Below are 57,117 nucleotides of genomic sequence, written 5' to 3' on the forward strand. Positions count from 1 at the left end.
TTTCCCAGCGCGCTGCAACGGGATACTCGTCTCGATCTCTTTCTGCCTCTCCGCAGACATCCCATCCAGCATGGCCGTCTCGGTCATCGAGGGACACACGACATTTGCACGGATTCCCAAAGGGCCGAACTCGCGTGCGATGGTACGTGTCAGGCTGATCACGCCACCTTTCGACGCTGCGTAGTGCGCACCGCCAACCAGTCCGCCGCCGCGCTGCGCAGCCACAGAAGCCACATTGACGATCGTGCCGCTCTTGCGTTCGGTGAATACTTCAAGTGCGCTCTTGCAGAGATTGAAGGCGCCCTTGAGATTTACATTCATGATCCGATCGTAGTCAGCTTCCTCGATTGTCAGCATCGACTGCGCCTTCACAATCGCCGCGCTGTTCACCAGGCAGTCCACCGTCCCATACCGCGCGACCGCCTCCCGGAACAGTTGTCTGCAATCTGCGCTATCCGCAATATCGCAGCGGATTCCGATTACATCCGCGTTACGCCCGACCTTGCTCTCAATGGAGGCCTTGATGTCGTCAGCGATGGTGTCGTTCATCAAAACATCGACGGCGATGATCTTCGCTCCGTGCGTGGCGAAAAGCTCTGCTGCGGCATAGCCAATACTTCTGAGTGACGCTGCGCCGACGATGACACAAACCTTATCTGGTAAAAGCATGTTTCTGCACTCCAATTATTGCTAATGCCTATCGCACGAGCTATTAACGTTTGATGTCCAGGTGCCGCGTCTCTGGACTGGCAATGATGGCGATAAGCGATGCGCCCACGACAACTGCGCAAAAGGCGGTGATTACCCAGGTCTGTCCGCCCGCATGCTGAAGCAGCCACGCGCAGATGAACGGAGTCGGTCCGCCCATCAGAAGATTCGCGCCGGTATAAGCAGCGGCGGAGCCCGAGTACCGGACGTTGGTGGGAAACGGCTCAGCGAAAAAAGCGGGCTGCACGCCGGACTGGATCTGGAGCGAACCGACAAACGCTGCCATCGCAAAGAAGATGACGTACCAGTTCTTCGTGTCGAGCAGCGTGAAATAGGACAGCGCGATCGCGAGCGTTAGCACCGATGCAACCAGCATGGTTGGCTTGCGGCCAATCCGGTCGCTGACAGCGCCGCCTAAAATCACCGTGCAGATTGCAACAAGATTGGCGCCCATCAGGCAGAGAAACGCGGTCTGACTGGGAAGGGATAGATTCTTGGTGATGTAGCTTAGCGAGAAGACAGTGATCACGTAGAAACATGCGGTGGGGGCACACCAGATCACGAGCAGACGAAAAATGGTCCCAGGATATTGGGCGAATGCCTTTACTAGTGGCACGCGTGCTTCCGCGCCTTTGGCATGTGCCTGCACGAAAGCAGGGGTCTCCGAAACCCGGATTCGAATATAGAGTCCAACAACAACTAGCAAGAAGCTGAATAGGAATGGGACACGCCAACCCCAGGCCAGAAATTGTTCGGCACCGAGCGTGCTCGTCAACGCAAATAACATTGCGCTCGCCAGTGCTGCGCTCAGGGACGAGCCGATATTGATAAATGACCCGTACAGTCCCCGCCGATTCTGCGGGGCATGCTCCATCGTCATCAGTTGGGCACCAGTCGCCTCGCCGCCGAGTGCAAAGCCCTGCAGAAAACGCAGGAGCACCAGACACAAAGGTGCCGCGAAGCCGATCGTGGCGTAAGTCGGAAGACAGCCGATCAGGAACGACGCGGCCCCCATGAGCGACAACGTATAGAGAAGGATGTTCTTACGTCCAATGCGGTCACCCAACATCCCAAAGAACAGTCCGCCCAGAGGGCGCGCGAAGAAGCCGATCCCGAACGTGGCGAATGCCGCGAGGATTCCAATATTAGGATCCATCTGCGAAAAGAATATTTTTGGAAAGACTGTCGCAGCAACCGCGCCGTACGCGGTGAAGTCGATCCACTCCAGCGCTGAGCCGACTGTGCTCGCAACGGTAGCGCGCTTTGCCATCGAGTTCGTTGAACCGACTGGCGCCTCCATGGTTAATGTGTCTCTCATAGGACTGTCTCCTCCTGGATGATTGAATAGCTTATTGCGTATGTGACCGGGCAAATCCCGATCAGAAATACGTGCGTGAAGCCTCGGTCACACCCATCCGGGGAACGACCGGAACCCACTCAAGACGCTGGGAAGCGCTATGCCGATGTTTGTGTCTGAGAGTTGACGCCGCGCGACCTGGCGTCTCTCGCCGCACTCGCGAGGCTGCTTCAGTGCCTTGATTCCTGCAAGACGCGTAGCTCCGGGCTCTGAATTCAGTTTCTGAGACCTTTGCCGCGCGCTGGCAGACGCGAATTAATGCACCGCGTTATCACCGATCCCCGTGTACGTTCGGCTGGTGCACCTCGATAACGTTGCCGTCCGGGTCCTGCAGAAAGACCTGGTGCCAGCCTGCGATAGCCCATCGGCCGTAGTCCGAATAGCGGATCCCCATCTGATCGAGACGTTTCTTGAAACCCTCAATGTCGTCGGTGCGAAAACAGAAGTGGCCGCGCGCCATCGGGTTGACGATCTGCTTCATCTTGAAACCCGTGTCCAGATCGCGTTCGGCCCAGTGGAACTCGATGTCCCCATCGCTCAGGAAGTCGACTTTGCCGTTGTACCCGGTCGTCGTGCTTTCGGCGTTCACGCGTGAGTGCTCTTCATCGTGGAGCGTCCCGAGATCGAAAAGCGTCTGATAGAACCTCGTCAGTCGCGGCAAGCTGTCGGTGCACAGATTCAGGTGGTGGAACTTGAACTTCATGTCGGATCCTCTAGCGGTTCGGAATGGGGGCACTGCATTGGGCAGTGCTGTGATCTGCTCTCAGGACGAACGTCTCAGCCGCGCCGGGGACTTTTGACTTCGGGTTAGCTAGCCGATTAACGGTGTCTAAGGGCTTGATGACAAGGTAGGACGTTTCACTGGTGAAGTCAACCATGCATACGTGAAAACACCTACAAGTATTTTTTCTTTCATTCTTGTCGAGTTCACGACTCAGAAACGGTCCGGAAGAGGATGGCTTGCAAGGCTGGCCTCCCCGCCTCTCCCTTTCTGTCAGCCTTTCTGGCCGATTTTGACCGACGTGGGTGCCGGTGCCGATCCGGCGGATCGGGGCGGCGCGGACGAAGCGTCTATTTCCGTGAAGGCGCAGCCGATAAGAAGGAAATGCAAAAACAAAACGTTAGTTTTATGGATAAAATACGATAACGTAGTGGCGGGAAGGCAGCCAACCGTCGCGCGACGCAGATATCCCGGAACAATCGGCGCGCAGTTCCGTCATTAACTTCGCGCCGCATGCTTGCGCAGCCAGAACGCTGGTGCAAAGGTGCGATAGGGGAATTTGATATGAGAGACGATTTCAATGAGTCCGAGACCGCGGTCGAAGCCAATCCACGAAGCTATTCCGCTCCCGCGCTGGAGAAGGGTCTCGACATCCTTGAAGTGCTTTGCCGCAGTCAAAGCCCGGTGACACAGAAGGATCTGGCGGCTCAGGTAGGTAGAAGCGTCGGCGAGATCTATCGCATGATTCAATGCCTGGTCAGTCGCAACTACATAGCGCAGATTGACGACTGCTACTACATCACGACCAGGCTCTTCGAGCTCTCACACCTGAACCCTCCAACTCACAGGCTATTGCTGGAAGCCACGCCGGTAATGAACAGGCTTGCCAGTGAGCTGGATCAGTCGTGTCATCTGACCGTTTATAACCAGGGAAAGCAGGTTGTCGTCGGGAAAGTAGATACGCCGAGCGGCATGGGCTTCAGCCTGCGAGTCGGCTCGGGTCTTGACGTGTTGATCTCGGTGTCGGGACGCGTGCTTGTCGCCTTTCAGGAACCGGAGATACGGAAGTTGCGAATGGCCGAGTCCCTGGAGCGCCGGCCCGATCAGGACGATCCACAGATTGATGTAGTTCTTGATTTCATCCGCGAGCGAGGGTTCGAGTCTGCACCCAGTTCACAGGTCAGAGGGTTGTACGCCGTGAGCTTTCCCGTGTTCGACTCTCAGGGGCATGCGATTGCGGCGCTGACGATCCCGTACGCCGAGCGGATCGACCAGGCTCAACGAAAATCCATAGCAGCGATTCAGGACGCACTCGCTGAGGCTGCCAAAACGGTTACTGAAAGAATCGGCGGTGTACAACCGGAGCATCGAGAAATGTGCGAGACCGCCGACACCATACGCGGATGACCTAGCCTTCGGCCTTGACTTGGGACGGGCCGCCAATTCGCGCACACAGGAGCCCCGCAGCCTCGCCCAGCGCCTGTTCGATATCGGAGACGGATTTGCGCTGAGCCTGGTCGATCCGCTCAGCGTAGGGAACGGTGAGTGCGGCGACGGCATGATTCTGCGGGTCCAGAACCGGATAACTCACGGCATACAGTCCACGGACCTGGACGCTTGGGGCGGACTCATATCCACGTTCCTTGATGAAATCAAGAACGCCTTCTATCTGCCGGTCGACCTGATCGGGGCGCCGTTTGAGCGATTCTTCGATCCGGAGGCGGCGGATCTCCCGGTCCTGAAATGCGAGGAGCACACGGCCCGAGGCCGACACCAGGACGTCCAGTTCAGAACCGACACGCACACTGAAGCCCATCCCGCTAGGGGTATCGACCTTGGCGATGACGATTTGTCGCCCCTGCCCGTATACCGTCAGGTGACACGCCTGATCAAGCTGGCTCGACAGCTTCTGCATGATTGGGCGTGCTTCAAGGAGCAGCCGGTGTGTCGGCGGGTTGTTGTGCGAGAGCTCGAAAAGCTTGGTAGTGATGCAATAACTATCGTCAACCTGAGTGACGTAGTTGCGATTGACCAGAACCGTGATCATCCGGTAGATCTCGCCGACGCTACGCCCAAGCTGCTGCGCAATCTCTCTCTGTGAAAGAGGTGCTTCCGTGTGGCAAAGCATCTCGAGAATATCGAGACCTTTCTCGAGCGCCGGCGCGGAATAGCTGCGGCCTTCCGCCTCCGCAGCTTTTACAGTATCAGTCACTTCATCCTTCATAGCGGCCCTTCGGTGAACCAAGGCAAGAATCGGGTCACTTTACTGGATCGGCTGGCTCACTTCAATCAAGTCCCCAATCTTCAGCCGCGCTAACCCAATGCAGTGTCTGGTTGAGTGTGCGCCCGGCTCGGCAAGGAAATCCTCTTTCAATCATGCACATTTCCGCTCCGCCCGCCGCCGTTCTGCCGTTAGTCAACGGCGTGAACACGCCCGGCTCACACTGCGTCCGCGTCCTGGCAATCCGCATGACAGGACCGCGCGGGTGGCCGGCATCCCAATAACTCGACCCTTCAACGATTCTCTCAATAATTCATACATGGATTAATATTTTTATAGGCGCAACAAAAGGTAGCGTTAACCATGATTTAAGTGCGCTGACGTCCCTCATACAATCACCCATGAAATATATGTTGTACCAATGCAAATCGATGTGCGGAGGGATTGGCGGATCAGTGCCCGCAGCGACCTTCCGGTCAACAGGAGTGGACACATGTTTGATGACGGCCAGTATCAGCCGATTGTGCGCAGCGAAGTCTGCTCTCTTTCCGCGGCGCGGCGCGTCGCCGCGATGCTGGACCTGCCGACCGAGTCGATCACAGAAGGCGACGCGCTGCCGAAAGGCTGGCACTTTTTGCTGATGGGCGCCGACACGCGCCGGTCGGGACTTCGGGCAGACGGTTTCCCCGGCCTGGGCGTACCAATGCCCGATCTCGGCTTCACGCGCCTGTTACTCGGCGGCCGGAGCGCGGAGTACCACATGGACATCCCCGTCGGAGCGAAGGTGTTTCGGACCAGCGGGATCACAAGTTTGACGCAAAAAAGCAATGCGTCCGGACCGATGGCCGTCGTCACCATCGGGCATGAGATTCGAGTCGACGGAGCCCCTGACGCCGCCGTTACTGAGACGCAGACCTACATCCTGCTGCCGGGAGAGTCTCGCTTCAATGAGTCAGTTCAGCCTTTACAGGCCGTCACAGCGGCAAGGACGCAGGTTGTTGTGCCTGACGAAACCCTGCTCTTCCAGTACTCGGCGTTGGGATTCAACTCGCACAAGATTCACGTCGACAGGTCCTATGCGCGCGAAGTCGAGGGCTTCCCTGACCTGGTAGTCAACGGTGGCCTGACGACACTTCTGCTTACCGAATTTGCGCGCCGGGAGCTTGAACTGGATCTGCGAAGTTTCAGCATGAAAAACGTCGCACCGCTCTTTTGCGGCCGACAGATCACGCTTGCGGCTGATCATCACGATAAGCGATGGAGCCTGAAGGCATTCGACAACACGGGGAAACTCGCCGCTGAGATGGAGGCAAACGTCAATGAGTTTTGAACCGCTGAAGGGAATTCGCGTGCTTGATCTGACCAGCGTGGTGGTCGGGCCGGTATGCAGTGCGCGGCTCGCACAATATGGTGCCGAGATCATTAAGGTCGAAAGTCCGGACGGCGACCTGATGCGTGGGCTGGGCGGACTCTCGCCGACTGGCGAGCATTCTGGTGCTTACCTGCACCTGAATCGCGGCAAGCGAAATATCTGCTGTGATCTGAAGAAACCCGGCAGCAAGCTGATCATGGAGAAACTGGTCGCCTCTGCCGACGTCGTCATTGCCAACATGCGTCCTCAGGCGCTCAAGCGGCTCGGACTCGATGCGGACAGCATCCGGCAGAACCATCCGGACAAGATCTACTGTCTGATCACGGGATACGGAACCAAAGGGCCGTATGCCGGCCATCCCACTTATGACAGCGTCGTGCAGGCGGCAACAGGCATGACGGGCCTTACGCTTGCTCGCGACGGAGTTCCTTCATATGTGCCGATGTTGATCTGCGATCATGTCGTGGGCGAGATCGCGGCGGGATCGATCCTTGCCGCCATCACGCAGCAAAGGGCGACGGGCAACGGTTCCACGATCGAGGTTCCGATGTTCGAGACGATGTCAGCGTTCGTCCTGCAGGAACATCTTGCGCAGCAGAGTTTCGATCCGCCTGTCGGACCTCCTGGCGACCTCCGGCTCCTCAGTCCGCATAACAAGCCGGTTAAGACCGCAGATGGCTGGATCGCCTTCACGATCAACACCGATCAGCAGGTCCGCGCATTCCTGAAGGCTGTCGGGCGAGAGGAACTCATCGATGACGCGCGCTTTACGACCGTCGCTGGCCGCGCAAAAAACGTCGCGGAGTGGTTTGCAATACGCGGCGCCCCACTGACCGACAAGACGACCAAGGCGTGGCTTGAGATACTCCAGTCCGCCGACATCGCCGTGAAACCCTGCCACACGCTCGAGACGTTGCCGCACGATCCGCACCTTGAAGCGGTCGGGTTGCTCCGCTACGAACAGCATCCTACCGAAGGCAAGACTGTGGCGATCCGGTCGACCATCAGCTTCGACGATGCCTACCCACCGCTTCGCTCGTACTCGCAGCCACGAGGCTGGGAAACCCTCGCTGTTCTGGAAGAGATTGGCTACTCGTCAAGCGAGATAGAGGGCCTGCTCGTGGAAGGCGCAGCCGTCGCAAACGTCGCGCAGCAAAGCTGACGCGGATGAGATGAGAGCGCGCGGAATGATCGGATTTGAGCGGCCGCACAAATTAACGTGACGATGTAAATGAGGGCAATCACGACTGATGTTTTCTTGTGCGACGCGATTCGTACGCCGATCTATTCTCGTGGATGCCATTTCCCGAGCAACCACCATTCCTGAACGAGCGACGACGGTGGTGCCCGTGTTGATGAAGGGTTGCCATCCGTCGGAATAGTGGAAGACTGCTCACGTCACAACCCAGGCGACGACCGTCAACACGGCGAGGCAGGTTAATGGCTTCGATAGCCAGGCGGTCGATCCGGTTTCCGACGACCTGGCTCTCTGTGTCGACAACCCTTCTGCGTGAGCTGGTCCTCGCGTGTCTGCGACACGATCATCCGCTTCTGGGCGACACCATCACGGTAGAGCCTCGCCGACCTCCAATTTATCGCCACAAACATGCGTCGAGATCATGGCTTCTACGACACGATGCTGCGCATCTGGCTTCGCCTTCAATCATGGCTCCTCGTCTGCTATTTATTTCGCTCCTTCGCGCGCGGTATGTCGGGCTGTCCCTTGCTCAGCCATTGCTCGCCTCGCCAACATGCCCAAAGTATGCATCTCCTTTTCAACGTCCGGGGTCCACGGACGGCCATAGTTAAGCCGGATGTGACGGCGAAATTCGCGGCTGCATGAAAAGATTGCACCGGGTGCTATCGCGATTTCATGCGCTTCCGCCATCTCGAACAACTGCACTGCCTCGACTCCTTCTGGAAGTTCCACCCATAGAAAGAATCCCCCCGGCGGCCGGACCACTAATGTCCCCTGGGGGAAGTACCTGAAGACGGCGGCCACCATCCGGGTCTGAAGGGACGCCAGTTCGCGACGCAGTTTGCGTAGAAGCCGGTCGTAGTCCCCATGCTCAAGGTAGTCGGCAATTGCGCATTGCACGGGCACAGACGCCGGGGCCATCGTCAGCCAACGCGCGTGCTCAATTCTCGCGGCATATCGCCCCGCTGCTACCCAACCGAGGCGCAGTCCAGGCGCAAGGCTCTTCGAAAACGAACCGCAGTGCAGCACAAGGCCGTTAGAATCGAAACGCTTCGCCGGATACGCTGGCGTCAAGCCAAAATGCAGTTCGCGGAATACGTCGTCCTCGATGAGCGGCACGCCATGTTCTGCCAGCAGCCTCACGAGCGCCTCCTTCCGTTCATCGGAGAGCGTCGCGCCGGTAGGCTGGTGCAGGGTCGTCATAAACCAGCAAGCCCGTACCGGATGGTGCCGCAACGCCTCCGCTAATGCGCCGAGGTCGAGTCCACGATGTGGATCGACAGGGATTTCCACGGCCTTCAGATGCAGGCGCTGAACCGCATCTTGCACAGCATGGAAAGCGGGCCGTTCTATTGCGATGGTGTCGCCAGGCTGCGTCAGAACCTGCAGACACAGTATCAGTGCATCGAGCGCGCCGCTCGTCACGACAACCTCATCGATTGGAACGGGAACGCCTGTCACGATGTAGCGCAGAGCGATCTGGCGACGCAGATCTGCTTCCGCCTTTCCCGCTGACAAGGCATTCCGCGAACATGCCATCTTCCGGGTCGCCGCAGTCAACGAGCGCGAGATCACGCCAAACGGAAACAGCTGGGCACTTGGCTCCGAAGCGCCAAGCCCCGGATGGGCGCATCGCCGTTGAGCCTTCATGAAGCGGATAACCAGGCTGTCGCCATCAGCCTCGTCAATACTGCGCTTTGAAAAGATCGTTAGTGATTTCGTTAGCGCAGGCCGACTTGCGACGAAATAACCCGACCGAGGTCTTGCTACGATCAGGCCGCGTCGTTCGAGCGTGTAGTAAGCCTGGAAAACCGTTGAAGGGCTGACGCGGTACGAACCGCTCGCCTGGCGCACCGACGGCAGCCGCACGCCGGGCTCAAGCGTACCGCTCGCAATCAGGTTTTCGAACTCTGCCGCCAGCTGGAGATAGCGCTTCATTATTATGTCATGCTAATTAACTAAGGTTGACTCGGGTCGCTCCGGTTGCGGGCGGAATGCCTCATTAGAAATTTCGGACCCGCCAGCCGAGCACGGTTGCAGCTCCGGCTGGCTTTGAGGACGGGGCGTTGGCAGCCTGGAGAAATGCCTTCAGCCGGCTGGCGCCGAGTGCACGGCTGTAGAAGAAGCCTTGACCGAATTCGGCCCGGCCTGCCCGCGCGATCTTGTGATGCGCCGCGTTCTCAATGCCTTCGACCACGACCACGGCGCCCATCTCATGGCCCATGCGCGTCAACGCACTGATCTGCCTGGAGCGATCATCGGGATCCATTCCCAGCACTTCCCTGTCAATCTTCACCATCTCGAAGGTCATGTCTGCCGGCAGTTCAAGTCCGACGTCAGTGGGACGCACGCCCGACAGGGCAAAACGCATTCCTATATCACGTGCCCGCGCCATCATCGGGATGAGACGCTTTCTGAACTTCCTCGCGCTGCCTGCCTCGATCTTCAGTATCAGCGGTGGAAGACCGAGGGAGCCAATGTCACCCAGGTCCCTGATGAACGCGGAACTTACCAGGTAAGAAGCGGGAGCGGTAACGCCCAGGTACAGCGATTTCGGAGCACCGATTTCCCGCAGCTCCTGAGCGGCACGTGACATGACGAATCGCGTCATTGGTCCGATCAGACTGCTTCTCTCAATGAACTCCATGTAGTGGGCCGGCCCTAGCGCACCATATTTCTCGTTGTCCCATCGCAGTAATGCTTCGACGCCGACACACCTGGCCCGCCGCACGCCAACGACAGGTTGATACTCAACATGGAACCGGCCACGGCGCAGCCCTGCACGCGCTGCGCGCAACAGGGACGTGTCGTAACGAAACCACCTTTTGAGGGCCCAACCGACAACAACCACCAAGCCCCCCACCAGGATCGGCCACAGCATAAATCCCAATATGGTCCATACTGAGGTACGCGGCGTAGCAGTGCTCGCCGAAGACTGCACCGAGATGAGTGTCTCGGTGCCGATCGAAGGCGAGGCCGCTCGCGTTTCACAACCCCTACCCAGTGAGCAATCCTGGGTCGACATCGCCGGTGGTTCCGGCGACTGATCCGCGCGGTCGACCCGCGACGCGGTACCGGCCACTACGTCAGAGGCCAGACTGCCGCCTGGTTGTGCCGCCGCGTGGTCCCTGATTTGCCACCGCAGTTCCCTGAGCAGCGTCCCCACGTTCGGCCCCGAACTGGCCGTCTCAACAGCGGTGCCGGTGGCATCGGCATGCATGTCGTCCAGCGAATCGCAAGTATTAGTCACTACGGACATCGGACCAGCGACCGGTCCGGCAAGGGCGGCGGGAATAACGGGCAACTGCGCAATGGACGCGCAGGCCGAGCCGAAGCGAATCGGGGGCGCTGGTGGCCCGGTAAGCCAGGCCGTCAATTGCTGCCAGACGTTGCGTTCAAACGTAAGACTGCGACTGGAACCGGTGTCGGCCGGGCCGGCAAGAGCGAGCGAGCTGCCTGCGCAAGTGACCAGCAGGACTGCCATACCTCGTCTCCAGCCCCGACGGAGCGCGATGAACGCGCTGCATCTGATGGTTGATACCAGGAACCGAAATGCCATTGATTTATCGTTAAAAAAATTCGGCTTACAAGTCGCTGTCGATTGGGCCGCCACGCGCAGGCGAAACATCGAAAGAGGTGGAAACTGTCTGGGCCGCACTTTGCCAGCGTGTGCGCGTTCGCAATAGAAGCAGATTGCAAAAGAAAGGCCGTATCAGATTGATAAATGGCTTTTTTCTAACGCTAAGTGTGTGCTACCGGGACGGGTCCGACGCGCGCAACGGTGTTATCTGTGAGGAGTACGAGTTGAAACAGTACGAGCGGCTGGCCGACCAGCTCAGTGAGCTGATCAAGCGCGGTGATCTGCCACCCGGCGCGCGTATCCCTTCGGTTCGCGCGGCGTGCAAGGCTTGGGGCGTGAGCCCCGCGACGGTATTTCGTGCCTACTACCTGCTAGAAAATCGGGGCATGATCAAAGCGCGCCCGCGTTCAGGCTATTTCGTGTCGCCGACTGCTGGAGAATTATCGCGGCAAAGGCCCCAGACCTCAGCGGGTACCGACCCGAAGACCGTCAATATCAGCGACCTTGTCTTTGAGGTCCTCAAGACGATCAGGCAGCCCGAGACTGTCCCACTTGGTTCGGCGTTCCTGAGCCCTGCGCTGTTTCCGATGGCGCGCGTCGGAAAGTCGTGCGCGACTGTCAATCGTTCAACGGACCTGGCCAGCATGGTTGACGGACTGCCGCCGGGGTACGAAGGATTGCGTCAGCAGATTTCGTTGCGTTACCTGATGGCAGGGATGATGGTGCCCGTCGACGAGATAATCATCACGAGCGGTGCACTCGAAGCCCTGACGCTAAGCGCGCAGTTGCTCGCCGCTCCAGGCGATGTGATCGTGATCGAAAAGCCGACGTTCTATGCAGCGCTGCAGGCTATCGAGCGTCTGAGGCTGAACGTAGTGGAGATTCCGGTTGACCCGGTGGAGGGTCATGATCTGGATGCACTCGCGCGGGCGCTGCAGCAACATTCGGTTCGCGCCTGCTGGTTCATGACCTCGTTCCACAATCCAACCGGGGTGACGCTGGACGATTCCAGGAAGCAGGCACTGGTTGATCTGCTCGCCAGACACAACGTGCCGCTCATCGAGGATGACGTCTACAACGAATTGCATTTTGGCCCGGACCCGGTGCGTCCGGCCAAATACTTCGACCGGAAAGGTCTTGTCATCCATTGTGGATCGTTCGCGAAGTGCCTTGCGCCCGGATATCGTATCGGCTGGGCGGCAGCCGGAAGGTTCGCGGACAGGCTGGAACACGCGAAATGGATGACCACGCTGTCGGCCAGCATGCCAGCGCAGCGCGCAATCGCGGACTATCTGGAGCACGGCGGCTATGAACGTTTCCTGCACAAACTACGGCGCGAGTTGGCCCTTCAGCAATCGCAGATGCTCGACGCGATTGGCCGGTACTTCCCGGCGAATACAATGGCGACGAGGTCTGACGGCGGTTATTTCACATGGGTGCAGCTACCGGATCACGTCGACTCGATACACCTCTTCCAGGCTGCGCTCAACAGTGGCATCAGCATCGCGCCCGGACCTATCTTCTCTGCGGATGGCGCCTTTCGACACCATGTGCGTCTGAACTATGGATACCCGTGGTCGGCGCGGCTCGATAAAGCGGTCGCGACACTAGGCGCCCTGTGCGCGGATGAATCGCGTTGCGGCGCAACGCTGGCCGGGCCGGTTCAGCCGGCATGACACGGGCGTCGATCTCAACAGCGCATCCCCGCCGGTGAATCGCAAAGCTCGTGTACGACAATACGCGCCTTGCCTGCGACTTTCGCACGATACATTGCGGCATCCGCGGCGCGTAACAGGGCTTCGCCACTCAATGACGCTGCCTGGTCGCGCGGTAGCATGCCGATACTCGCCGATAACTGGACGACCTTCGCTCCGAACGTGATGGGCTGGCTCAGTGCCAGCAGGATTGCATGTCCAATTCTCTCCAGTGCAGCACGATCGATTGCAGGGCCGGTCAGCAGCACCGTGAACTCATCCCCGGCATGCCGCGCAACCAGATCCCCGCCACGCACGCAGCGGCTGATCCGGCGCGCGGCTTCAACCAGTACTTCGTCGCCGCACTGATGCCCGTATGTATCGTTGACAGCCTTGAAGCCGTCCAGGTCGATAAACATGATTGCAGCCACACCGTCGCCGCCTGCTGCGCATGCCTCATCCAGCCTCTCGAGGAACGAGCGTCTGTTCGGCAGGCCGGTCAGCGCGTCGTGAAACGCCTGATGCCGCAGGCGATCGAGCAACGCCGTTCGCTCCGTCACGTCGTGCACCAGCAGGTAGTACCCGTTAGCAGACTGATCGTGCACGCAACGCGGCACCAGCACACCACGCAGGACACGTTGGGTCCCATTTAGCGTCGCTCCGACCTCGTACTCGACCCTTTCGCCGTTAAGCACGCGTTGGACGTACGGCTCGATGGCGGCAAAATAGTCGGCGTCGAGAACCTCATGGGTGAGCTGTCCCAGGATCTCCTCCGGCTCCAACCCCATCCACTCGCGATAGGTCGAGTTGGCGAACCGAAACCGTCGCTCACCGTCGACGTAAGCGATCAGCACCGGCAGATTGTCAGCGATGGCGCGCAAATCTACGCGCGTGGCTCCCAATTGTCGCTCGGCGTTCGTCAGCTGCTCATGCGCCCTGCGCAGAACTTCCGAGGCCTCATGGGCTCCCCGATGCAACGCAGCCTCCCGCGCATCACGGGCGGTTTTTTCCCATTGCTCCGTCTGGGTATCGTGAATGACAAACAGCCAGCCTCCGTCGCGGGTCGACCCCGCCTGCTTCAATGCCACCTGCACTCGCGCTGGCTTACTCTGCTTGTTGCGCAAGCGGAACGTTACGTCCAGCGTCAGGACCTCGACCCCTCGGCCACGATTGAGTGCCTGCACGGCCTGTTCAAGCCTGGTCCGGTCGTTCGCATCCAGCAGATCGAGTATGTTCGTTTTCGTCAGCGGAGCGCGCGAGTGCGCGAAGAATTTCACGCAGGCATCATTCATGTGCCGCCATTCCCAGTCCCTGCCGATATGCGCGATAGCGACCGGAGTCCGATGGAACGTCTCGAAGTAAAGCGCATGCTGGGCCTGAAGCCGGTCGATCGCCTGAAGCACTTGCAAACGATCAGAGCTGTCCAGCTTGCGCAGGCCAACTTCGTACGCGATCATTTTCCCCAGGTCTACCAGCATCTGACGCTGTTGGCGCGTGAAGCGCCGCGGCATCGAGTGCATCACGCATAGCATACCGATGGGTTTGCCGCACGGTAGACGCAGCGCAATGCCTGCGAAAAAGCGGATCCCCAATTCGCTGGTTGCCAGCGGCCCCTGCGCAAGATTCGGATCAGACCACGCATCCCTGACGACGAACGGTTCCTCGCATTGGAGCGTCCAGTAATAGCAGGTCTCCAGCTGGAATACGACGTCCCGTTCGCACCCGCTAACGCCTATGACTTCTGGCTGGCCCAGATTGTCGAGACATATGACGGATATTGGTAAATTCAGCGCGCGCGCGGTGATCCTGGTCACGCGCTCAAAGTACTGATCGTGTTCGCCTTCTGACGGTAGAGTAGCGCTGGCTAGTTGTCGTTGTTGCTGCTGCTGCTGCTGCTGCTGCTGCTGCTGCTGCTGCTGCTGCTGCTGCTGCTGCTGCGCATCCATGATGCATTCGTCTTTCACGCTCCATGCTCCGTTCCGGTCACATCGTGTAATGCGTTTGTCGACGTCCTAGCCGACGCAAACGCACGAAGCTGATCGATTGCCATCGGCTTCCCATACCAGTATCCCTGCGCGAGGTCGATTCCCGAGCGCTGGACCAAGTCGTGTTCTGCAGCGCTCTCAACGCCTTCCACGACAACTTTCGCACCAAGTGCGTGGGCCAACGCCGCTACCGACTTCAGAAACTGGATGCGCGCTTCGCCGCGCATGGCTAGAAATCGCCGGTCGACTTTCACCTGATCAAACCGGAAATCGCAGAGTAAGTCCAGATTGCTGAAGCCGGTGCCGAAATCGTCGAGTGACAGACGTACGTCGCGTTGCCTCAAGTGGCTAAGCGCCGCGATAACCCGCGGTGTGCGCTCGACGCAGTTGCGCTCGGTGAGTTCCAGAACGAGGCGATCTAACATTGGACCGGCGGACGCACAGATATCCTCGACAAAGCATTCCTCCATCAGATGCCGCGCGCAGATATTTACCGATATATGCCAGTGCTGAGCGAACGGCAGCTGGGTCAGTGCGTTATTCGCCTCGCGCAGCACGAAACAGGTCAACGCGCCGAGCAGACGCGTGCCTTCGAGTTCTCCAATGAACAGCCCCGGGCCCCCGGCTCCGAACTTTGGATGGCCCCACCGGAGCAGGGCTTCCACGCCCACGCAGTGTCGCGTGCGCGTGTCCACAATGGGCTGATAGACGACATGGAACTCCCCGCGGCGAAGACCGATGCGCGCGGCGCGCCGCAATCTTGCTTGTGGGCGGACCCGGTAACCAACGTACACAACCGCGCCGCAAGCCGATAGTGCGATAACCAGCACAACGGCGTCGCGAGATGCGATCAGGCTGGCCGCGAGCAAACCAGCCAGGCTCGACGCAACGGCGACAGTCACCACCGCGTCAAGATGCCCGTCGAATACAGGTCGCAGCCGGCGTATTCGTGCTGTGTAGCGTTGGAAAACCCGCATGAAGTTGCTTTCGCACCGTTATCTGGGTTGCGTACTATGACCTGACTGCGTTTCGAAAACGAGTGGCAGTTACGTGTCAAAACATGCGTATCAGATCCGCGGTCACACGCGGGGTAAGTCGGCGCGGCAATTTGCTGAGGCAGGCTTGTCTCTTTACTCGGCGGCACACGCGCTCGCCTTAACCGTTAAGGCGTTTTGCAAGGCACGGCGTATGAATGATCCCGGCGACTTTGCGCCAGGCGTCCCTTCGCCGGACCGGAAGCGGTGCTCGAGTACCGCTCACGCTATACCCACAGCGTCGCGATCGCCGACCAGCGCCTGGTCGAATTCGATGAGCGCGGCGAAACCTTCCGCTCAAAGGACTACCGCAAGAAGGGACCCACCCGCTACCGGGCGCGCGAAACGGAATGCCCGCGCCACGCAATTTTTCCGGCACCAAGCGGGCCTTGCGAGCGGTAGCACCGATCAACGGATGCTCATCGTGTTTCTCCTTTCAAATGGGCATGCGCGGCGACGGCGCTTTTCATGTGCATCGATCGGGCACCACCGCGCGACGCCGCGTTGCGAGTCCATCGAGCATGAACCTGACTGCGAATCGACGCCGATTTCTGCGCATGCCTGTACGCGGACTTTCTGCGGATGGTGCCCAGATGCGACAGGCAAATGGATTGGCGAACTGCCTTATCCTTTAGCCGAACAGGCACTACACTTCAATCATCTGTAGCGTGATCTCCGCACGAGACTTTCGCGCGACGTGACTCCATGTCGACGTTCGCCACTCATGGAGGGCAAGCCCATGTCGAAGTCCATTCAAACGGCCGAACAGATTAGCGCCGAAACACAACGGCGCGTCGAGCAGCTTGCAGCCGACGTCCCCCACCATCTGCGAGTCCGCGTGCCGCTGCCCGAACGGCATCCGCCCGATGCCTCCGGCCGGAACTGGGACATGCTCGCGCTCAATGAGAGCGGCGCCGACTATCTTCGACAAGTCAGGCGTGTCATCGAGGACATGCGTACCGAGTTCGTTCTGCCGGATTGAGACGAACGTGCGCCGGCCAGTGCGTTCAATAAATCGAGGCGGCGTCGCGGCAGACGTCGGACACCGTATGCAGACACACACGCTTGCCTGGCGAGGGTACGAGATCGCGGTGCAGCCGGAGCAGAACGAATTGGGCGCATGGCGCGCGAAGGTCAGCGTACGCAAGGCTTCGGATACGTTGACCGAGTTTCGTCCCGAGACCGTTCAACCGGAATGGCTAACCGAGGCCGAAGCCGTGCTTGACGGCTTCGAATGGGGCCGCCGCTTCATCCGGCAAAAGATCGAAGCGCCGGCGGATTCCCTTTGACGGTTGACCACACGCATGACTCGAACACACATGGACGAGGCACACATGGTCAAGATCTATGGACACATGCGGTCGGCGGAAGGCTATGCGATCCGCGATTTCCTGCATCGTTGCGACATTCCCTTCGAGTGGGTCGAACTCAGCAGCGATGAAGAGTCGGCGAAGCTGGCACACGTGCGGCACCTTGGCGACTCGCGCCTGCCGGTATGCGAGTTTCACGACGGCACGCGACTCGAATGTCCGACCATCCGGCAGATCACCGAAAAGCTCGGCTGGTTCCGCAACCCGTCACGTTCGGAATACGATCTCGCGATCTATGGCGCCGGGCCGGCCGGTCTGAGCGCCGCCGTCTACGGTGCATCCGAGGGATTGCGCACGGTGCTGGTGGAGCGCTGGGCCGTCGGGGGGCAGGCCGGCAGCACTTCGAAGATCGAGAACTACCTGGGCTTTCCGCACGGTGTCAGCGGTGCGGAACTCGCCGAGCGGGCTCGCGATCAGGCAGTCCGGTTCGGCGCGGAAATCCTGCTGGCCCGTGCTGGCGTGCGCGCGGATTTCTCGACGGGCAACGGTATCGTCTACCTCGAAGACGGTACGCGGATCACGGCACGCACGTCGGTGTGCGCGACAGGTGTCGCGTACCGGCTGCTGGAATTGCCAGACGAAGCGCGCTTCAGCGGCGCGGGTGTGTACTACGGCGCGGGCGCGAGCGAGGCGTCGCTGGTCCGCGGCGAAGACGTACACATCGTGGGCGGCGGCAATTCCGCGGGTCAGGCCGCGATGCATTTTTCCCAGTACTGCAATCACGTCACGATGGTGGTGCGCGACACGTCGCTGAAAAGCACATTGTCGCAGTACCTGATCGACCGTATTTCATCCGCGTCGAACATCGACGTGCTGACCTGCACGACCGTTACCGCATTGCACGGCGACGACGTGCTACGCGAAATCACGCTGACCGATCGCCGCAGCGGCGAAGCGCGACGCCTGAAGACGAACTGGCTCTTCGTTTGCATCGGCGGCCTGCCGAAGACCGATTGGGCCAAAGAGGTAGGCGTGGCTCGCGATGAAGCCGGCTATCTCGTGACGGGCCCTGACCTGCACGACACGGACCGGAAGCTGCAGTGGCCGCTAGATCGCGAGCCGCTGTATCTGGAAACCAGCATGCCCGGCGTGTTCGCCGCCGGCGATGTCCGCCACGGCTCGATCAAACGCGTGGCGGCTGCCGTCGGCGAAGGAGCCACCGCGGTGGCGCTCGTGCACCGCTATCTGAGCGGCGCATGATGTGCTTCATGTGCCTCACATGAGTGAGGCGCCGTCCGCTTTCCCTGTCGCAATCTCATCACCAGGAGCTGACCATGACGCCCACCTGCACGCATCTGGATGGAATCCGCGTATTACAGACCACGAAGCACTATTGCGAGGACTGCGTGAAACTCGGCCAACCCTGGGTGCATCTGCGGCTCTGCATGTCGTGCGGTCATGTAGCTTGTTGCGACTCGTCGCCTAATCGCCATGCGAGCGCGCATTATCATGCGACGGGCCACCCACTGGTGCGTTCCATCGAACCGGGCGAATCGTGGATCTGGTGCTATCGCGACGAGATGATCGCAGGAGAAGTGGCACTGTAAACGGGTACAGCCGGCGGCGTTGATTCCACCGATCGCACCCGTCGTTTCCGAGCCTCAGGCCGAGGTTTCGGCGGCTTTCCTGGCTTCTTCACCGGTCGATTCCGGCGCCCCGAGCTTCTTCACACGTACGGCCTTTTCGCCGGCATCCCAGCGGATTTCGACGGCATCGCCGCTGCGCACATCGCCTCGTAACAGCGAGTCGGCGAGTTCCGATTCCACTTCCAGACGGATCTTGCGCTTCAACATCCGCGCGCCGAACTCGGGATCGTATCCAACCGTGGCCAGATGGTCACGCAGTGCATCGTCGAACGACAGCTCGATATTCTGCGCGGCCGCCGTGCGCTGCACGCGCTGAAGCTGCAGGTCGACGATCCCGCGGATCTGCTCCTTGCCGAGCGCATGGAACACCACTACTTCATCGACACGGTTCAGGAACTCCGGCTTGAAGTGATGCCGCAGGATTTCCATCAGCCGGTCGCGCAGCGCCGGATAGTCGAGCTGTTTCGAATCGGCCTTCATGTTGTCCTGAATCATCTGCGAGCCGATGTTGCTGGTGGCGATGATCACGGTGTTGGTGAAATCCACGAGCCGTCCCTTGCCGTCCGTCAGACGTCCTTCGTCGAATAGTTGCAGCAGGATGTTGTGCACTTCGGAATGCGCCTTCTCGATCTCGTCGAGCAACACGACGCTGTAGGGGCGGCGCCGCACGCGCTCGGTCAGTTGGCCGCCTTCTTCGTAGCCGACATAGCCGGGAGGCGCGCCGACGAGACGGGCCACCGTATGGCGTTCCGAGTATTCGCTCATGTCGATGCGCACGAGCGCGTTCTCGTCGCCGAACACCGCGGCGGCGAGCGCCTTCGCGAGTTCGGTCTTGCCAACGCCTGTCGGTCCGAGAAAGAGGAAGCTGGCGATCGGCTTGCCCGCTTCCGTCAACCCCGCGCGTGAAAGTCGCACGGCCTTTGATACGGCCGTTACGGCTTCGTCCTGGCCGACAACGCGTTCCCTCAGACGGTCTTCCAGACGCAGCAGCTTTTCGCGATCCTCGGCCGTGAGTTCGGACACCGGCACGCCGGTCAGCGAGGATACGATCTGCGCGATGTCTTCTGCCCCGACTTCCTGCGAACTGGTGCCGCGTTCCTTCTTCCAGGCCGCGGTCGACTCGTTCAGACGCGCTTGCTCGGCCGTGATTTTCTCCTGCAGTTCCTTCGCCTTGTCGAACTGTTTGGCCGCGCTCGCCGAGTCCTGCTCCTGACGCAGACGACGGATCGTGGCCTCGATACCGTGCAGCGCCTGCGGCCGCGAGTTCGACGAAATGCGCACACGTGCCGCGGCCTGGTCGAGCAGGTCGATGGCCTTGTCGGGCAGGAAGCGGGCGGCGATATAGCGATTCGACAGCTTCGCCGCGGCCGTGATCGCCTCTTCGGTGATCTTCACCTTGTGATGCGCCTCGAGCCGGTCGCGCAGGCCGCGCAGGATATCGATCGTGTCCTCGACGCTCGGCTCGGGCACCATCACTGGCTGGAAGCGCCGTTCGAGCGCCGAATCCTTTTCGATGTACTTCTGGTATTCATTGAGCGTGGTCGCGCCTATCAGATGCAGTTCGCCGCGCGCAAGCGCCGGCTTGAAGACGTTGCCGATATCTAGCCCGCCTTCGCCGCCGCCCTGCCCCGCGCCGACGATAGTGTGAAGCTCGTCGATGAAAATGATCAGCCGGTCCTGGTTCGCGACGATTTCGTCGAGCACCTGCTTGACGCGCTCTTCGAATTCGCCCCGATACTTCGCGCCCGCCACCACGCTGTTGATGTTCAGCTCGACCACGCGCTTGCCTCGCAGCACTTCAGCGGTCTGGTCCTGCGCGATGCGTTGCGCCAGACCTTCGACGATCGCTGTCTTGCCGACGCCCGGCTCGCCGATCAGTACTGGGTTGTTCTTGCGGCGCCGCGCGAGCACTTCGATGGTGGTTTCGATTTCCTTGTCGCGGCCGATCACCGGATCGAGCTTGCCGCGCTTTGCCAGCTCGCTCAGATCGCGTGCGTATTTATCGAGCGTCGGGGTGGAGGAGCGGCCTTCGACGCTGCCGTCTTCCGCGCCCTGGCCCACCACCTTCACTGCTTTCTGACGCAGCGATTGCGACGTCAGCCCGAGTTTGCGCAGCAGCTCGCCGGCGAAGCCGTCTCCTTCCTCGACGAGACCGATCAGGACGTGTTCCGGGCCGACATAGCTATGGTCGAGCTCGCGCGACGCCACGAGTGCATTTTCGAGCGCGCTCTTTGCACGCGGCGAAACGCCGATGCGGGCCTCTTCGCCATCGGCTTTGACCGTACCGCGCGGCGCGTCCTGTTCGATGGTGCGTTTGATATCGTCGGCGTCGAGCTTGAACTCGCGCAGGATTTCGTTGACGACGTTGTTATCGGCGAGCGCGAGCAGCAGATGTTCCGTGTCGACCTCGTTCTTGCCGAACTCGACAGCTTTCTGCGCGGCCGCCTGCAGCCGGTCGAGCCCGCTTTCGCTCAGAAAGCTCTGCAGGTCGACGGCCTCGCGTGCACGCCTGCGTCGGCGAGGGCGGCCACCGGTGCTGTCGGGGCTGCCCGCTGCTTCGGACGGACCGGATGACCCGGTCGAACCCGACGCGCGGCCAGGCGCGGAACGCCCGCCCCGTTCCCAGTCCGTGCCGCCGTTTTCGAATGGCGACCATCCCTCGTCGAACAGGCGCTCGAACAGCCCACCGTGGAAAAGCGACTCGAGCGGCGACAGGCTGCGCTGATGGCGTGCCATGAACTGCATGTGATGTTCGTCGCAAAGCATCAACTGGCGGCGCTGCCCGTTCTCGGTGATCGTAATCTGTGTAGTCGCCGGTTTACCGCAAACACTGCACTTGGCCACGATGTTCCTCTTCAGGTTCTGCCCACGCGCTGTGCGTTGCGACGTGGGCGGCTACGCGACCAAGTGACGGTAACGAGATCGAACACGCCTGCCGCGATGGCGTTGACGCGCCTCACGATGACGAGCATTAGGGCGGTGATGGCCGGCAGGAAGATCGCGATCACACCGGCGGCGACGCTGAACAATCCCAGCAGCAACGGCCCCCACCGGCCCCATGTGTCATGACCATGACGGATGGCCCCGCCGATTGCGCCGATTGCGCTGATGCCGCTGATGCCGCTGATAATCGCGTAGGCCGCGTACAGCGCGACCGGAAAGGCAAGCGTAAGCCCAGGTAGAACCAGCGCCAGCATCCGCCACGCGTGTCCGAGCAGATCGTGCATCGTGAGGCCTCGCGTAGCAATGAACTGTATTCGCCTCTGGCGGAGCCATTGAAGCCATGCATTCAACACTACGCGCCGCCAGAAGCGACTTCTTTCTCATTCCTGCGAAGACTTGTCGGGATTCTGCGATCCTCGCGTGCGCCTCCCCGATACGGGCAATTCGCTTCGGGCGGCAAGGCGGAATGATGGCGCATTCGTCGATCCGGACGGTGTGCGCAAGCGGCGTGACTTATAACGTTCGACAATGACGTCAGCACGTTGCGTTTTCAAGCAGCTATCCGCAAAGAAACAGCATGAATCCGAAAGACCGTGGCGCATAAGCTGCCACATCGTCAACTGACCTTCGCACGACGCATGTGCAATCCGCACCCCGCTGTGGGCGCGCGGCGTATCGGCGGCCGCCCGGGAGCCAAATCATGGACAGAAAGAAAACCTGGCTGCGCAGGGATTTCGATGCGCTGCGTCTGCAGTGGGACGTACTCACCTTTTACGAACGCTTCGAACAGCTTGTCGCGCATGTGCTGAGCCTGGTGATCTCCATCATCATTCTCGTGTCGCTTTGGCAATTGATCCATGCGGTTACGGCATTGCTGGTTTCGGACGGGCTGAACCCGCTCGATCACGCAGTGTTTCAAACGGTCTTCGGCATGGTCATGACGTTGTTGATCGCAATGGAATTCAAACATTCGATTACGCGCGTGATGGCGCGGCGCGATCATATCGTTCAGGTCAAAACGGTGGTTCTCGTTGCGCTGCTTGCCATCGCCCGCAAATTCATCATTCTCGATCCGGCCAGCGCACCCGCGCAGATCGCGGCGCTTGCGTTTGCGCTGGTGGCGCTGGGGAGCGTCTACTGGCTGATGCGGCAGCGCGACGATCCGGTCGACGCGACCGCGGCGGCGGACGCCGAACTCGACCGGACCATGTATGCACAGCGGCAGCAGGAAACACGATCCGGCGAAGGTGCGCGGCGTGGCGATTGACTCGGGCTGCCGCGCGGTGACAGCGAAAGCGCCGCTTTAGCGAACGCCGTCGACGGCCACGCGAGACCCGGATCCCGCTTCCGATTCGACCTTCGACGCGAAGGTTCCGAGCGCCAGGCCCTTCGCCACGATTTCCCATACCGGTGTTCTTGTCGCTCTGGTTTAATCGCCAGCGCGGGAGTCCGCGGTCGTAGTTTTGCTCGCAACTTCGCCAAATGAATCAGCTACCGACGGTACGGTGGGCAAGCCGGTATGCGCGCGGCGTCACACCGGTGTATCGATGAAACACTTCGGTGAAATGCTGCTGAGTCTGAAACCCCGCGCGCGCTCCAACGTCAACCAACGGAAAGGTCTCCTGGCGCAACATCGTCCTGGCAAATTTCACTCGTTCGAGTGTCACGTACAGATGCGGCGGGTTGCCTGTTACCGTTTTGAAAGCGCGTGCAAAGTTTGATGCACCCATGTGCACCTGCACTGCGAGTTGCTCGACCAGAATGGTCTCGGCTATGTGCTCATGAACGAAGGCTTGAACGCGAGTCAGCATTTGACGCGTAAGCGGCGTGTCCGGCTCGGCCGCACCAGCACAGTGCCCGTAGTGGAGAGCGATGTGCACCGAGATGACATCGGCGAAAGCGTCGGCGCAGGCGCCGTCGATGAGCTCCGCATGATGCAAAGCGCTCAATGTGTCCGCGGTCTCACGCAGGAACGGATCCCAAGACTTAGACCATTTCGGGACCGCGACAAACGCTTCTTGCGAGACTTGCCCAAATACGCCCCTTTTGAGTGCGATAACCCATCCCTCGGGATCGTTGTCAGCGATCTTGGCCAACTGCGCGCCCGCCGGAATGACTGCGACAAATGGCGCACTTACCAGCATGGAGTGATTCACTCCGAGGTCGTCACAGCCCGCAGCCTGCACAACAGTGGTACCTGTCGGCATAACGAGCCGAAGTCCCCGCACGGTATTCGGGCCGCCGTTGGAGAAAGCGACGTTCATCGGTTGGCAGCGTAACCCGTGATCCGGGGTCAATCCACTCGTTTGTTTCATGACAAGCAGAAGTCTCCTCGTTGCCTCGTCGCGTACCTCAGCTTACGCCGAATTCGAGGCTTCTTAAGGCGGATTCGTTATATGGGCGGAAGCAATCCCGACCTCGTTGATGGAGTTGCTGCTGAGCTATATTGCCGGGCAACTTGGGGCGACGCTCGACACGCTATTAGCCGGGATTCAAAGCAACCCATCGTTCCTGAATGCTTTCTGCAAGCTGACGCTTACGCCGGGTATTACAGCGGAGGGGAATGTATGCCCATGATGGCAATCCAGTCATGTCCCTGATGGCTGATGAATGATGGCTGACAACTGGATGACGGAATACGTGCATTGGCGACCGGACTGCGCGGCATCAAGAACGAGCCCCGGAGCCCGTTAGCGCACAGTGATTGTCTCTGCGGTGCATGGCTATGCGGCTGTGTGCCGGGCATGTTGGAATGGCGCTGCATCACAAGCTTTGTCGTACTCTTGGCGAAAGCTTCAACCTGCCGCATGCGCAAACGCACGCGATCATATTTGCCTTGCACTGGCATACAACAGCGCGGCGCCGCCTGAGGCCATGACATGAATCTGCCACGCGCCCGGCGGCGAGAACGCTGCGCATGGTGTCATCGAGCTGCCCACTCGACGCCAGACTGTAGTGAGCAGCCAGGTGCTCGCCGAATGCGACGTTACCTGGAAAACTTAGCGGGGATGCCGATGATTTCACACGTGCTATTGCTTCAGGCGATCTTGCGCATGGTCGCGGCAGTGCTGCTGGGTTGTATCGTCGGGCTCGATCGAAACCTGCATGGCAAGCCAACCGGCGTCAAGACGCTAGGCCTTGTTGCGCTCGGTTCCTGTCTCGTGACGATGGCCGGCATGTCGTTCGAACTGCACGGTTTCACCGACGGCAGCGACGCCGGCCGTGCGATTCAGGGCGTCATTACGGGCATCGGTTTTCTCGGCGCCGGGGTGATTCTGCAAAACAGCGCGACCGGCAGGATCAGCGGCTTGACGACGGCGGCTTCGATCTGGGTCACCGCCGCGCTCGGCATTGTGTGCGGCATCGGCGCATGGCAGATTGCGGGTATTGCCACCGCCCTGCTCCTGCTGCTGCTCTCGGTGGGCGGCAGCATTGAACGTGCGTTGCACCGGCGCTGGTTAAGAAAGTCGCCTGAAGAGCAGGCGGCGGTCACGCGGCACGACGAATAGTCACGCGTCGGCGCACTAATCGGCGCACTGCCCATGGAACGGATGTGCCGCGTCAAATGCATCGATGGTGGACGATGCGAGACATATGTCAGTGATGCTCGCTGTAGTCGGACCTCGCCTTAGGTGTCGCGCGTACCTTTGCGTATTGAAACTCGGGCAGTGCCTTGATCGCATCTTTCGTCGCACCGGCGAGCACCAGTTTGCCATTGACGAAATCGAGCTGCTCAATCGGAATGGCCACGTCGTGATGCGACACCCCCAGAAACTGGTTTGCGGCGACAATTGCAAACGATACCGACCGGTCCGGTGCCACGATAATGTCATGAATGACGCCGACGCGCTCACCCTTCTCATTGAAGACCGGCTTGTCCATGATCGACTTTCTCACGCTCCAGCCTGCCACGATCGCGGCTGACTCTTCCACGCTGACACCAAGCGGCTGGGCGCCGGCCACCTGGGCGTTCGCGTCTGGAGCGAGTGCTAGCAACGACGCGAGCAGCAATACAAGGAGATTCGTTTTCATGAGATTCCTTTCATTCCGGTGTTGACGGTGCGACACCGGGCCAGCAATGAAGCGGCGAATGCCAGACCGTGCGCGGCGTAAGTTCATGTTAGAAGGTCTCACGGCAAGCCGCTATAAAAAAGCGGTGATGGATCGGGTTATTTTCGTGCGTCTGGATGCCATTCCGCACGCCTCGTGAACGAATGCAGAATTGCGAAACGTATGGCAGAAACGCGAAAGAATCGCAGCTGCGTGGAGCCTAGACTGAAGTTCATCGCATGACGGTACAGCTTGGAGTCCCACATGGATGAACTGCTTGGACGCGCTTGGTGGATGCTCATTCTGCGTGGCACGGTAGCGCTACTGTTTGGCATTCTGGCGTTATTCTGGCCCGCTCTCACTCTGCTACTGCTTATTACCCTCTTTAGCGTCTACGCGATCGCCGGCGGCATTGTCGCGATTGTCGGGGCCATCCGTTACCGCGCGACGCACGCCGGCTGGTGGGTGCCCTTGCTGCTCGGCATCTGCAGCATCGGCGCCGGTATGATAGCCGTGTTAGTGCCAGCCCTTTCAAGGTCTTTGTCCGGTGAACCTGGTAACCTGGCGATCTGTTCAAGGACGACGGGCGTAAAACGATGTTTGAAGAGGTGATGAAGCATTTCGAGCGGGAAGCCCCGGTGAGCGTAATGGCACGCGTGGCGCTTGAGGGAGCTATGACGTCGCAGTGGATTGACGAGGTGTTTGCCGCGCACCGGCAACGGCAATATCCGAGGGAACTGCTGTTCTCGACGGTGGTGGAACTGATGACGCTGGTGTCTCTGGGACTGAGCCCGTCGCTGTACGCCGCGGCGACGAAGGCCAAGCACCTGCCGGTGTCGCTGGCAGCGCTGTACGATAAGGTCAACCGTACCGAACCCGCGATCCTTCGCGCCTTGGTACAGGGGAGCGCCCAACGTCTGGAGCCGGTCGTTGCGACATGGCCATATGCGCCCAGCCTGCCCGGCTGGCGTTTGCGTGTACTCGACGGCAATCATCTGGCGCCCAGCGAGAAACGGCTGGCGGCGTTGCGCGAGCAGCGTGGCGCAGCGTTGCCGGGGCACGCGCTGGTGGTCTACGAGCCGGATCTGGGTCTGGTCACCGATCTGATCGCCATCGAGGACGCGCATGCGCAAGAGCGCTCGGCCATGACCCCGCTGATTGAATGTGCCGGCGCGGGCGAATTGTGGCTCGCTGACCGGAACTTCTGCACCAGTACCATCCTGCAGGGCTGGCACCAGGCGCAGGCCTGCTTCATCGTGCGCGAACACGGCCGCAACGGCCCGCCGCTTGCCGGCTGTGGTCCATGGGTGGCCGGTGCGCGTATCGAGACCGGGCGGGTGCGTGAGCAACGAATTGATCTGAAGTCCGGGCTGAAGGGCTGGCGGCGTATCGAACTGCAGTTGGACAAGCCGACCGATGCGGGCGACACCGTGATCCTGCTGTGGAGCAATCTGCCTGCCGCAGTGAGCGCACACGAGATTGCCCGGCTGTACCGCAAGCGCTGGCGTATCGAAGGGATGTTCCAGCGGCTCGAGTCGGTACTGCACAGCGAAATTCGCACCTTGGGCCATCCGCGCGCCGCGCTGCTCGGCTTAACTGTCGCAGTGCTGGCCTACAACGTGCTGGCCATGCTCAAGCGTAGCATCGAAACCGCACATGCTCCGCTCGGTGACGCGGGCGGGTCGCCACCGGACATCTCCACGTATTACCTCGCACAGCACATTCGTGGCCAGTATGAGGGCATGCTCATCGCGCTGCCGCCGCAGCAGTGGTCGCACTGGAGCGATGCCGAGCCCGCCGCGATTGCCAGCAAACTGCTCGAACTGGCCCGCCACGTCGATCCGGTTCAGGTACGTACCCGCAAGCGTGGCCCCAAAACCCGCAAATCCGCGCCCTACGTCGATGGCGCAGTAGCGCGCGCTCATCACAGTACGGCACGCCTGCTCAAACTTGCTCGCAGCGGAACATCTTGAGAAAGACCTTGAAAGGGCTGCGTGTTAGTGCCGGGCATTACCTCGCTCGTGCTGGTCGCCATCATCGGCGCAAACGCGATTATCACCGGCGTATTCGATCTGATCGCAGCAACGCGGCTGCACAGGCGCCTGCGCAATGCGTGGATGCTGGTACTAATCGGAGTGCTGTCCGTGCTGTTCGGCATCTTCGCGCTGCTCTTTCCGGGCGCCGGCGCACTAGCGCTCGTCTGGCTGATCGGCGTGTATGCGTTGTTCACGGGCGCGCTGCTGTTCGTACTGGGTATCACTGCGCGTGCCTGGCACCGTGACGGCCTGACTGGCGAGCCACACGCGCCATTGCATCCGTAAACGCACCGCTCACGGGCACTCGCGGCTCACAAGTCAAACCCGCGGCCGCACTCGCGGCGCGCTGGCGGGCGATGCCGTGCCGCCTGCGCCCCCGCAACCGGAGGTCGAATGGACCGTCCGTCATCTCCAGCGGTCCAGCCTCAGGTCTGGCACTGGCGTACCTCACGCAAGGAGAATCACATGCCGCTGGATCTCGACAAATGGAATCCGTTGCGGTTTTTACGCTCGCACTCCGCGCAAAAAACCGCATCGGGCCACGCCGGTGCGCCGCGCACCAGTCAGCAAAGCGCCCGGCAAAATGGGCAACATAACACAATCCGCACCCGGTTCTGTCGCAGTAAGTCTTGCGGAGGAAAGTTGATCGATATGCGAAGTACTGCTTATGCCGCCAGTTCGTAGAATTGATCGGCGGCAGACGGATGGGTTTGGCGAGCACACTTCATCTGTCCCTGGCGATCATGTGCATAAATCTCAATGCCAGCACCTGACTGGCATACCGGTTTTTTACCGCATGCCAGTGCGTTATTGTTTATTGTGGGCTAGCAAAGTCGGGGGAAGGCGGTGTTCAAAAGCGATGCCGTAGTGAAAGCTTGACAGCAACCTGGGTCGGCGTCGACGACTGGCCTAGGGTGCTGATTGCCGCGACTGCGGCATGTCCTGTCGAATCGACACCCGACGCGTGCTGCCACACGCCGACCAGATTGATGTCGGTACGCTTGGAGAGCGAGTAGTTCGGACCGAAATCGATCTGCTCGTATTTGGCGCGGGACTCTTTCGTGTAGTCGAACGACGCGCCGATCAGCAATGCGGGCGTAATGTTATAGCGGCCATTGATCTCGTAGCTGTTGAAACTCGCGTTGCCTGTGTTCGGCGTGGACGCAGTGCGCCGGATATCCTGAAACCGCGCGTTCGTATAGACCAGCCCGATGCTGCCTTGGCCGATCTTGTAAGAAGCCGCCGCCCCGAAGATCTGCCACACATTCGCCGAAGCGAAGCCGCCAAACACCGGAGTTCTGCTCGGACTCACGTAGCCTGCCTGGCCCGGCGAAAGCGCGCTATCGAGCACCGACACCGACGGGTTGTTGATGTTGTCGTACGCGAGTGCGGCGCTCAATGGACCTTTCGCGTACTTGAGCCCAAATGCGTAGACGCGCCCCGACGCGAAGTTGCCCGGCACGCCGCCGGGCGCAAACATGCCGCTCGCCTGCAGACCGTAGAACTTCGGCGATTGATACTTCACCGCGTTGTTCACGCGAAACGTCGAGTTCAGATTGTCGAAGTCGCCGGGATGAGTTCCGAGCCATGCCCACATCGAAGTGGCGGCAATCGCGCCGATCAGTTCCGTCATCGGATCATACTGGCGGCCGAGCGTCGCGGTGCCCCACGTGTCGCTGCCAAGCCCGACAAACGCCTGACGGCCGAATTCGCGGCCGCCTTGCAGCAGCTTGCCGTTCGACGTGTCGAAACCGTTTTCAAGCGTGAAGATGGCCTTCAGGCCGCCGCCCAGATTCTCGCTGCCGCGCAAGCCCCAGCGGCTACCGTTAGTCTGTCCGCTGATCATTTGTATGTTCGCGTGCCCGGACTGGTTGTTCACGTACACGAGTCCGGTGTCGAGGAAGCCGTACAGCGTGACTGAACTTTGCGCTTGAGCCGCGCCCGCGAGGAGCGGCAGAATCAGCAAGGCGATTGAGGTCTTTTTCATCATGTCTCAGGCGTGACGAGTCCACGCCGTCTCGCTGGAGCGCGAGAAAGCAACAGACGTCACTGGGTTTTTTAAATGATTGTTTTGGCGGAGGTACTTCGATGAGTCAGCCGGAAGCGCTGGGCCGCCGGCTGAAAACTGAATCTCCGGTCTATCGTGCGGTGCTCGTCTGGGAAACCACGGCACCTGAACCGTAGATTCGCCCCATTACGAACACGCCGAGACCGGCGACGAGCACAGGCCACGCCGAGAAGCGGAAGATTTCCGCGGGCGTCCAGTGCGCTGAATACAGCATGCCCGCAATCAGCGGCCCCGCGATACCGCCGAGCCGGCCGATGCCGAGCGCCCAGCCTACCCCGGTCGAACGCAAGTTCAGCGGATAGTAGACAGCGGCGAGTGCGATCACGCTTTTCTGCCCGCCACTGATGCAGAAGCCGGCGCAAAAGACCATCACCATCAACCACGCGACGCTGCCGGAGAACGCGCCGCCAACAAGCCACATGAACACCGCGCCCGCGAGGTACATCACCGTCAGCGTCGCGTACGGACCGACGCGATCCATCGCGAGGCCGAGCGGCACGGCCGACAGCACGCCCGCTATAGTCGGCAGCGCCGTCACCCAGACAATCGTCGACGGGGAATACTTCAGGCCGGTCAGCATCGTGGGCAACCAGCTCTGCATGAAGTAGAACTCGGCGAGGTTGAGGAAGAAGATCAGCCAGAGCAGCACGGTGCCGTTCGACGTGGGTCCCCTGACAAGCGCCGCGACGCTCGCGCGGCTTTCGTTCTGATCTTCGAGCCGGAATATGCTGCCGACCGGCACGTCGACACGAGGAAAGAGCCGCCGCAAAACGGCGCGCATCCGCTCGCTGCCTTGCGGGCGCCGTTGCAGGAAGGCAAGCGATTCCGGCAATAGCCACGCGAGCGGCAGCGTCAACGCGAACGGCGCGATCGCGCCGGCCAGCATCAGCGATCTCCAGCCGTATGCGGGAATGAGCATCCCGGCAGTCAGTCCCGCGACCACAAAGCCCAGCGAGAAGCCGCAATACACCAGCAGCACGAAGGTGGCGCGCAGACGCTTCGGCGCGAACTCGCAGGTCAGCGCGACGGCACTCGGCGCGGCGGCGCCGAGCCCGATGCCGGTCAGGAAACGCAGGCCGATCAGTTCGGTAACGTTGGTCGCGAACACCGTCAGCATCGTGAACGCGGCAAACAGCATTGTGCTCGTCAACATCATCCGTTTGTGGCCGAAGCGCGCCGACAGCGGCGCGATGGCGAGGTAGCCGATCATCAGGCCAACGAGCGCCGCGGAAAAGATCGAGCCGAGGATCTCGCGCGGCAGATGCCAGTCTCGCGAAAGCACCGGCACGATGTAGCTGATCGCCTGCGTGTCGAAGCCATCGAGGAACATCAACAGTGCACAGAGCAGTACCACCAGACACTGGCCTGAGCCGACCTTCTGGCGTTCAATGACCTCGGCTACGTCGATAAGGGGGGATGCCACGGGTTTGTCTCCTGGTTCTTGTGTGGAAAAGCGTCGTGTCTTCTAAGGACGGATATCGGTGTGCACGAAAGCGTCGCTAAAGAAGTCTTCGTCGGGCAAGCCGGCTTCGACGAAGGTGCGATGCGCGTTATTCGTCATAGCCGGGTTGCCGCACGCATAGACCTGATAGCCGGCGAGCGAGCCGAAATCTTCCAGTACCGTCTCGTGCACGAATCCACGACCGCCGGTCCAACCATCGTGCGGCTCGGACAGCACCGGCACGAACGTCAGCTTGCCGCTTTCGTGCCACTTCTGCGCCAGCTCGAACAGGTACAGGTCTTCCTGACGACGCGCGCCCCAATACAGATGAATCGCACGGCCGAGCTTGCGTCTGATCGCGTCCTCGACGATCGACTTGACGGGCGCGAAGCCCGTGCCGGTTGCCAGCAGAATCGCGGGACTCGTCGACTCATCCTGTAGCGTGAACTCGCCGAATGGCAATTCGACACGCAGCTTCTGTCCTTTCTCGAGTCCGCGTAGCACACTGCCGGAAAATCTGCCGCCTGGCACGTGGCGCACGTGAAGCTGCACGGTGTCGCTTTCGTGAGGTGGATTCGCCATCGAATAATTACGGCGGCTGCCGTCTTCGAGTTCGATCTGCAGATACTGCCCGGCGCGAAACTTCGCACGCACGCCGGTAGGCAGGCGCAACTGCACGACACTGACATCGGCGGCCGGTTGCGTGACGCGATACACCGACATGTCGAGCGTCTTGCGCACGACCGGCTCACGCTTTTCGATCTTGCGCGGCGCGATCGTCATATCCGACGAGGGCCGCAAGCAGCACATCAGCACACGCTCGGCCGGTCCCACCACCTCGCCCTGTGCGGACGAGCGGCCTGCACCAACCACCACGCCGCCCTCGCAGGTTGAACACACGCCTTTTCGACACGAGTACGGCACGCTGTAGCCCGAGCGTTCGGCGGCGTCGAGCAGGGTTTCGCCCGCCGCGCAGCGGAACGCGACATCGCTTCCCGCGATGGAAATCTGGTAATCCAAAATGTGACCTCGATAAGCGGTTAAGACGTTTCACCCAGCCCGTGCGGGGAGCACAGTCCCCGTCGTCACGAGACGCAGCGCGCCTAGCAGTGGCGCGGCGTCGGCGCGCAGCGTGCCGGCAATGTCGAAGCCGCTGCCGTGGCCGACGCTCGAGAACATCACGCCCGCGCCGATCGACAGCGCCGCGCTGTGGCGGCCCGCGCGCAGCTTGACGGGAATGTGCCCCTGGTCGTGATACATCGCGACGAACACGTCGATATCGGGATTCGTCAGCAACAGATCCGCGCCTTGCGGTCCGATCACGGCAATGCCCTCGTCGCGCAACTGCCGTGCTGCCGGCTCGGTGATGTCGATGTCCTCGTGGCCGAAGAGTCCGCCTTCACCCGCATGCGGATTAATGCCCATCAGCCCGACTACCGGACGCTCGATACCCATCAATTGCAGCGTTTGCACGGCGGCTCGGGCGGCGCGTACGACGTGACGCTGGTCGAGCCGTGCGAGCGCCGATGCGATGCCTTCGTGCAAGGTCGCATGGACGATACGCAGGCCGCCGCCGATCAGCAGCAGATACACGTCATCAGCCAGCACGCCCATCTGCTGAGCAACGAAGCCCGGATAACCGGCGAAGCGCACGCCGCTCGCATTGATCGCCGTTTCCGAATGCGGACACGCGATTACTACGTCGACGTTACCCGCACGCGCGGCAGCGAGCGCGGCACCGACATAGGCGAGCGTCGCGGTTCCGGCCGCAGCCGCAACTTCACCTGGCACGAATGCTCCGGCAGCCAGTGACGCGACGTCGACAATGTCGATCGCGCCGGGTTCGGCCGCCGGCAAATCGTCCGCCCGTACTTCGCGAAGGGTCATCCCGGGACAGCAGTGCTGCGCATACCAGCGAATGACGAAGGCATCGCCGAACAGAACAAGACGGCGCGGCGGCCCGGCATCGGCCACGTCGCGCGCGCTGTGCGCCGCTGCCTTCACCGCGATTTCCGGGCCGATACCGTTCGGGTCGCCGATCGCCAGCGCAATGGTCATGGAGTGGCTCATTGCCTGTTTCATAGCGGCAATGCCAGCAGCGTGTCGATGCGCGAACTGTCGCATACGACGATCCGTTCGCGCAGCTTCACGCTACCCTCTTCAACGACGTACGCGTCGCAGTAGCGGCCAGTGGCAAACAGCGTTGTCGTGCCGTCGCGCATGATGCGCGCCACCATGAAGGAGGTTTCGCTACGCACTTCCTGTTCGTTTTCGCTCACCACATAAGGCTGTCCAAGCAGATGCCGGTAACCGTGGCGCTCATAGATGTTGGCGTCGCGCAGCGAAGCGACGCGGTCGATCAGCATGCCGCGCGAGGCCGCGTAGATCATGCTGCCCGCAAGGCCGCGCTTGTAGTTGTCGGCGGTCGTGACCTTGTAGACGCATGCTTCGGTAAAGAACGCCGGCCACTGCGAGAGATCGCCGTCGTCGATGCAGCGCACGTATTCGGCTTGCGCGCGAGCGATCAGTTGATGGATGTCTTGCGCCATTTCTAGTACCCCATTGCGTTGCGGTAGGCCTTCCAGAAGCCGCGAATCGACGCTTCCGTCACGCGGCTTTCGCTGCTTTCAGCGCTATCGCCGCCCATCTCGATGACCGAGCGGCTGTCGCTTGCGCCATCGATGCCTCGCTGCACGAAACCGCCAACGCATCCGTCTTCCATCGACACATAACCGGCCGGTCCCACGAGGTTCGCTTGCCGCAGACGCATTTCACGCAACTCCGGGGTATCGTCTTCGAAGCCGAGGTAGGTCCAGTTCAGTTCGGTCTGCTGCGTGCCGCGCGGCAAAATCTGGCGCACCGCAATGGCGTTCTGGATCTGCTGGAGCACAAAGCCGGGAAACACCGAAAGAATCTGCAGTGTGACGCCGTCGCCGAATTCATCCCTGCCCGCGAGCACCGAGGTATCTTCGAGCCGGTGCTCGCTTTCGGAGCGGATCTTCTGATCCGCGTAATCGCTGGCCGCTTTTGCCTGTGCCGCCGCCTCCGCGGCATGGTCGACAGCGGAATAGCTGACGTGATGGCCACCACTCGGATCGACGATGATGCCGCCACGCTGAGACAACCGGTTCAGCTGGAACGTCGTGAAAAACAGATGCAGAATGCTCGCGTGGTACGAGTCCTTGACGTTCTCGAAGTAAAGCTTCCAGTTATTCGGCAGCATCTGCGTGAAGCGGCCGAGCACGACCGGCGTGCGGCCTTCGAGCACGCGTCCAATGCGCTCGACGATTTCCTCGCCAAGATAGTCATCGAGCGGGGGAACGTCGTCTGAAAAGCTGCCGAATACGAGGCCGTGCAGCGTCGCGACCCGCAGCTTGCGCAAGCCGTGGTCGCCCTCGCAGAAGTCCGGCTTCATGCCGCCCTTACCGCCGATGCCGTCCTTGAACGCGACCCCGAGCAGATCGCCTTGCAGGTTGTAAGTCCACGCGTGATAGACGCAGCTGAAATCCTTCGCGTTGCCCTGGTCTTCCAGGCACACCATTGCACCGCGATGCGCGCAGCGATTCTCGAACGCATAGAGTTCGCCGTCGGTATCGCGCGTGACCACCACCGGTGTATCTCCGATGAAGCTGCTACGGAAGTCGCCCGCGTTCACCAGCTCCGCTTCGAGACACAGGTAGCTCCAGTTCGGGCCCCGGAAAATCGCGTCCTGCTCGTCGGCGTAGACGTCTTCATCCTGAAACAGCGTGTACGGAACGCGCGTGAGACCTTCGGATGGCCAGGCGATGCTGGCGCGCCGCGCCGGCTTGATGGGGATGATGTTCAAGTTGCTTGCTCCATGTATTGCGCGGCCCGTTAAACGTGGCCGACCGGGATTGAAGACAATCCTTCGGGTGCCAGGAAGTTGACAGGCTCGCCCGAATGTGTTCGAATACCGTACGTTGTTCGATATATCGATTAAATATGACATCAGTCAAAGAACCTGTCAACGAGCAGGAAGACGCGCCGCTGCCCGAAGACGGCATCGAATCGGGCGGACGGGTGCGCGCCAAGGAAGGCATGGCGGGCCTCGCCAAGGGGCTTGCGATCATCGAGGCGTTCGGCGCATCGACCACGCGCATGACCGTTTCGGATGCCGCGCACCTTGCGGATCTGAGCCGGCCCGCCGCGCGTCGGTGCCTGCTGACGTTGGTCGATCTCGGCTATCTCGCGCACGACGGCAAGTTTTTTACGCCGCTGCCGCGGATGCTCAGACTGGGCAGCGCGTACCTCAGCACATCTTCGTTGACGCAAATCGCGCAGCCGCTTCTCGCGAACGCCCGTGACGAGCTGCAAGAGTCGGTGTCGCTGGCGGTCATGGACGAGGGTTACTCGGTGTTCATCGCGCGCGCGGAAGCGATCAGAATCGTCTCGACGGGAGTGAAGCTCGGCGGCAGATTGCCCGCCTATTGCTCCGCAACCGGCCGCGTCCTGCTATCAGATTTGACGGAAGAAGAAATCAACCGGCATCTCGACGCCACGCCGATGAAACGGCTGACGGCGCGCACGCTCGCGACGCCGGCCGCGGTCTTGCAGGCCGTCAGGCGTGCGGCGGAAGATGGCTATGCGATCAGCAACGAGGAGTTGGAGATCGGTATGTCCGCGATGGCGGTGCCGGTGAGAAATCGCAGCGGGGAGATCGAGGCCGCGCTCAGCGTGAGTGTGTTTTCCGGACGGGTTAGCGTGGAAACGCTGGAGCAGAAATTCCTGCCTGTTCTAAGGAACGTGGCGGCGCGGTTGCAACGCGCGCTGTAGCGTATAGCGCTCAAGGGCGGGTGAAACGGTGCGCATTCCGTCGAGTACGTTTCGCGGGGGCAGAGCGATCCGAACTTTCCATATCAGCAACTCGGCGTATCGCAATCCGCTCTGAGCCACACCATTCGCTCGCTCGAAACCCGTCTCGGGATGAGACTGCTGACCCGAACCACGCGCAGTGTCTCGCCGCCCGAGGCGGGCGAGCGTCTTCTTCAAACCATCGCTCCGCGGTTTGAAGAAATCGACGCGGAACTGGCTGCGGTCACCGAGTTCCGGGACAAGCCCGCAGGCACGATTCGCATCACCGCGACCGACTACGCGACCGAAACGGTCCTGTGGCCCAGATTGTCGAAAGTCCCGCACAACTATCCGGATATCAAGGTTGAGATCACTACCGACTATGGCCTTTCGGATATCGTGGCGGATCGCTACGACATTGGCGTTCGCCATGGGGATCAGGTCGCCAAAGATATGATCGCGGTGCGCCTCGCGCCGGAAATGCGTATGGCGATCGTCGGGGCGCCGGAATATCTCGAGAAGCATGCACGGCCGAAGAAACCTCAGGACCTGACCGGACACCAGTGCATCAATCTGCGTTTGCCGACCCTGGGCGGCTTCTATCCATGGCAGCTCAAAAAGGGCGGCCGCGAGGTTTTAAGCGCCATCGGACAGGAACGTTACCGTCCGATCGCGCCACACCTTCCCGCACCAGAAACGCCAGCATGCGATCGACCGGGCTGTCTTCCAGCTTGTGGACGTACGCGAAGCTACCCCATGACATAGCGCGTAATTCATCGGTCTCTACATGATCACCTCGTCGTGAACCGACGGCTTTTGCGCAAGTAATCTGGAAAGCTTCCGCAGCGCCGCGTCGAGCTCGTCGCGACTTCTACCGCGGCCGAGTGAAATACGGATCGCATTTGGCGGGCTGTGCCCTCGATAAAATGCAGTCGACGGCGCAACGAGCAGACCCTCCATACGCGCAGCAGCGCACAGATTCAAGGGCCGCCAGTAGCTTGGCAGCGTCAGCCAGACATGGATGCCGTGATTCTGAGTTCCACCAACCGCACCTGACAAAGTTCCGGTTGCCATACGCTGACGTACGCGTGACTCTGCCTGCACGCCGGCCAGTAGCAAAGCGGCCGAGCCATCATGAATCCACTGCGTAGCCAGCGTAGTCGTCAACATTGATGTCGAAGACAATGTCCGTAGCGCGGAAAGGAACGAGTGCTCGCTTTGCAGGTCCGGAAACGTCACAAAGGCCGTGCGCAGCCCAGGTGACAGGCATTTCGACAGGGTCGACACGTAGAACACCTGCTCCGGAACGAGACGTGCCAAAGGCGGAGGCGCATTGTCGGCGAGGAGCCAATATGGATCATCTTCGATCACTTTCACATTCAGGCGTGCCGCTATGCGGGCGATCTCCAGCCGTCGTTTCTCCGGCATGGTCCGGGCCGTCGGATTCTGAAGCGTCGGGTTCAGGTAGATCACCCTTGCGTTGTGTTCTGCGCAGGCGCGTTCCAGTGCGTCCGGGCGCATTCCGTACTCGTCGACAGCGACGGTTTCGATCCTTCGCCCTAGTTGCTCCGTTGCCATCGGCATACCGGGATATCCAAGCGGCTCCATCAAGATGACATCACCCGGTCCGGTTAGCGCCAGAATCAAAGCAGCCAGCGCGGATTGCGCACCCGGGCACGCGACCACGCGCTCCGTTTCAATCTTTCCGAGCATCGGTTTCAGCCATTGCGCGGCAGCGTTGCGGTCCGCAATGCTACCGCCGCTTAGGTGATACGTCATCAGCAGGTCGGCGTCAGCGCGCATCAGGATCTGCGACATCCCCTGGCGCAACAACGCCTCCATATGGACATCGGCAGGCGGCGGCGGAATGTTCATGCTCAGATCGACGCTTTGCGTCAATTCCACCTTAGGCGCCGCGACGAACGTGCCGAGCGTGCCGCGCGCCTCAATCAGCTGGCGTCGGCGCGCTTCCGTGAAGCCGCGCGTGACGGTCGTCAGGTCGATCTTCAGCAACTCCGCCAGCCGGCGTTGTGCGGGGAGCCGATCGCCGGCGCGCAACGACCCGTCAGCAATCGCGCGTTCGAGAAACTTGACGATCTGCAGATATCGCGGACCGTCGCCATGGGTAAAACCGGAAGCCCAGAGGGCCTCCTTGTATTGATCATGTATGGATATCATTCGGCGTCAATCTGTCGCAGTTGTATGGATATTGTCTCACACTACGATCCGGTCACGGGACACAGGTCCATACACTGCGCTCATTGTAGGGAAGCGCGGAAGCATCAAATGGTAGAGCGCGCCGGGCGCGTTCACCGCCGGGCGCGCCAGATCGCTCGGCCGGATGCATGTATGGATGGCGTCGCCGCCAACCACGGTACATCACATGCGAAATCGGAATTTGTTTGGAGAAGGAAACGCCGCGCGGTCTATTACGGTCATCCGGACGCGCGAAACCAAGGGCTTTATCGGTGCGGCTATTCGCCCCGTCCTGCTGGGCGCGTCCGGGCTACTTGGCGGGTGCAGCACCGCATTGCTCGATCCCAAGGGAGATATCGGCATGCAGGAGAAGCATCTGATCCTGCTTGCGCTCGGTTTGATGCTGCTGGTGGTCGTTCCCGTCATTCTGCTAACCTTGTACTTCGCATGGCGCTATCGCGAGTCGAATAGACACGCGACCTACGCGCCCAAGTGGGCCCATTCCACTACGATCGAAGTGGTCGTCTGGGCAATTCCATGCGTCATCGTGGCCATCCTTGCCCTTGTGATCTGGCGCACTACGCACAGCCTCGACCCATCCCAACCGATCGAGTCGCAGAGCAAACCAATCCGCGTCGAAGTCGTCGCACTGAACTGGAAGTGGCTGTTCATCTATCCAGAATACGGCGTGGCCTCGGTCAATCAACTTGCCATTCCCGTCGACACGCCGATCTCGTTCGACCTGACCGCCGAATCGCTGATGAACTCTTTCTTCATTCCGCAACTCGGCAGCCAGATCTACGCCATGTCGGGCATGCGCACGCAGTTGAACCTCATTGCCAACAGCCCTGGCGTCTACGCGGGGCGTTCTTCGGCGTTTAGCGGACCCGGCTTCTCGGACATGCACTTCGACACCGTGGCGACCAGTCGCTCTGAGTTCGACGCATGGATCGCGCGCGCGAAGCTCTCGCCGGTGTCGCTCGATAAGGCGACTTACGAAGCGCTGGAAAAACCCAGTCAGAAGGATCCGGTGACGTTCTACGCGCACGTCGCGCCGCGTCTTTTCGACGACGTGGTCGATCATTACATGCACACGGCGGCTCGCGCCCCGATCTGCGCGACCGGCAATAGCACGCCCTCCATTGAACGCACCGGAGCCAAATCACCTGCCCATCAGGCTACGGAGTAGTCACCATGTTTGGAAAACTTACCCTCGACGCTATTCCATATCACGAGCCCATCATCATGGGCACCCTCGCCGTAGTCGCCGTGCTCGGCATCGCACTGCTTGCTGCAGTGACGTTCGCCGGCAAGTGGACTTACTTATGGCGTGAGTGGATTACCTCAGTCGACCACAAACGGATCGGTGTGATGTACATCCTGCTTGCACTGGTGATGCTTCTGCGCGGCTTTGCCGATGCCATCATGATGCGCACGCAGCAGGCCATCGCGTACAACGACGCGGCCGGCTATCTTCCGCCCCACCACTACGATCAGATCTTCACGGCCCATGGCGTGATCATGATCTTCTTCGTAGCGACCCCGCTGATTCTCGGACTGATGAACGTCGTCATTCCGCTGCAGATCGGTGCGCGTGACGTCGCCTTTCCATTCGTCAATTCGTTGAGCTTCTGGATGTCGGCAGTCGGCGCGGTGCTCGTGATGATTTCGATGTTCGTTGGCGATTTCGCGGCTACCGGCTGGGTTGCGTATCCGCCGCTATCAGAGCTCGGATATAGTCCCACGGTCGGCATGGACTATTACATCTGGTCGCTGCAGATATCGGGGCTGGGTACGACACTCACCGGCATAAACTTCATCGTTACGATCCTGCGGATGCGTGCGCCGGGCTTGAACCTGATGAAGATGCCCGTCTTCGTATGGACCGGGCTGATCACCAACATCCTGATCGTCGCGGTGTTTCCGGTCTTGACGGGCACGCTCGCGCTGCTCGCCGCCGATCGTTATCTCGGCATGCACTTCTTCACGAACGAGCTGGGCGGCAACGCAATGATGTACATCAACCTCATCTGGGTGTGGGGACACCCTGAGGTATACATCCTGATCCTGCCTTGCTTCGGCGCTTTCTCCGAGATCATCTCGACGTTCTCGGGCAAGCCGTTGTTCGGCTATAAGTCGATGGTGTATGCGACGGCGTCTATCGGCATTCTGTCGTTTTTTGTCTGGCTCCACCACTTCTTCACGATGGGCTCGGGCGCCAATGTAAATGCATTCTTCGGCATCATGACGTCGATCATCTCGATTCCGACCGGCGTGAAGCTGTTCAATTGGCTCTTCACGATGTTCCGAGGGCGGATTCGCTACCACACGTCGACGCTCTGGACGATCGGCTTCATGATCACCTTCGCAGTGGGCGGCATGACTGGCGTTTTGCTGGCCGTGCCGGGTGCGGACTTCGTGTTGCACAACAGTCTTTTCCTCGTCGCGCACTTTCATAACGTGATCATCGGCGGCGTGGTGTTCGGCTGTTTGGCCGGGATCAGCTTCTGGTTCCCGAAAGTCTTCGGCTTCACGCTCAACGAGTTCTGGGGCAAGGTCTCTTTCTGGTGCTGGCTGGTCGGCTATTGGCTGGCCTTCACGCCGCTCTACATCCTCGGCTTCGAAGGCATGACCCGTCGCATGAACCACTACGCGGTGCCCGAATGGCATAAATGGCTGGTCGTGGCACTGATTGGCGCCGTGTTCATTGCAGCAGGAATTGTGGCGATGATCGTTCAGTTCGCGGTCAGCATCCGCGACCGTGAAGCCAACCGCGATCTGACCGGCGATCCGTGGAATGGACGCAGCCTCGAATGGTCGACCGCGTCGCCCGCCCCGTTTTACAACTTTGCTCACGTACCGGTGATCACGTCCCTCGAACAACATTGGGACAACAAGGAAGCTGGCAAGGCCTATGTGCAGTCGGGCCAATACGAGGACATTCACATGCCGCGCAACACTGGCGCAGGCGCGATCATCGGCGCTTTCAGTTTTCTGTTGTGCTTTGCGCTGACATGGCATATGTGGTTGTTTGCGGCACTCGGTCTACTTGGGATGATCGGCACCTTCATCGTCCGGTCCTACGACCAGGATGTCGACTACTACGTGCCGGCGGCCGAAGTCGCCCGAATCGAAAATGCACGCCACGCACAGCTGAAAGAGGCAGCCTGACCATGACGACCGTTGCAACGACGCAAGCGCATCCACACCATGATGGGCACCACCATTCGCACGACGATGGATCGAAAACTACGCTGGGGTTCTGGATCTATCTGATGAGCGACTGCCTGATCTTCGCCACCCTGTTCGCGACGTTCGGCGTGCTGGCCAACGCCACTGCGGACGGCCCGACAGGCAACCACTTGTTCGAAGTGCCTTATGTACTTGGCGAAACCCTGCTGCTTCTGGCCAGCAGCTTCACGTTCGGTCTCGCAATGCTCGGTATGCAGCTTCGCCGGCACGGGCAGATCATCGGCTGGCTCGCGGTCACCTTCGCGCTTGGCGCGGGCTTTGTCGCGATGGAACTGGCCGAATTCGCGAAGCTGGTAGGCGACGGCTCAGGTCCGCAGGTCAGCGCATTCATGTCGTCGTATTTCGTTCTGGTCGGCACGCACGGCTTGCACGTCACATGCGGCCTGCTGTGGATGGCGATCATGATGCATCAGGTCTACAAGTTCGGTTTGACCGGCGTCACGCGTCGTCGACTTGCTTGCCTGAGCCTCTTCTGGCATTTCCTCGATCTGATCTGGATCTGCGTGTTCACCTTTGTCTATTTGCGCGAGTTTGTATGAAAAAGACGTCTCACCCAACAACGACGCATGAGGCGTTTCACGCGTCGTCGCACGGCAGTCTCAGGGGCTATGTGATCGGAATCGTGTTGTCACTGGTGTTGACGCTGGCATCGTTCGGCACCGTGATGACCGGTGTCGTTCCACACGGTTTCGGTCTTGCAACGATCGTAGTGCTTTGCGTGGCACAGTTGGTGGTGCAATTGATCTTCTTCTTGCACATCGGCACATCTCGAGACCGGAGAGTCAACACCGGCATTTTCGTGTGTACCGGATTTCTGATTGCAATCATCGTCGGATTGTCCCTGTGGGTCATCCATAACGCCAATCAGAACATGATGCCATACCATATGTCAGTTGAAAGAGCGATGTCTCGCGACTAAGCATGCTGACCGTTGAGGGGCGCTGCGTGACGCAGTCGCTCTCCCCTCTTTCGCCAGACATTCTTCCTTACTAACGTCGCGATCGCTGTCACAACCAACCAGGCTCTACAGTCCTAAAAGGGCCGGCTATGGCGAGCCCTCGCCAGTCAATATCTGGCCTCGGGCGTCGGCTGAAGTGCGAGACAAGCTATGCTGCGAAACCCTGATATTCCCCCAAACGCATTTTCGAATATTTGTCCCTCACGTGACGTACTCGCCAGACTCGGTCAGAAGTGGACGATCCTCGCGATGATTGCGCTACGCGACAATCCGTTGCGCTTCGTTGAGATCAGACGTCGAATACAGGGTGTGTCGGACAGGATGCTCACACAAACTTTGAGAGCAATGGAAAGGGATGGTCTCGTCCAAAGAAAAGTTTATGACGAACGTCTGCCACGCGTCGAATATGCTTTGAGCTCTTTAGCTCGCTCGGCGTTGCCAATCGTGGTTGAGTTGAAGACATGGGCCGAGTGCTCACTCGAGTCCATCGAAGCGAGTATGCAACGGTTTGATTCAAAAATTGAACCGTGAGTGGCTTTCCATCAACCGGTTCCGATCGAAAACAATACAGGAGGGCCTCCCGGAGATCCACTACTCGCGCATCTATCGATGACTTTCGGCGGTGGCAAGCGGACGGCTGTTTTGAAGCCATTTTCGAAGGCTCTGTGTTCAGGCTTCGACAAGACGATCATCTGGACCAGCACCATCATTGATGGCGATGGCACGACCACAGCAGCGAAGAAAGGAGGCGGCAACCCCGGCTTCAGCGGTCACAAGGTGAAAGGCGACAAGGCCGAGCGAGGAATTTCGGTGGACTATCCGACGGTGCATCGCTGCGCGATCAAACTGTTGCCTGTGCTTGAAAAGGCGTTTCGGCGCTGCAAGCGGTCGGTGGCAGGAGCTGGCCTGGTTGCTAAAAGTCAATCGACTAAGTCTGGGCGGAATGCGTGCCGCGCGCGCTAGCGGCCCGCTCACGGATTCTTCGGCGCACCACTTCGACCAGCGACGCAACGATCGCTTCCATTGCCATACCCGGCCCCAACACAGCTTCAATCCCACGCCGTTTGAGACTTCGGGCGTGCTCGTCAGGGACGATGCCACCCAAGACAACTGGAATGGTCAAATGTCGCCGCTCCATCTCGCCAAATAGATCAGAAACCAGACCTAAGTGAGCTCCGGCCAGCGACGAAACACCCAGCAAGTCGCACATTTCTGCACATGCAAAATCGACCGCGTCGCAGGCCTGTCCGAACAATCCACCCATAACGACTCGGAATCCTGCGTCCGACAACGCGCTGCCGATCAACTTTATGCCCCTGTCATGCCCATCTTGCCCAAGCTTTACAAGCAGGATACCCGGTGCGCGTCCTAACTCCGCTGCAAGTTCCCGCACAGCATCGCAGGCCCCGTCCCATCGACTGTCGCGCCCTCGCGCTGACGCATATATGCCGTGGCTGATGCGCATGGCAGCTGTATACCGGGGCCAGACAGCCTCTAATGCCTTGATGCATTCGCCAACCGTCGCTCTTAGGCGCATGCAATCGATCGTTCCCTGCAGGAGATTTCCGCGCCGGGTCCGGGCGATTTCGGTTAGGTGCCTCAGGGAGTTGGTTACAGCACTCGCGTCACGATGCATCTTGACGCTATTGATCCGTCGCACCTGTTGGGTGCGCACATGCTGATTATCAATCACCATGCTCGGGACCGATACGGCAGTATCCGGGTCTGGTGATACAAAACGATTCAACCCGACGACGACCCGTTTTCCGGAGTCAGTTGCCGCTTGCACTTCTGTTGCCGCCACCCCAATTTCGCGCTGCACCCACCCGGAATTGATCGCCTCCAGCACACCGCCCTGCTCCTTGATCTCGCCAAGCTTTTCCCGGACGCGGCGCGCAACCTGATCGGTAAGCGACTCCATCATGAACGAACCCGCCCAGGGGTCCACTACGTCACACAGCCCCAGTTCATGCTGAAGGATCAATTGCGTATCTCGAGCAAGCCGCGATGCCTCGGCCGATGGGAGCGACAAGGCTTCATCGTACGCGTTAGTGTGAAGCGACTGCGTGCCACCGAATATTGCGGCCATCGCCTCGACGGTCGTACGGACAACATTGTTGTCGGCCTGCTGAGCGCTGAGTGAAAACCCCGAGGTCTGACAATGCATTCGCAAGCCGCGAGCTTTCTCGGTCGATGCTCCGTATTGCGCCGCCAACTCAGACCAGATCAACCTGGCAGCGCGTAACTTGGCCGTCTCGACGAAAAACTGTTTTCCCACGCCAAAAAAGAAACTGATCCGCTCGCACGCGAGATCGGCTGACATGCCGTTCGCGAGGAGTATCTCTACATACTTACAGGCGTTGGCAAACGTTAGTGCAAGCTCCAGAGCTGCGTCAGCCCCCGCCTCCTGAAAATGGTAGCCCGAGACAGAAAGAGCATTGAATCGTGGTGCCACCCTGGCAAGATGCTGAGCAACATCGCTCGTGATCCGCAACGATTCCTCTGGAGCAAAAATATAGGTATTTCGCACCATATATTCTTTGAGGATATCGTTCTGCACTGTGCCGGTCAGCCCGGAAGCCTCCACACCACTTTCTTCGGCTGCAACAATAAAAGCTGCCAGAACGGGCAGCACCGCTCCGTTCATGGTCATAGAAACTGAGACACGGTCCAAAGGGATGCCTTCAAATAGCCGAACCATGTCTTCAACAGTGTCGATGGCCACCCCAGCCATGCCAACATCCGCATGAACGCCCGCGTCGTCGGAGTCGTAGCCCCTCTGAGTCGGCAGGTCAAATGCGACTGACAAACCTTGAGCCCCTTCCGCCAGAGCACGTCGGAACGCGAGGTTGGAATCAACAGCATCGGCATAACCTGCATACTGCCTGATTGTCCAAGGCTTACCGCTATACATCGACGCATGAACACCGCGTACGAACGGAGCCTCGCCGGGCAAGCTCTTCACATGCGGGATCCCAGAGATATCGCTCGCCGTGTAAAGAGGTTTCAGTTCGATCGTGCCGCTCACTTTCGGCAAACCTTTCCGGGCCGTCATGAATTTTTCCACCGTTTCTCGGTTATAACGTCGGCAATCTTCGCGCCGTCGCTCGCGCGCAAAACATGGCACCAGTGTGCAATTCCCCGCTTATCAATCCGCTTGCCGATCGTACGAACAAGAACGGAGTCTCCCAGATTGACGTTCCCGTAGAAGAACATGTCTCGGGCAGTCGTTACGGGCGGCTCCTTGAACTTGTGAGTCTGCCACTCCGCTCTATCAACGAAAGCCTGAAAACTTGCAAAATAGAGCAGGTCGGCACCGTTGAAATCGCCGTTTGGACATGGATAGAATTCGCAAGATGAGACATATTGCGTATTCAAATTTAGCAGCAGCTCGCGCGAGATAGCTTCTCGGTTGCCCAGATCTGAGTTCCGTACCGCCTTACCCAGGGCAAACATCTCGGCAGCCTCCGCTGGCGGGTCGGCAATCTCCCCTGCCAGCGACGTGAGCGTCGCTCTGGATATGGAACGGTTATTTCCCACTTCGCTACGCGTTACAAACGTTGACGACATTGAGACGCTGCAGTGCTCCTCCCCACGGGAGATCAACTCATGACGGCTGAAATGCCGTGCCTGACCGACTCTGCGAAGTGACGTACGGATTTCGAAATCGTCGTTCTCACGCATTTTTTCAAATCCGGCAGTTCGGACACGAATCGCGGTGAACGCAGCGTAAGACCGTCGTCCGACATCGTCGAAGAAGTCCGGCCGCTCGCGCTGGCCGTGACTCGCTAGCGCGTCCCAGTGCTTCTGCCCGCACTCCTTCAGAATCCAGTTTTCGGATATGCCGGTCAGGCTGAGTTGTGGCATGCCGGCACGATAGCCTTGCGTCGTCAGGTACATAACGTCACGCCGCCATGCTCTCTTGCTGTCCGCCAGCCGCAAAGCGAACCGAGACAATGTCGTCAACGATGTACTGCGCATCTCGCGAGATGCCCGAGAAGCGGCCTGAGCCCCATGTGTGCAACCACGGCAGGCCCACGAAGTACAACCCAGGCTGGGGTGTAATGCCACGATGATGGGCGGGATAGCCCCGACCGTTAAAGACCGGCGCATCAATCCAGCTGAAATCCGGACGGAAACCAATACACCAGATTACGCATTTGATGCCACTTCGAGCGAGATCGAGAGTCGTCCGTTCGCGTGCCGGACTCCATACAGGTTCGTACTTCTCACCCAAAGGTGCGTCAATCCCGTTCTTCTCGATGAAAGCGTCGATGCTTGAGTTGATGCGGTTGTAGACCTCATCCGCGTCGTCGAGGTTAGCGATCAGATTTGGCGAGAATTTGAGCTGACCGTCCTGAAGCTCATCGAGTTGTCCGTACAATTCCATGCCTTCCGATGCAAACTTGCGCAGATCGATGTCGCGACCTCCGTCCCGGCCGGTTACGTAGTGATTGGTGTTATCACGAACTCCTTCCCGCAAGGGATGCTTCTCGACTGGCATATCGTAATAGTGCATATCAGCGAGCCAATCCACAACGTCGCGGCCCCGATAAAAGCGAGCGCAGCGCGGAGCCTCGCCAACGGCGAGATAGACCTTTCGGCCGGCGAGATGGAGGTCTTCTGCGATCTGTGCGCCCGATTGTCCCGAACCGACCACGAGCACAGCCCCTTCTGGAAGCGCTTCGGGACTTCGATATTCGGACGATTGCACCTGCAATACGCCGCCCGGGAGACGCTCAGCCATACGAGGCACGATTGGCGCGTGGTACCCGCCCGATGCCACCACGACCTGGTCAGCCGTGAAATCGCCACCCGTCGTCTCAACGGCATAAATGCCGTCATCTCCGCGCTTGACTCGAATGACACCGGTATTCTCAAGGACCGGAGGATTGACCTTCGCGATAAAGCCGTCCAGATACTCGATAATCTCGTCCTTCTTCATGAAGCCATGCGGGTCCGGCCCGCTATAGGGATGCCCGGGCAGAGCACATTGCCAGTTGGGCGTCACAAGACAGAAGGCATCCCACCTTTGACTGCGCCAGGTATGTGTCACCGTCTTTTTCTCGACGACGGCGTGGTCGATCCCCGCCTGTTTCAGGTAGTAGCTCACAGACAAGCCGGCCTGGCCACCGCCGACCACGATTACGCTGTAATGGCCGGGCTCGATGTTCGGTTGGTTCACTGTGACGTTTGAGAGGGACATTTTCTGTCTGCCTTTGATAGATGCGGTGAATGAAGGAGAACGCTCCGTCCTGTGGACGCAGATCGCCAGTCAACGAAGTTCGAGCACGGTGACAGCTGCGCTATCGTCCGTGAAGCGCTCCGCCAGTTCCTCGATTTGTGCCAGCTGGTCCATGGCTGCGGAACAGGCGAATCCATACTTTTCTCGCACCCGCTCCGATGCGATGTTGAGGGCTTCCTTTGAGCGCGACACAAAATCCCGAACCGGGTAGTGAGTTCCAGGAGTGAAGAACTCGCTCACAATCACCGACGGCGAGTAGCAATCTATTTCGTGACCATCCGGCCACCGAACCTTGAAATGCATGACTGGCATAGCAAACCTCATTGATTGGCAATTGACTGCGTGGCCAGCCATTGCTCATAAAGTTGAGAATGTCGGCGTGCACTGGCAGACCAGCTGAACCGGTCGAGCAGCGCGGGAACCGCGTGTACGAAGTCGATGCTGTCGCGCGCGTCCAGCGCATCGAGCAATGCCTTGGCAATGGCCACTGGGTCCTTCGGATCGGTCCACGAACACACAGCTTCATTCAAGTATTCGGTGAACGGCGGAATCTTCGACACAACCGCTGGCGTTCCACTGGCCAGTGCTTCCAGAACAGCAAGCCCGAAACCTTCCTGAAGCGAAACCATCGCCAGCACGTCAGCACGCCGGTAGAACGCCGACATTGCTGCGTCCGTCAACGCACCGGTCAGCACGACTGCTTCTCCAGCGCCGACGCTTAGGCCGAGTTCGCTTGCACGTCTGACAAAACCGGAAACGTACTTATTGTGGTCGAGCAAACTCGCGCCGCCAGCAATCACGAGCTGGACGTCCGTACCGCCTTTGCGCAGAAGCGCAACTGCCTCAAGAAGAAGCAGAGTATTTTTTCGTTCTTCGATGCCGCCAACAGCGAGCACGACGGGCGAGCGATGAATGCCGAAGGGCCTCAGGAGTTCAACGTCTCCCTCAGCGACCGGACTGAACCGTTGCGTGTCTACGCCATTCGGCACGGTTAACGCGGTGACACCGAACTCTCCTTGCATCCGTCGCGTCCATGTTTCGCTCACGCAAAGAACCCTGTCGGCGTCCCTCCAGGCGCGTCGCTGCCAGGAAGAGAGTTTCGGCTCGGGAAATTGATCAAGATGGTGCACAGTACGAAAAAATCCGCGAATCTCGCCGCTTTGCTTCATCTCTGCCAATGCGTTGCCACTAATGCTGTCTTGCGCATGCAGGATGTCAAATTCGCCGGCGCCATTTGAGCGCAGGACTCGCTTTAACGCACGAATTCGCCCATCGACCATGTCAATGGTATTGATCGGTGCTTCATCAACAACCGCGAGAACAACTCGGCAGCTCGAAGGGCGAAACATTCTTTCACCCTCCTGCGCCGGCGCAAAAATTGTCACGTCGAGCCCAGCTTCGACAAGTGCCTTTCCGAGTTCAAGGGTGTGTACAACCCCACCACGAGGATTGACGGAGTGGGTCAGCAGCCCAATGCGAAGCGTGCGGGTTGAAGTCATGTCGCACTCCGATGTCCGGGGCCGATAAAAGGTTTGTCACTGAAGTCCCAAAGCAGACCCGACTCGCCGTCCTGCCTGATTACTACTCGCCTGGAGGCGTCAACAGTCCCGATGACTGAGCAATCCAGCGACCTCTCCGTGAAGCTCTGGATTACCGCGTCAACGTTGCCTTCCCGAACGGACAAGATAAATCCGTAGCTCGGAAAAGCCGTGAGCCATCGGAAAAAGTCCACACCCGCTGGTCGAGGAATGCTATCCAGATCAATGGTGGCCCCAACGGAAGAACATTCAAGAAGCATCATCGCGGTACCTAGCGCACCTGCCATGCTTATGTCCTTGGCGGCGTCGCACATGCCCGATTCTGCAAGTTCCGGCAAAACTTCAAGATCCCCTCTCAGTCGGTTGGCAGGCGCTTTCACCGACGCATTCCAGAAAGGGTAAGGATCTTCAAATCCGCCGCGCAAATCTGCAACCATGAGCAAGCGGTCTCCGGGTCGCGCATTGAAGCTCGTCAGGAGCTTCTTCGCACGACCCAGGATTGCGACTGCAAGTTGCGCTTCTTCAGAGCGAGTGTTGCTGTGTCCGCCAATCAAAGGAACGCCGTACGCCACAGACGCCGCCGCCATTCCTGCTATTACCTCGTTCGCGCCTTCGATCCCGCGACTCCATAGAGCATCCACCACGGCGATTGGACGACCACCCATGGCGTACACGTCGCTCACATTCACCATCACTCCGCTATAACCGGCGAACCAGGGCATCGTGCTGACGAAGTCGCTAACAAGGCCTTCGATTGCAAACAGCAGATAGCCGTCGCCATCGGGAATCGCAGCACAGTCATCACCCACAGCAACCGCCTGTGCCAGATCGTCGCGGCCTCCCGGCATATTCGCAGACAGCGAAGCTACGACATCGGAAATGTCGTTCTTGTGGGCAAAGCCACGGCTGGCTCGCAGGCGCTCGGCTATTGAAGCGACACTCATCGCGGCACCCCAGCCCGAACGACGAAGCCCGACTGAGGAGTGACGCAGGGCGGGTAGTGATCGAGCTGAGCCTGCATCAAATGATGCGGGCGACCGAGCAACGTCTCTTCGCCCAGAACGTCCCACCGCAACCGGCGGAAAAGCGGTACGTTCTGACTTTGAACGTGCGCCAGAAACCGATCACAACCCAATGCGTGAGCGCTCGCGACAGCAAGGCGAATCAGCGTGGACCCGATTTTCCCGTGACGGCGGAAGGCGGCATGGACCGCGAGCCGGGATCCGAGCCATTCGCGCGGGCCTGTCTCGTGAATGCGAACCGTACCCACGACCTGCTCGGGCAGCCCCGCTACACAGCTAACCGCGACAAGCAACTGTGCGCGTGCGTCCACTTCGTCCCGATCGTCGCCCACAAAAATACCTTGTTCGATACAGAAGACTGCTCGCCGGAGTTTATGCGCCTGCTCAGTCTCCCATGGCAACGTGGCCCACTTGATCCGGTATTCGTTTGGCGAGAACGCCAACTGGACATCGTCGCGGTAGTTGTCTTCACAGAACATGGCTAGGCCTCGTACGAAGACAGCGACGAACAGGCGCCACACTTGCCGCAGCCAGCCTTGATGTCGGCGGAGCGCATGTTGGCGTCGCGCAGCATCGCCCCAATCGGTGCAAGTATCGATTTCATGAATTCCGGAGTTGGAGCTGGATGATCTTCAAGCGGTGTTCCGCTGATGGGAACGAACGGGACCACGAATGGATAGACGCCAATACCAATCAGTTTTTGCGCAATATCGAGGATTGCCTGTGCGCTGTCGCCGAGGCCTGCAAGGATATATGTGCTCACCTGGCCTCGACCAAAGACAGCCACCGCTGACTTGAATGCCTCCATATAGCGCAATAGCGGCACGCTCGCTTTGCCCGGCATGATCTGGGCGCGTACCTCAGGTGTGACGACTTCCAGATGCATGCCGAGGGCGTCAATTCCACTGGCTTTCATGCGCTCGAACCAGACGTCATCGTCAGGCGGCTCGCATTGCGCCTGGATTGGAATGTCCACTGCGGCCCTGATTGCGGCTGCGCTCTCGCAAAGGACCTGCGCGCCTCGATCAGGCGTCGGCGGCGTGCCCGTCGTCAGAACCATATGCTTGATGCCGTCCAGTTCAACGGCAGCGCGCGCTACTTCCGCGAGCTGCTCGGGCGACTTGTGCGCAACAGTGCGCCCCGCCGCAAGAGACTGGCCAATCGCGCAAAACTTGCAGGTCTTGCGGCGACTTTCATACCGGATACAGGTTTGCAGAACGGTTGTCGCCAACACATCCGCGCTGTGCAGCGTCGCGATGTGCGAGTATGGGACGCCGTCTTGAGTCGTCAGGTCGTAAAAGCGCGGCGCCTTCGGAAAGCTGATGCTAGCGATTGGGATACTTCCACGCAGCAGCTTGCTCGAACCGCTTTCGTCCGGCTGGTCCGCCACAAAAGGCGAGTTCCAGGCGGTGCTCGTGTGGACGGGGACCATAATGGTTACCCCGTCAACGGTCACTGCCTTATGGTCCGACGGCCCAGCACCACCGCGACGGCTTGCGGCGCCTACGCGCGGATCGACAAGCCGCAAACCGGAAGACTGGAGTTCAGTCATCAGCTTCCGACTTGCCTCGGAGAGATTTTCATTCGCGTTCATTTGTTTCCCCACCGGGTGCCCCGTTGCCTGCGGCCGCCAATTCAAGTCCGTTCATCGGCTCCATGGGAACGGCAGGACGATCATTGATTTGCAGACTGAGAAGCTCGGGGCGTGCATAGTGCCCAACCGAGTCCATCATCCGTTTGCGTTTGGTGATAAGAGACATATCAAGATCCGCGATCACCATCCCTTCGCCCTCGCGCAGAGGCTCGACGACGTGCTGCCCCTCTGGCGAAATGATTGCCGTGTTGCAACCACCGCGCAGCGCCTTCTGGAGCTTCAGGTCAGAGGTCATCGACTCGATCTGGGCATCCGTCAACCAGCCCGTGGCATTTACAACAAAGCAGCCGGATTCCAACGCGTGGTGCCGGATCGTCACCTCAATCTGATCGGCGAATATCGGGCCTACGAGCGACCCGGGAAACTGGCTGCAATGAATCTCTTCGTGCTGCGCCATCAGGGCATATCGGGCGAGAGGGTTGTAATGCTCCCAGCATGCAAGCGCGCCAACGCGCCCGACATTGGTACTGGCTACTTTCAGGCCAGCTGCGTCACCCTGCCCCCAGACCATCCGTTCATGAAACGTCGGCGTGATTTTTCGGCGCTTCAGAACCAGACGGCCATCAGCATCGAAAATCAGCTGCGTGTTGTAGAGGCTTCCGTGATCGCGCTCGTTGACACCGAGCACTACCACCATCCGATGCATGCGAGCTCGCTCTGAGACTGCATGCGTTACAGGGCCCGGCACTACCACGGCTTCTTCGTAGAGCTTCATGTGTTCGGGTCCGGAAGCAACCGGTGTCCGAATAAACGAAAAATACGGGTAATACGGAACAAAGGTTTCGGGGAATACAATCAACTGCACCCCTTTACTAGCTGCCTCGTCGATTGCCGAGCAGACTTTTTCGACCGTTCCACCCGAACGCTCAAAATCTGGCGTGATCTGAACGGCGGCCGCGCGAATGACGCGCTTGTCGGACCTTGTATCGGACATGATGTTTCTCGCGCCTTAAACGGTCCAGGTGTGAATGACCAGCGCATCCTCTTTTCGATGCAGGAGTTGCAGATCAAGCACGTCAAGCGGATTGATGGGTCGAATGCCTTCAATCAGAGATGCTTCACCTTGTCCGTAGAGCGCCTGTAGCGCGAAGCGGCATGCGTACACCTTGCCACCCTCTTCCATGAATTTGACGAGCTGCTTGTTGAAGTTCATGTGCCCCGGGAAAGCTTCGTCGCCGAGAGTCGGGAAACCGCGTTGCAAACCGAGCGTGACGCCGGGTCCGTACAGCAACACAGAGGTCTCAAATCCCTTTCGTTGCAGACGCGTCGCTTGCAACAGGTTCACAAAGCCAATCGAGCCTTCAAATGCTACGGTGTGAAACGTCACCAATGCCTTTTCGCCGGGTTCGGCCTTCACGTCTTCGAAGACCTTCTCCTCGTAATCGACCAGATAGTCGCCGGCTTTGTGAAGGGGCGTATTGACTGCGGGCATAGCACTCTCCGAATGAGTCGTTGATGGAACAGCCGGGGGATCCCGGTGCTCCATCTAATGCAACAGCTATGCCAATCATTTGTAGTACGGATGCGATCACCATCCAATCATTCCGACAGCGAAAAACGGACGGTTCCGAAAAAAAACATAAACCCGCCAAAAAGCCGCAACCCCTCTGTGGCTCCGGGGTCCGTCTGGCATATACGGGGACGCACACGCAGCGGGAAAGGCCGACCCAGAGTGGTGCGAGCTTGTCGAAATGCGTGCACGCATACGATCAATGCGATCACTTGTCGGGCTGAAAGCAATATTTCGATTGCATAGCGTGCTGGGCGTGCTATTTTTAAGGCCACCACTGCCTTAATCTGATTTATATGCCGAACACCAAACATCACTGGCTCAAGACGCTGGACGAAAGTCGCAAGCCCGCATATCTGGCAATTCCCGATCTCATAGCCGATGACCTTGCAAGCGGCCGCCTGCGCTCGGGCGACCGCCTGCCCGGCATGCGCGAACTTGCGGACGCCCTATCCCTCAACTACACGACGATTTCGCGCGCTTACGCGGAAGCGCGCAAGCGCGGGCTGCTTGATACACGCGCTGGAAGCGGCACCTTCGTCAAGGGCATTGCGAGAGCAATCGTCTCAGAGAGTGCGGCCGTTGAAATGTCGATGAACATGCCTCCGGAGCCTTTTGAACTTGCCGGCAGACTGAGAGAATCTGCGTCGGAGTTGCTGAGGGAAGCGGACCCCTACCAGCTTCTGAGATATCAGGATTTTGGGGGCACCGCTGCGGATCGGGCCGCCGGGCGCAATTGGTTGTCCGGAATGACACCGGGCCGCAACGAAGATACGGTCCTGGTCTGCCCCGGCATCCATAGCGCCCTTGTCGCGCTAGTCTCCCAGTTGGCCCGCCCCGGCGAAACGATATGTCTCGATTCGTTGGCTTATCCGGGCATCAAGGCGATCTGCTCGCAGCTGGGTGTCCGTCTGCAAGCAATCGCCCGCGATGACGAAGGCCCGCTGCCACATGCCTTTGAGGCGCTCTGCAAGACCGCTGCGCCTCGTGCGTTTTACTGCAATCCGACGATTCAGAACCCGAGCACGCTTACGCTATCGACATATCGCAGACAGGCGTTGGCAGAGGTCGCATTGCGCCACAACGTGCCAATCATCGAAGATGACGCATATGGGCTGCTGCCGGGCAAAGCGCCCACGTCGATTGCGTCGTTGGCGCCTGAACTCACGTACTACGTCACAGGATTCTCGAAGACTTTCGGAGCGGGACTGAGGGTGGCCTATCTGAGCGGCCCGACAGCACGAAAGACCCAGCGTATCACCAGCGCGCTACGAGCCACCTCAGTCATGGCCAGTCCATTCACTGTGCGTCTCGCGACCCGATGGATAGAGGACGGAACAGCAAAGCAGATGCTAGATGCCATCCGAACCGAAGCGAACGCGCGGCAAGCCATTGCGGCAAGCGAGTTGGCGAAATTCTCGTTTATGGCCAACCCTGATGGCTTTCACTTGTGGCTGACGTGTCCTCCTGATACAAACCTGAGCGTCTCAGAGTTGGCAATAATCCTTCGAGAAAAAAATGTCGCCGCAGTCGCTGGCGCCGCATTCTCAACTGACGGCGACCCGCCAGACGCAATCCGTCTCTGCCTGGGTGGTCCGCAAAGCAGAGAGGGTTGCCGGGAAGGGATCAGGCGCGTTGCAGAGATGATCGAGGACCCTCATCACCTGCACGAGCCTATGATGTGACAGGGCTCTGTCAAGTTATTGGGGGAAGCGGCGGTAGAATGAAGTGATGAAGAAGATAAAATCGCTTTATCACGGCCACCGCTTCCCAGCCGGCGTCATCAGCTGCGCGGTTCGCTGGTACTGATATGACTTTGCGTGTCAATAGCGATGTTGGGTTCCGGGTTGTTGCATCGACGCATGAATTTCCTGAGGGCGGCGCAGCAGTAACGTCGACGGTGGATCACACTTCTATGAGCATCAGATTGCCAAGGGTTTTCCTTGAATTGGAACTGTGGCCGACGGCCTGCCTGGCAGTTATCCACGGCCGGCCGGCGGGTCGGCCCTGTTTCGACCACGACGCCGGCCGGCCGTGGATAACTGCTGACCATCACGAGACAGGCTCTCCCTCCAGGCAACCGTTACTACGGTGCGTGTCATGCTTCATGTCCGGACTCTCTCAAGATCGTTTTTGCGAAGTTTTCATAACGTGTCTCCTTGTGTTTGGTCTGAAGCCGCCCTTGCGCTCGTGAGAAGAACCAGCATCTCACCGCCTTCTATCCGCTGGCGTGTCACCAGCCTTATCCTGCATGCGCGTTACGCCGGAATCAATCCCGGGAACATGCCCCATCTGAAAGTATTCGGTTGCTTCAGCAACCCAGTGTGATCACGGGCATGTTCACTCCAACCGTGTTTGCTGCGTAACTGCCTGGCCAAACCTTTACCCCCTTCTTGCGAAACCAGAGGGACTCAAGCTGACTTAAGGTGCGCGCCTTCGGGAATGACTCCGTCTTTCAGATAGCGCCACAGCGCAATGGCAAGACGTCGCGCGACCGCGACGATGGCGATCCGTCGCGCGCGACGGTTCGGTCCCGTACCCTGTGTGCGCTGATCAAACCATTTCGCTAATGCGCTGCCAGGCTGGTAGCGAAGCCAGGTCCACGCCATCTCGATCAGCAGCGCGCGCACCCGCCGGTTTCCCTGTTTGCTGATGCCCTGGTCGACCTGGCTTTCGCCACTGTCGTAGGGCTGCGACACCAGCCCGACACACGCACCGACTTCGCGGCGGTTGTTGAAGTCGCGCCAGAACAGCTCGAGTGTTGATTTGCACTGAATTCTGACCCACCGGGGGTGCGGCTAAAAACTTGGACTGGTTTATGCTGCAATTCCAAGACTCTTCCGGTATTCGAGCGGACTGAGAGAGCCGAGCGAGATCTTGATCCGCTTTGCGTTATACCAGCGGATGTAAGAGTCGACTACCTCAATGAATTGCTCAACGGTCGTGGCCCGCCAATCACGAGGATAGAACAACTCCGTCTTGAGCCGCCCGAAGAAGCCTTCGCAGGCTGCATTATCGGGCGGGCATCCTTTGCGTGACATCGAGCGAACTAGGCAGTTGCGCGAAAACCCGTGAGGTTCAAGCACGTCTGATGATTGCGGCAAGCGTCAGCGAACCCGTGCCCGCCTGCCATCAGGATGTCACGTGACGATTAACGCGGATTGGCGTTTGAACGTAGACAGATCTCTGTACGTTGTCGTACCGCTTTCTCCCGCGCGCGCGCGTAACGTGTCTTCTATCGTTGACCGGCGGGGAAAAAGTCATGCTTAGACGAACCTTCATCTGGAGCACATCCGGATCGCTTCTGGCGCTCGGCGCAATGCTCTCAGGTTGCACCACCACATCTTCTTCCGATGCGAGCCGTAATCAACAAATGGACAAGCGCCGCGCCATCGATGCAGGTGTCGACTCGACTCTGACTCGCCTGTACGGCATGGCAAGCGGTTCACGCGAACTGGTCGGCAAGGCACACGGGGTACTGACGTTCCCGTCGGTGATCGACGCCGGCTTCGTGGTCGGCGGTCAGTATGGCGAAGGCTCCTTGCGCGTCGGCGGACACACGGTCG

52 protein-coding genes and 6 pseudogenes (2 of these 58 running past the window's edge) are annotated in these 57,117 nt (G+C 59.6%); 27 read left to right on the forward strand and 31 right to left on the reverse strand.

The features are described from left to right. The 3 genes from P0D84_RS45570 to P0D84_RS45580 all read right to left on the reverse strand — a co-directional run. Window positions 1-684: the 5' portion of an SDR family NAD(P)-dependent oxidoreductase gene (locus P0D84_RS45570; RefSeq protein ID WP_408350168.1), read on the reverse strand. 102 nt of this gene lie to the left of the window's left edge; 684 of the gene's 786 nt are visible here — the first part of the coding sequence; it begins with the start codon at window positions 682-684; its stop codon lies beyond the left edge, outside the window. A 28-nt stretch (window positions 685-712) separates the two neighbouring features. Then, entirely contained in the window at window positions 713-1,978 is a 1,266-nt protein-coding gene (locus P0D84_RS45575) for an MFS transporter (RefSeq protein ID WP_408350171.1), read from the reverse strand. A 358-nt stretch (window positions 1,979-2,336) separates the two neighbouring features. Then, window positions 2,337-2,768, reverse strand: a complete 432-nt coding sequence (locus tag P0D84_RS45580) for a VOC family protein (protein WP_408350174.1) — start codon at window positions 2,766-2,768, stop codon at window positions 2,337-2,339. A gap of 582 nt (window positions 2,769-3,350) precedes the next feature. On the opposite strand from P0D84_RS45580, the gene P0D84_RS45585 reads away from it, so the two are divergent. Next, window positions 3,351-4,193, forward strand: coding sequence for an IclR family transcriptional regulator (locus P0D84_RS45585; RefSeq protein WP_408350177.1), 843 nt, complete (start codon window positions 3,351-3,353; stop codon window positions 4,191-4,193). Window position 4,194: 1 nt separating this feature from the next. On the opposite strand, the gene P0D84_RS45590 is transcribed toward P0D84_RS45585, so the two are convergent. Then, window positions 4,195-5,010: an IclR family transcriptional regulator gene (locus P0D84_RS45590; RefSeq protein WP_408350180.1), complete on the reverse strand. Its 816-nt coding sequence runs from the start codon at window positions 5,008-5,010 to the stop codon at window positions 4,195-4,197. A 418-nt stretch (window positions 5,011-5,428) separates the two neighbouring features. On the opposite strand from P0D84_RS45590, the gene P0D84_RS45595 reads away from it, so the two are divergent. Then, complete coding sequence (locus P0D84_RS45595) at window positions 5,429-6,337, forward strand: HTD2 family dehydratase (RefSeq protein WP_408350183.1); 909 nt, start codon at window positions 5,429-5,431, stop codon at window positions 6,335-6,337. Then, complete coding sequence (locus tag P0D84_RS45600) at window positions 6,327-7,541, forward strand: CaiB/BaiF CoA transferase family protein (protein ID WP_408350186.1); 1,215 nt, start codon at window positions 6,327-6,329, stop codon at window positions 7,539-7,541. The genes P0D84_RS45595 and P0D84_RS45600 overlap by 11 nt, the downstream gene beginning before the upstream one ends. Window positions 7,542-8,063: 522 nt before the next feature. Here the strand turns inward: P0D84_RS45600 and P0D84_RS45605 are convergent. Both P0D84_RS45605 and P0D84_RS45610 read right to left on the reverse strand, forming a co-directional pair. Further along, the gene (locus tag P0D84_RS45605; protein WP_408350189.1) at window positions 8,064-9,515 is read right to left on the reverse strand and encodes an aminotransferase-like domain-containing protein; all 1,452 of its coding nucleotides are present in this window, start codon (window positions 9,513-9,515) and stop codon (window positions 8,064-8,066) included. A gap of 64 nt (window positions 9,516-9,579) precedes the next feature. Further along, entirely contained in the window at window positions 9,580-11,061 is a 1,482-nt protein-coding gene (locus P0D84_RS45610) for an EAL domain-containing protein (RefSeq protein ID WP_408350192.1), read from the reverse strand. Window positions 11,062-11,381: 320 nt separating this feature from the next. On the opposite strand from P0D84_RS45610, the gene P0D84_RS45615 reads away from it, so the two are divergent. Beyond that, entirely contained in the window at window positions 11,382-12,833 is a 1,452-nt protein-coding gene (locus P0D84_RS45615) for an aminotransferase-like domain-containing protein (RefSeq protein WP_408350195.1), read from the forward strand. Window positions 12,834-12,847: 14 nt separating this feature from the next. Here the strand turns inward: P0D84_RS45615 and P0D84_RS45620 are convergent, their stop codons facing one another. Both P0D84_RS45620 and P0D84_RS45625 read right to left on the reverse strand, forming a co-directional pair. Continuing rightward, window positions 12,848-14,815: a sensor domain-containing diguanylate cyclase gene (locus P0D84_RS45620; protein ID WP_408350198.1), complete on the reverse strand. Its 1,968-nt coding sequence runs from the start codon at window positions 14,813-14,815 to the stop codon at window positions 12,848-12,850. Beyond that, the gene (locus P0D84_RS45625) at window positions 14,812-15,738 is read right to left on the reverse strand and encodes an EAL domain-containing protein (protein ID WP_408350201.1); all 927 of its coding nucleotides are present in this window, start codon (window positions 15,736-15,738) and stop codon (window positions 14,812-14,814) included. The genes P0D84_RS45620 and P0D84_RS45625 overlap by 4 nt, the downstream gene beginning before the upstream one ends. Window positions 15,739-16,047: 309 nt before the next feature. Between P0D84_RS45625 and P0D84_RS45630 the strand changes: the two are divergent. The 5 genes and pseudogenes from P0D84_RS45630 to P0D84_RS45650 all read left to right on the forward strand — a co-directional run. After that, a pseudogene (locus P0D84_RS45630) lies at window positions 16,048-16,206 on the forward strand (transposase); the annotation flags it as partial. Window positions 16,207-16,609: 403 nt separating this feature from the next. After that, window positions 16,610-16,852, forward strand: coding sequence for a hypothetical protein (locus P0D84_RS45635; protein ID WP_408350204.1), 243 nt, complete (start codon window positions 16,610-16,612; stop codon window positions 16,850-16,852). Window positions 16,853-16,919: 67 nt separating this feature from the next. Further along, window positions 16,920-17,159 carry a DUF6566 family protein gene (locus P0D84_RS45640; protein WP_408350207.1) on the forward strand — a complete coding sequence of 80 codons (240 nt, stop codon included), beginning with the start codon at window positions 16,920-16,922 and terminating at the stop codon, window positions 17,157-17,159. A gap of 45 nt (window positions 17,160-17,204) precedes the next feature. Then, window positions 17,205-18,440: an NAD(P)/FAD-dependent oxidoreductase gene (locus tag P0D84_RS45645; protein WP_408350210.1), complete on the forward strand. Its 1,236-nt coding sequence runs from the start codon at window positions 17,205-17,207 to the stop codon at window positions 18,438-18,440. Between the two features lie 74 nt (window positions 18,441-18,514). After that, complete coding sequence (locus P0D84_RS45650; protein ID WP_408350213.1) at window positions 18,515-18,787, forward strand: UBP-type zinc finger domain-containing protein; 273 nt, start codon at window positions 18,515-18,517, stop codon at window positions 18,785-18,787. A 54-nt stretch (window positions 18,788-18,841) separates the two neighbouring features. Here the strand turns inward: P0D84_RS45650 and P0D84_RS45655 are convergent, their stop codons facing one another. Together P0D84_RS45655 and P0D84_RS45660 are read right to left on the reverse strand one after the other, a co-directional pair. Continuing rightward, entirely contained in the window at window positions 18,842-21,670 is a 2,829-nt protein-coding gene (locus tag P0D84_RS45655) for an ATP-dependent Clp protease ATP-binding subunit (RefSeq protein ID WP_408350216.1), read from the reverse strand. Window positions 21,671-21,681: 11 nt separating this feature from the next. After that, window positions 21,682-22,053: a DUF308 domain-containing protein gene (locus P0D84_RS45660; RefSeq protein WP_408350219.1), complete on the reverse strand. Its 372-nt coding sequence runs from the start codon at window positions 22,051-22,053 to the stop codon at window positions 21,682-21,684. Between the two features lie 416 nt (window positions 22,054-22,469). Between P0D84_RS45660 and P0D84_RS45665 the strand changes: the two genes are divergently transcribed. Next, complete coding sequence (locus P0D84_RS45665) at window positions 22,470-23,036, forward strand: phosphate-starvation-inducible PsiE family protein (protein WP_408350222.1); 567 nt, start codon at window positions 22,470-22,472, stop codon at window positions 23,034-23,036. 220 nt (window positions 23,037-23,256) lie between these two features. On the opposite strand, the gene P0D84_RS45670 is transcribed toward P0D84_RS45665, so the two are convergent. Continuing rightward, entirely contained in the window at window positions 23,257-24,084 is an 828-nt protein-coding gene (locus P0D84_RS45670) for a helix-turn-helix domain-containing protein (protein ID WP_408350225.1), read from the reverse strand. Between the two features lie 437 nt (window positions 24,085-24,521). On the opposite strand from P0D84_RS45670, the gene P0D84_RS49145 reads away from it, so the two are divergent. Continuing rightward, window positions 24,522-24,647 (forward strand): hypothetical protein, encoded by a 126-nt coding sequence (locus P0D84_RS49145; protein WP_459252239.1) that lies wholly within the window; start codon window positions 24,522-24,524, stop codon window positions 24,645-24,647. A 136-nt stretch (window positions 24,648-24,783) separates the two neighbouring features. Further along, window positions 24,784-25,278, forward strand: a complete 495-nt coding sequence (locus P0D84_RS45675; protein WP_408351901.1) for an MgtC/SapB family protein — start codon at window positions 24,784-24,786, stop codon at window positions 25,276-25,278. Between the two features lie 88 nt (window positions 25,279-25,366). On the opposite strand, the gene P0D84_RS45680 is transcribed toward P0D84_RS45675, so the two are convergent. Beyond that, window positions 25,367-25,801: a PRC-barrel domain-containing protein gene (locus P0D84_RS45680; RefSeq protein ID WP_408350228.1), complete on the reverse strand. Its 435-nt coding sequence runs from the start codon at window positions 25,799-25,801 to the stop codon at window positions 25,367-25,369. Between the two features lie 282 nt (window positions 25,802-26,083). On the opposite strand from P0D84_RS45680, the gene P0D84_RS45685 reads away from it, so the two are divergent. The 4 genes from P0D84_RS45685 to P0D84_RS45700 all read left to right on the forward strand — a co-directional run bounded on the left by P0D84_RS45685 (window position 26,084) and on the right by P0D84_RS45700 (window position 28,539). Beyond that, window positions 26,084-26,431, forward strand: coding sequence for an HdeD family acid-resistance protein (locus P0D84_RS45685; RefSeq protein ID WP_408350231.1), 348 nt, complete (start codon window positions 26,084-26,086; stop codon window positions 26,429-26,431). Window positions 26,432-26,466: 35 nt separating this feature from the next. Next, window positions 26,467-27,792, forward strand: a complete 1,326-nt coding sequence (locus tag P0D84_RS45690; protein ID WP_408339814.1) for an IS4 family transposase — start codon at window positions 26,467-26,469, stop codon at window positions 27,790-27,792. 21 nt (window positions 27,793-27,813) lie between these two features. Further along, entirely contained in the window at window positions 27,814-28,140 is a 327-nt protein-coding gene (locus P0D84_RS45695; protein WP_408350234.1) for an HdeD family acid-resistance protein, read from the forward strand. A 180-nt stretch (window positions 28,141-28,320) separates the two neighbouring features. Then, window positions 28,321-28,539, forward strand: coding sequence for a hypothetical protein (locus P0D84_RS45700; protein WP_408350237.1), 219 nt, complete (start codon window positions 28,321-28,323; stop codon window positions 28,537-28,539). A 166-nt stretch (window positions 28,540-28,705) separates the two neighbouring features. Here the strand turns inward: P0D84_RS45700 and P0D84_RS45705 are convergent, their stop codons facing one another. The 6 genes from P0D84_RS45705 to P0D84_RS45730 form a co-directional block, all read right to left on the reverse strand. Continuing rightward, a complete protein-coding gene (locus P0D84_RS45705) occupies window positions 28,706-29,842 on the reverse strand; it encodes a porin (RefSeq protein WP_408350240.1) in 1,137 nt (378 codons plus the stop codon). A 151-nt stretch (window positions 29,843-29,993) separates the two neighbouring features. After that, window positions 29,994-31,346, reverse strand: coding sequence for an MFS transporter (locus P0D84_RS45710; protein WP_408350243.1), 1,353 nt, complete (start codon window positions 31,344-31,346; stop codon window positions 29,994-29,996). A 42-nt stretch (window positions 31,347-31,388) separates the two neighbouring features. Further along, entirely contained in the window at window positions 31,389-32,384 is a 996-nt protein-coding gene (locus tag P0D84_RS45715; RefSeq protein WP_408350246.1) for a 2Fe-2S iron-sulfur cluster-binding protein, read from the reverse strand. A gap of 30 nt (window positions 32,385-32,414) precedes the next feature. After that, window positions 32,415-33,434, reverse strand: coding sequence for a PdxA family dehydrogenase (locus tag P0D84_RS45720; protein ID WP_408350249.1), 1,020 nt, complete (start codon window positions 33,432-33,434; stop codon window positions 32,415-32,417). Between the two features lie 8 nt (window positions 33,435-33,442). Further along, window positions 33,443-33,913: an aromatic-ring-hydroxylating dioxygenase subunit beta gene (locus P0D84_RS45725; protein WP_408350252.1), complete on the reverse strand. Its 471-nt coding sequence runs from the start codon at window positions 33,911-33,913 to the stop codon at window positions 33,443-33,445. A 2-nt stretch (window positions 33,914-33,915) separates the two neighbouring features. Beyond that, window positions 33,916-35,190: an aromatic ring-hydroxylating dioxygenase subunit alpha gene (locus P0D84_RS45730; protein ID WP_408350255.1), complete on the reverse strand. Its 1,275-nt coding sequence runs from the start codon at window positions 35,188-35,190 to the stop codon at window positions 33,916-33,918. A gap of 137 nt (window positions 35,191-35,327) precedes the next feature. Here P0D84_RS45730 and P0D84_RS45735 point away from each other — a divergent pair, with 137 nt between their 5' ends. After that, complete coding sequence (locus tag P0D84_RS45735) at window positions 35,328-36,158, forward strand: IclR family transcriptional regulator domain-containing protein (RefSeq protein ID WP_408350258.1); 831 nt, start codon at window positions 35,328-35,330, stop codon at window positions 36,156-36,158. Between the two features lie 87 nt (window positions 36,159-36,245). Next, window positions 36,246-36,812, forward strand: a pseudogene (locus P0D84_RS45740) (LysR family transcriptional regulator); the annotation flags it as partial. Between the two features lie 147 nt (window positions 36,813-36,959). On the opposite strand, the gene P0D84_RS45745 reads toward P0D84_RS45740, so the two are convergent. Then, window positions 36,960-38,354 (reverse strand): aminotransferase-like domain-containing protein, encoded by a 1,395-nt coding sequence (locus tag P0D84_RS45745; RefSeq protein ID WP_408350261.1) that lies wholly within the window; start codon window positions 38,352-38,354, stop codon window positions 36,960-36,962. 379 nt (window positions 38,355-38,733) lie between these two features. On the opposite strand from P0D84_RS45745, the gene cyoA reads away from it, so the two are divergent. The 6 genes and pseudogenes from cyoA to P0D84_RS45775 all read left to right on the forward strand — a co-directional run. After that, window positions 38,734-39,561: a ubiquinol oxidase subunit II gene (gene cyoA, locus P0D84_RS45750; RefSeq protein WP_408351904.1), complete on the forward strand. Its 828-nt coding sequence runs from the start codon at window positions 38,734-38,736 to the stop codon at window positions 39,559-39,561. A 5-nt stretch (window positions 39,562-39,566) separates the two neighbouring features. Then, window positions 39,567-41,543, forward strand: coding sequence for a cytochrome o ubiquinol oxidase subunit I (gene cyoB, locus P0D84_RS45755; protein WP_408350264.1), 1,977 nt, complete (start codon window positions 39,567-39,569; stop codon window positions 41,541-41,543). Window positions 41,544-41,545: 2 nt separating this feature from the next. Continuing rightward, on the forward strand, window positions 41,546-42,163 hold the full coding sequence (gene cyoC / locus P0D84_RS45760) for a cytochrome o ubiquinol oxidase subunit III (RefSeq protein WP_408350267.1): 618 nt from the start codon (window positions 41,546-41,548) through the stop codon (window positions 42,161-42,163). Continuing rightward, entirely contained in the window at window positions 42,160-42,543 is a 384-nt protein-coding gene (gene cyoD / locus P0D84_RS45765; RefSeq protein ID WP_408350270.1) for a cytochrome o ubiquinol oxidase subunit IV, read from the forward strand. Before cyoC ends, cyoD begins: the two co-directional genes overlap by 4 nt. Window positions 42,544-42,732: 189 nt before the next feature. Then, on the forward strand, window positions 42,733-43,113 hold the full coding sequence (locus P0D84_RS45770; protein WP_408350273.1) for a winged helix-turn-helix transcriptional regulator: 381 nt from the start codon (window positions 42,733-42,735) through the stop codon (window positions 43,111-43,113). Window positions 43,114-43,374: 261 nt separating this feature from the next. After that, window positions 43,375-43,476, forward strand: a pseudogene (locus tag P0D84_RS45775) (IS6 family transposase); the annotation flags it as partial. Window positions 43,477-43,510: 34 nt separating this feature from the next. Here the strand turns inward: P0D84_RS45775 and scpA are convergent. The 10 genes from scpA to P0D84_RS45825 all read right to left on the reverse strand — a co-directional run bounded on the left by scpA (window position 43,511) and on the right by P0D84_RS45825 (window position 53,473). Beyond that, window positions 43,511-45,637, reverse strand: a complete 2,127-nt coding sequence (scpA, locus tag P0D84_RS45780) for a methylmalonyl-CoA mutase (protein ID WP_408351907.1) — start codon at window positions 45,635-45,637, stop codon at window positions 43,511-43,513. Continuing rightward, window positions 45,634-46,482 carry a Pnap_2097 family protein gene (locus P0D84_RS45785; protein ID WP_408350276.1) on the reverse strand — a complete coding sequence of 283 codons (849 nt, stop codon included), beginning with the start codon at window positions 46,480-46,482 and terminating at the stop codon, window positions 45,634-45,636. Before P0D84_RS45785 ends, scpA begins: the two co-directional genes overlap by 4 nt. A 4-nt stretch (window positions 46,483-46,486) precedes the next feature. Further along, window positions 46,487-47,788 (reverse strand): MSMEG_0569 family flavin-dependent oxidoreductase, encoded by a 1,302-nt coding sequence (locus tag P0D84_RS45790; protein WP_408350279.1) that lies wholly within the window; start codon window positions 47,786-47,788, stop codon window positions 46,487-46,489. Between the two features lie 69 nt (window positions 47,789-47,857). Beyond that, window positions 47,858-48,139: an MSMEG_0570 family nitrogen starvation response protein gene (locus tag P0D84_RS45795; RefSeq protein ID WP_408350282.1), complete on the reverse strand. Its 282-nt coding sequence runs from the start codon at window positions 48,137-48,139 to the stop codon at window positions 47,858-47,860. Window positions 48,140-48,147: 8 nt separating this feature from the next. Next, window positions 48,148-49,326, reverse strand: a complete 1,179-nt coding sequence (locus P0D84_RS45800; RefSeq protein WP_408350285.1) for an MSMEG_0565 family glycosyltransferase — start codon at window positions 49,324-49,326, stop codon at window positions 48,148-48,150. Continuing rightward, window positions 49,323-50,309 carry a sll0787 family AIR synthase-like protein gene (locus P0D84_RS45805; protein ID WP_408350288.1) on the reverse strand — a complete coding sequence of 329 codons (987 nt, stop codon included), beginning with the start codon at window positions 50,307-50,309 and terminating at the stop codon, window positions 49,323-49,325. Before P0D84_RS45805 ends, P0D84_RS45800 begins: the two co-directional genes overlap by 4 nt. Then, window positions 50,306-50,866, reverse strand: coding sequence for an MSMEG_0567/Sll0786 family nitrogen starvation N-acetyltransferase (locus P0D84_RS45810; RefSeq protein WP_408350291.1), 561 nt, complete (start codon window positions 50,864-50,866; stop codon window positions 50,306-50,308). The genes P0D84_RS45805 and P0D84_RS45810 overlap by 4 nt, the downstream gene beginning before the upstream one ends. A gap of 2 nt (window positions 50,867-50,868) precedes the next feature. Next, window positions 50,869-51,981 carry an MSMEG_0568 family radical SAM protein gene (locus P0D84_RS45815; RefSeq protein WP_408350294.1) on the reverse strand — a complete coding sequence of 371 codons (1,113 nt, stop codon included), beginning with the start codon at window positions 51,979-51,981 and terminating at the stop codon, window positions 50,869-50,871. Then, the gene (locus tag P0D84_RS45820) at window positions 51,968-52,975 is read right to left on the reverse strand and encodes a Nit6803 family nitrilase (RefSeq protein WP_408350297.1); all 1,008 of its coding nucleotides are present in this window, start codon (window positions 52,973-52,975) and stop codon (window positions 51,968-51,970) included. Before P0D84_RS45820 ends, P0D84_RS45815 begins: the two co-directional genes overlap by 14 nt. 15 nt (window positions 52,976-52,990) lie before the next feature. Next, on the reverse strand, window positions 52,991-53,473 hold the full coding sequence (locus P0D84_RS45825) for an MSMEG_0572/Sll0783 family nitrogen starvation response protein (RefSeq protein ID WP_323047447.1): 483 nt from the start codon (window positions 53,471-53,473) through the stop codon (window positions 52,991-52,993). A 374-nt stretch (window positions 53,474-53,847) separates the two neighbouring features. Here P0D84_RS45825 and P0D84_RS45830 point away from each other — a divergent pair, with 374 nt between their 5' ends. Beyond that, the gene (locus tag P0D84_RS45830; protein WP_408350300.1) at window positions 53,848-55,236 is read left to right on the forward strand and encodes an aminotransferase-like domain-containing protein; all 1,389 of its coding nucleotides are present in this window, start codon (window positions 53,848-53,850) and stop codon (window positions 55,234-55,236) included. A gap of 46 nt (window positions 55,237-55,282) precedes the next feature. Further along, a pseudogene (locus tag P0D84_RS45835) lies at window positions 55,283-55,357 on the forward strand (IS6 family transposase); the annotation flags it as partial. Window positions 55,358-55,962: 605 nt separating this feature from the next. Here P0D84_RS45835 and P0D84_RS45840 read toward each other — a convergent pair. After that, window positions 55,963-56,310 (reverse strand): annotated as a pseudogene (locus P0D84_RS45840) (transposase); the annotation flags it as partial. Window positions 56,311-56,367: 57 nt separating this feature from the next. Beyond that, window positions 56,368-56,604 (reverse strand): annotated as a pseudogene (locus P0D84_RS45845) (IS3 family transposase); the annotation flags it as partial. Window positions 56,605-56,813: 209 nt separating this feature from the next. Between P0D84_RS45845 and P0D84_RS45850 the strand changes: the two are divergent. Next, window positions 56,814-57,117 carry the 5' portion of a BPSL1445 family SYLF domain-containing lipoprotein gene (locus P0D84_RS45850; protein WP_408350303.1) on the forward strand. The gene runs 287 nt beyond the window's last position, so 304 of the gene's 591 nt are visible here — the first part of the coding sequence; the start codon lies at window positions 56,814-56,816; its stop codon lies beyond the right edge, outside the window.

This window comes from Paraburkholderia sp. RL17-337-BIB-A, assembly GCF_046025895.1.
GTDB lineage: Bacteria > Pseudomonadota > Gammaproteobacteria > Burkholderiales > Burkholderiaceae > Paraburkholderia > Paraburkholderia fungorum_C.

Coding starts and splice junctions, on each gene's coding strand:
- P0D84_RS45575 (WP_408350171.1), bottom strand. CDS start 1,978: ATGGCAAAGCGCGCTACCGTTGCGAGCACAGTCGGCTCAGCGCTGGAG.
- P0D84_RS45580 (WP_408350174.1), bottom strand. CDS start 2,768: ATGAAGTTCAAGTTCCACCACCTGAATCTGTGCACCGACAGCTTGCCG.
- P0D84_RS45585 (WP_408350177.1), top strand. CDS start 3,351: ATGAGAGACGATTTCAATGAGTCCGAGACCGCGGTCGAAGCCAATCCA.
- P0D84_RS45590 (WP_408350180.1), bottom strand. CDS start 5,010: ATGAAGGATGAAGTGACTGATACTGTAAAAGCTGCGGAGGCGGAAGGC.
- P0D84_RS45595 (WP_408350183.1), top strand. CDS start 5,429: ATGCAAATCGATGTGCGGAGGGATTGGCGGATCAGTGCCCGCAGCGAC.
- P0D84_RS45600 (WP_408350186.1), top strand. CDS start 6,327: ATGAGTTTTGAACCGCTGAAGGGAATTCGCGTGCTTGATCTGACCAGC.
- P0D84_RS45605 (WP_408350189.1), bottom strand. CDS start 9,515: ATGAAGCGCTATCTCCAGCTGGCGGCAGAGTTCGAAAACCTGATTGCG.
- P0D84_RS45610 (WP_408350192.1), bottom strand. CDS start 11,061: ATGGCAGTCCTGCTGGTCACTTGCGCAGGCAGCTCGCTCGCTCTTGCC.
- P0D84_RS45635 (WP_408350204.1), top strand. CDS start 16,610: ATGTCGAAGTCCATTCAAACGGCCGAACAGATTAGCGCCGAAACACAA.
- P0D84_RS45640 (WP_408350207.1), top strand. CDS start 16,920: ATGCAGACACACACGCTTGCCTGGCGAGGGTACGAGATCGCGGTGCAG.
- P0D84_RS45645 (WP_408350210.1), top strand. CDS start 17,205: ATGGTCAAGATCTATGGACACATGCGGTCGGCGGAAGGCTATGCGATC.
- P0D84_RS45650 (WP_408350213.1), top strand. CDS start 18,515: ATGACGCCCACCTGCACGCATCTGGATGGAATCCGCGTATTACAGACC.
- P0D84_RS45660 (WP_408350219.1), bottom strand. CDS start 22,053: ATGCACGATCTGCTCGGACACGCGTGGCGGATGCTGGCGCTGGTTCTA.
- P0D84_RS45665 (WP_408350222.1), top strand. CDS start 22,470: ATGGACAGAAAGAAAACCTGGCTGCGCAGGGATTTCGATGCGCTGCGT.
- P0D84_RS45670 (WP_408350225.1), bottom strand. CDS start 24,084: ATGAAACAAACGAGTGGATTGACCCCGGATCACGGGTTACGCTGCCAA.
- P0D84_RS49145 (WP_459252239.1), top strand. CDS start 24,522: ATGGCGCTGCATCACAAGCTTTGTCGTACTCTTGGCGAAAGCTTCAAC.
- P0D84_RS45675 (WP_408351901.1), top strand. CDS start 24,784: ATGATTTCACACGTGCTATTGCTTCAGGCGATCTTGCGCATGGTCGCG.
- P0D84_RS45680 (WP_408350228.1), bottom strand. CDS start 25,801: ATGAAAACGAATCTCCTTGTATTGCTGCTCGCGTCGTTGCTAGCACTC.
- P0D84_RS45685 (WP_408350231.1), top strand. CDS start 26,084: ATGGATGAACTGCTTGGACGCGCTTGGTGGATGCTCATTCTGCGTGGC.
- P0D84_RS45690 (WP_408339814.1), top strand. CDS start 26,467: ATGGCACGCGTGGCGCTTGAGGGAGCTATGACGTCGCAGTGGATTGAC.
- P0D84_RS45700 (WP_408350237.1), top strand. CDS start 28,321: ATGCCGCTGGATCTCGACAAATGGAATCCGTTGCGGTTTTTACGCTCG.
- P0D84_RS45705 (WP_408350240.1), bottom strand. CDS start 29,842: ATGAAAAAGACCTCAATCGCCTTGCTGATTCTGCCGCTCCTCGCGGGC.
- P0D84_RS45720 (WP_408350249.1), bottom strand. CDS start 33,434: ATGAGCCACTCCATGACCATTGCGCTGGCGATCGGCGACCCGAACGGT.
- P0D84_RS45725 (WP_408350252.1), bottom strand. CDS start 33,913: ATGGCGCAAGACATCCATCAACTGATCGCTCGCGCGCAAGCCGAATAC.
- P0D84_RS45735 (WP_408350258.1), top strand. CDS start 35,328: ATGACATCAGTCAAAGAACCTGTCAACGAGCAGGAAGACGCGCCGCTG.
- P0D84_RS45745 (WP_408350261.1), bottom strand. CDS start 38,354: ATGATATCCATACATGATCAATACAAGGAGGCCCTCTGGGCTTCCGGT.
- cyoA (WP_408351904.1), top strand. CDS start 38,734: ATGCAGGAGAAGCATCTGATCCTGCTTGCGCTCGGTTTGATGCTGCTG.
- cyoB (WP_408350264.1), top strand. CDS start 39,567: ATGTTTGGAAAACTTACCCTCGACGCTATTCCATATCACGAGCCCATC.
- cyoC (WP_408350267.1), top strand. CDS start 41,546: ATGACGACCGTTGCAACGACGCAAGCGCATCCACACCATGATGGGCAC.
- cyoD (WP_408350270.1), top strand. CDS start 42,160: ATGAAAAAGACGTCTCACCCAACAACGACGCATGAGGCGTTTCACGCG.
- P0D84_RS45770 (WP_408350273.1), top strand. CDS start 42,733: ATGCTGCGAAACCCTGATATTCCCCCAAACGCATTTTCGAATATTTGT.
- scpA (WP_408351907.1), bottom strand. CDS start 45,637: ATGACGGCCCGGAAAGGTTTGCCGAAAGTGAGCGGCACGATCGAACTG.
- P0D84_RS45785 (WP_408350276.1), bottom strand. CDS start 46,482: ATGTACCTGACGACGCAAGGCTATCGTGCCGGCATGCCACAACTCAGC.
- P0D84_RS45790 (WP_408350279.1), bottom strand. CDS start 47,788: ATGTCCCTCTCAAACGTCACAGTGAACCAACCGAACATCGAGCCCGGC.
- P0D84_RS45795 (WP_408350282.1), bottom strand. CDS start 48,139: ATGCCAGTCATGCATTTCAAGGTTCGGTGGCCGGATGGTCACGAAATA.
- P0D84_RS45800 (WP_408350285.1), bottom strand. CDS start 49,326: ATGACTTCAACCCGCACGCTTCGCATTGGGCTGCTGACCCACTCCGTC.
- P0D84_RS45805 (WP_408350288.1), bottom strand. CDS start 50,309: ATGAGTGTCGCTTCAATAGCCGAGCGCCTGCGAGCCAGCCGTGGCTTT.
- P0D84_RS45810 (WP_408350291.1), bottom strand. CDS start 50,866: ATGTTCTGTGAAGACAACTACCGCGACGATGTCCAGTTGGCGTTCTCG.
- P0D84_RS45815 (WP_408350294.1), bottom strand. CDS start 51,981: ATGAACGCGAATGAAAATCTCTCCGAGGCAAGTCGGAAGCTGATGACT.
- P0D84_RS45820 (WP_408350297.1), bottom strand. CDS start 52,975: ATGTCCGATACAAGGTCCGACAAGCGCGTCATTCGCGCGGCCGCCGTT.
- P0D84_RS45825 (WP_323047447.1), bottom strand. CDS start 53,473: ATGCCCGCAGTCAATACGCCCCTTCACAAAGCCGGCGACTATCTGGTC.
- P0D84_RS45830 (WP_408350300.1), top strand. CDS start 53,848: ATGCCGAACACCAAACATCACTGGCTCAAGACGCTGGACGAAAGTCGC.